The organism is Pseudomonas sp. CHM02 (assembly GCF_000612585.1).
In the GTDB taxonomy this organism is placed as follows: Bacteria; Pseudomonadota; Gammaproteobacteria; order Pseudomonadales; family Pseudomonadaceae; genus Aquipseudomonas.
Genome location: NZ_JFCA01000029.1, coordinates 1 through 57671, shown reverse-complemented (window position 1 = coordinate 57671; position 57671 = coordinate 1). Strand labels below are relative to the sequence as shown.

Genomic DNA, 57671 nt, shown 5'->3' with positions numbered 1-57671 from the left:
ATTCATTGACGATCACCGCGATGCGGCGGCCCTGGGCGTTGTCGAGCATGTGGCGCAGCAACGTGGTCTTGCCCGAGCCGAGGAAGCCGGTAACGATGGTGACGGGAAGTTTGGCCAGTGTTTTCATCGGATGCCCTTGGGGGCGGGCATACGGGACGATAGGCCCTGCGACGGCGCGCAGCAGCGGATTTCGTCACCGGATCACCCCGCCCGGTTGAATTGAAAAATCGGTTGCGAGGCAGGTCTCCTGGCTTGGGGCTTGCAGGTCTTGCGACCGGCGCTGGCTGCGCCTTCCCGCCTTAATGGCAGTGGCGTGGCAGACAGATGAACCCTTCACAGTTGCGGGGGCAGCCGCGGCTTGGACCGCGTTCCCTTCTTAGCTTCGGCCTGGGCCGAAGAACCTCGAGGGTGCAAGGCTACGCAGTGCTTGGGGGATGGTCAATGATGGGGTGGCCTGGCTTGTGTACGTATCCGTTTTTTGGGTAACGGCTGAAATGGGTTCCGCCATCACCCAAATAACGGATAAGCCCCACATCCCAATTGACTCCCCCAATCCCACCATGCTCTCCTACACACCTTGTTTCGGGTGCCCTTCACAGGGTGAAACGGGAAACCGGTGCGTCATAGCGTTATGACCAGTCCGGTGCTGCCCCCGCAACGGTAAGCGAGCGAAGCGTCAGATCCACTGTGCCTGTATGGCATGGGAAGGCGACGCTTTCAGGACTCCCCAGGAGCCCCCTCGCAAGCCCGGAGACCGGCCCGAAAAATTCAGATAACAAACCCGCGGTGGGCGGGCGCTGTTCAGAACCCCGCGTGCCCGGCTCGCGGGGTTTTCATGCGCTCGTTTCACCCTGACACCCAGAAGGGACGCGCCATGTCGATCATCAGCAGCACCTCGCACACCGCCAGCAACTCCGCCACCCTGAGCCAACGCCTGACCGCCGCCATCGGCGCGTCGATCCTCGGCGCGTGCCTGGTGTATTTCGCCGGTTTCTCGCACATCGAGGCCGTGCACAACGCCGCCCACGATACCCGCCACAGCGCCGCGTTCCCGTGCCACTGAGACCTGCCGACATGATCAAGCGTATTGCGCAAACCGCAGGTTTCACCGGTCTTCTGGCCGCCCTGCTGCTGACCCTGTTGCAAAGCTTCTGGGTCGCCCCGCTGATTCTGCAGGCGGAAACCTACGAAAACGCCCCGGCCGCCACCGAAGTGGCCCATGAACATGCCGAGGGAGCTGCGGCCCATACCCACGATGCCGAAGCCTGGGAACCCGAAGATGGCTGGCAGCGCGTGCTGTCCACCACCGGCGGCAACCTGGTGGTCGCGGTCGGTTTTGCGTTGATGCTGGCCGGCCTTTACACCCTGCGTGCGCCGACCCGCGTGGCCCAAGGCCTGCTCTGGGGCCTGGCCGGTTATGCGACGTTCGTGCTGGCGCCCACCCTGGGCCTGCCGCCCGAGTTGCCGGGCACCGCCGCCGCCGACCTGGCACTGCGCCAGACCTGGTGGATCGGTACCGCAGCCTCTACCGCGGCGGGTATCGCGTTGATCGTGTTTGGGCGCAACTGGCTGCTCAAAGTGCTGGGTGTTGCAATCCTCGCAGTCCCGCACCTGATCGGCGCGCCGCAGCCAGAGGTGCATTCGATGCTGGCACCGGAAGCCCTGGAAGCGCAGTTCAAGATCGCTTCGCAGTTGACCAACGTCGCATTCTGGCTGGCCCTGGGGCTGATCAGCGCGTGGCTGTTCCGCCGCAACCGTGACGATCAATACTCCGCATGACGCGAGTGGTCGGCCTGGGTTGCCAGCAAGGTTGTGACGTTCACACCTTGCTGGCGCTGTTTGACACCGTCCTCGCCGAGGGCGGTATCGAGCGCGACAGCATCACCGCGCTGGCCAGCATCGATCGCAAACAGAACGAACCTGGCCTGCGGGCACTGGCCGAGAGGCTGGACCTGCCGCTGCATTGCTTCAGCGCTGAACAACTGGCGCCTTTTGAACAGCGCCTGAGCCACAAATCGGACATTGTTTTTGCCCATACCGGCTGTTACGGCATCGCCGAAAGCGCCGCCCTGGCCCTGGCGGAGCAACTCGGAAACGCCCCTGCCCGCCTGCTGATCACCCGCAAAAAGACCGCACAGGCCACCTTTGCATTGGCGTGCGCCGGCTAAAATCCCGATAATCGTTCGCCCCGATCATGAATAACATTCATGCTCGCCCGTTTTTCGACAGGAATGACCATGACCGTCTACTTCATCGGCGCAGGCCCCGGCGACCCGGAATTGATCACCGTCAAAGGTCAGCGGCTGATCCGCAACTGCCCGGTGATCATCTACGCCGGTTCGCTGGTGCCGGCGGCGGTGCTGGAAGGCCATCAGGCCGAAACCCTGGTCAACAGTGCCGAATTGCATCTGGAACAGATCATCGACCTGATCAAGGCCGCCCATGCCAAAGGGCAGGATGTGGCCCGCGTACACTCCGGTGACCCGAGCCTGTATGGGGCAATTGGTGAACAAATCCGCCACTTGCGCGAACTGGGCATCCCGTTCCAGATCATCCCCGGTGTCACCGCCGTGGCAGCCTGCGCGGCGCTGCTGGAAACCGAACTGACCCTGCCCGACATCGCCCAGAGCGTGATCCTGACCCGCTACGCAGATAAAACCAGCATGCCTGCCGGTGAAGAGTTCGACAGCCTGGCCCGGCATGGCACGACCATGGCGATCCACCTGGGGGTCAACCACTTGGAAAGGATCGTCGCCGAACTGCTGCCGCACTATGGCGCCGATTGCCCGATTGCCGTGGTGCACCGGGCGACCTGGCCGGATCAGGATTGGGCGATTGGCACCCTCGATGACATTGTCGAGAAAGTGGCGGCGAAAGGGTTTCGACGTACGGCATTGATTGTGGTGGGTCGGGTGTTGGCGAGTAACAGCTTCAGTGAGTCTTCGTTGTATCGAGCCGGGCATGCACACCTTTATCGACCATGACAAACAACCTCATAAAATAGCCACAACCAACTGATATATTTGAATAATTTTATACTGTAGGAGCTGGCTTGCCGGCGATGGCGGCGTATCTGCTGCCGAATCTGTTGACTGACACGTCGCTATCGCCGGCAAGCCGGCTCCTACAGTTAATCTTCAACGTTAGGTTATCAGCATAAGATACTGAATTTTAAGCATAAAAAACGGCGCTCACGGGGCGCCGTTTTTCTATTCGCAGTGAACACCTTACTCAGTAGTAGGCGTTTTCTTTCTGCGTGTGGTCGGTCACGTCGCGTACACCCTTGAGCTCCGGAATGCGCTCGAGCAAGGTGCGCTCGATGCCTTCACGCAAGGTCACGTCCGCCTGGCCGCAGCCCTGGCAGCCGCCGCCGAACTTGAGCACGGCAATGCCGTCCTCGACCACGTCGATCAGGCTGACCTGACCACCGTGGCTGGCCAGCCCAGGGTTGATCTCGGTTTGCAGGTAATAGTTGATGCGCTCGTTGACCGGGCTGTCGGCGTTGACGTTCGGCACCTTGGCGTTCGGCGCCTTGATGGTCAACTGGCCGCCCATACGGTCGGTGGCGTAGTCGACTACGGCGTCGTCAAGGAAGGCTTCGCTGAAGGCGTCGATGTACGTGGTGAAGCTTTTGAGCCCCAGGGCGGTGTCTTCAGGCTTCTCCTCCCCTGGCTTGCAGTAGGCAATGCACGTCTCGGCGTATTGGGTGCCGGGCTGGGTGATAAAGACGCGGATGCCGATACCTGGGGTGTTCTGCTTGGACAGCAGGTCAGCCAGGTAATCGTGGGCGGCGTCGGTAATGGTTATGGCAGTCATGGAAACTCCTCACAGGCTTGCCAGCAGTTTACGCCAAAATATTACGCAGGTACAAAGTCCTAGTGTTTTTGTCGGGATAGTGGTTGGTTTGGGTCGGAGTCCTATCCGTTATCGGTGCAACAGATAGGCCCCCCTTCGCAAAAACCCTCACAAATTCTCATACCGATTCATATCCAACACCCCCTCTTCCACCGGCGTAGTCTCACGAATGTACTGCGACAAATCATGGAAATACTGCCAGAACAACGGATGACTGCGCCGCACGCCCCACCGATCCACAATCTTTTCAAAACGCTTGGCATCCTTGGCCCGTTCCATTTCGGCGACGAACTCCGGCACTTCCTGGGCGGGGATGTTGAACATGAAGTTCGGGTAGCTGCTGAGCACGCCCGGATAGAGGGTCACCGTGTCCAGGCCCGGCTGATAGCGATAAGCCTCACCCAGCAGAAACGCCACATTACTGTGGGCACGGTTGCGCAGCATGCTGTAGACCACGCGCTTGCCACTGGCGGTCTCGACACGCAGCATCGTGGCCTCGGGCAATTGCTCGATGACCTTGAGCCCGGCGGCCGGGCGTGAGGTCAGGCGGCTGAGCGCCTGCTCCGCATCCTGCAAGGCCGGGTCGATACCGTCGCGAGAGCAATAGGCGCCGCTGCAGCGGTTGATCGGATCCGGGCTGGCGTTCAAGTTGCCATAGCGGCTGAGCAACTGGTTGGCAAAATCACGCTTTGGATCGCGCTCACTCAGGTGCAGGCCGGTGGGCTTGTCGTCGTCAATGGCCTCATAGTCCAGCCACAGCTTGAGCTTGCCGCTGTTCTGGTACCAGTCATCCATAAAGCCATCGCGCGAATCGGCCGGCATCAGGCGCAGGAAGTTCTGCTCGGCGCCGTTGCGGATCAGGTCAAAATACAGCCGAGTCTGGGCCTGGTGCGACACATTGCCGAACACATCAAAATTCACCGCCAATTGATAATACGTCCGCTCCAGCAGCGGGTAGTCGAACAGCCACATCGTCTGCGGCACTTCGCCGATCAGGCCTTTGGTCACCGAGGCGCTGTCGAAGTGGCGGAAGATGCTCAGCAAGGCATTGTCATTGCCCGCCCACAGGCTCGACCAGCTCGGCGGCGGCAGGTCGGCGTAGCTGTCACGGCGCAGGGCCTCGTATTCATTGCGTTTGTCGCGGTACGCCAGCCACAGGCTGAGCACGCTGCCGACGTCATCGTTCTGCCCAGGCATAGCCAGCAAAGGCGTGGCCTGGCCACGATAACGCGCGTCGGTGATGTACAGGTCGTGGTCCGGGTCCTGGAACAGCGTCCAGAAGTTGTCGCGGATCACATCCGTGGCAATCTGCCCACGGCACACCGGCCCGCGAATAAAGGTGCGCACAAAGTATTCGGCGTTATCCAGCATGAACTGGTAGCGCGCCTTGGCCGGGATGGCCTCGAAGGTTTCGAACGGGTTGGCGCGCCGGCCAGGGCCGTAGCCCGGCAAGGCATTGACCTGCCAGTTACCGGCGTAGAACAACGCTTTGATGCGCGCCATCTTGTCGGCACTGAACGGGTAGGTGATGTGGGTTTTATGCACGATCACGCCCTGCACCGGCCACAGGCGGTAATACACCTGGGTGCCGGGATCATCATTGGGGCGGCGCGTGGCGATCAGGTCGATCGGTTGGCCACTCGGCGTGCGCGAACGCACCCACTGGAAGAAATGCCCCGGCTCGCCATTCTCGAAGTAAATGTGGGCGAGGAACAAATGTTCGAACAACCAGCGTGCCACCAGGCTTTCGCGGGCGCCGGGCTGGTTGAACAGGTTCTCCCACTGCTGCACTTGCAGGGCTTCCCTGGCGCTGGGCGCCAGGCCTTGCTCATCAATAGGGGCACCGGAGGCGAGCCAGCGCTGCAGGGTCTGGTATTGCTGGTCGGTCAGGCCCGTGACCGCCAGCGGCATGCCTTCCTTGGGATGGGCACCCGCGTAGGCATTGAACTCGCCGGGCATGGCGCACATGTTTTCGCGGTTCAGGCCCAGCACAATGTCGTCGGGCAACTTGGCGTTGGCTTGCAGCGGTGCGTTATGGCCCAGCTCCAGCATGCGCGCCATCAAGGCGGCCTGGCTGCCCTGGGCGTCCAGCACCGAGTAGAAGCCCTTCTGCTGCCAGGCCTGCTTGCCAAAGGCGTCATAGAACAAGCGGGTGGTCGGCGTGGCCTGGCTGCGTTCACCGTCGTAGACCGGCACTTTGCTCGCGCCGCGCGCCGCGCCCTCGGCACTGCCCAGGTTGAGTTGGCAGGCGGAGTCGTAGCAGGCGTGACAGGCCACGCACTTCTCGGTAAAGATCGGTTGAATGTCGCGGGTGTACGAAATCGCCGGGGCGGGTCCGTCAGCCTGTGCGAGGCAGGCGACCAGTGCCAGGACGGCGCTGGTGATGAGGCGAAGTGACATGTATCCGGTCCCGATTCAATGCGTGCGCTGAAAAATTGCCGGTGATTCTACCGGGCCACACCCCACAACAACATGAACGATATTCATGCAAAACCTGCGCATGCTCTAAATCGGCACAGGTTTGCTATGATTCACGCCCTCCGAAATGCCTGACCAGAGTAGTCCCATGTCCGATCGTAGCGCTCGTCTGCAAGCCCTTCATCAAGCCCTCAAGGAACGTATCCTGATCCTCGACGGCGGTATGGGCACGATGATCCAGAGCTACAAACTGGAAGAACACGACTACCGTGGCAAACGCTTCGCCGACTGGCCAAGCGACGTCAAGGGCAACAACGACCTGCTGGTGATCACCCGTCCGGACGTGATCGGCGGTATCGAAAAAGCCTACCTGGATGCCGGCGCCGACATCCTCGAAACCAACACCTTCAACGCCACGCGCATTTCCATGGCCGATTACGGCATGGAAGAACTGGCCTACGAGCTAAACGTAGAAGGCGCACGCCTGGCGCGCAAGATCGCCGACGCCAAGACCCACGAGAACCCGGCCAAGCCGCGCTTCGTCGCGGGCGTGCTTGGCCCAACCAGCCGCACCTGCTCGCTGTCGCCCGATGTGAACAACCCTGGCTACCGCAACGTGACTTTCGATGAGCTGGTGGAAAACTACACCGAGGCCACCAAAGGCCTGATCGAGGGCGGCGCCGACCTGATCCTGATCGAGACGATCTTCGACACCCTCAACGCCAAGGCCGCGATCTTCGCCGTGCAAGGCGTGTTCGAAGCACTGAATATCGAGTTGCCGATCATGATCTCCGGCACCATCACCGATGCCTCCGGCCGAACCCTGTCAGGCCAGACCACCGAAGCGTTCTGGAACTCCGTGGCCCACGCCAAGCCGATTTCGGTGGGCCTGAACTGCGCCCTGGGCGCCAGCGAACTGCGTCCGTACCTGGAAGAGTTGTCGAACAAAGCCAACACCCACGTTTCCGCGCACCCGAACGCCGGCTTGCCGAACGAATTCGGCGAGTACGACGAACTGCCGTCGGAAACCGCCAAGGTCATCGAGGAATTCGCTCAGAGCGGCTTCCTCAACATTGTCGGCGGCTGCTGCGGCACCACGCCGAGCCATATTGAAGCCATCGCCAAGGCCGTGGCCGGTTATGCGCCGCGTGTGATCCCGGACATTCCCAAGGCTTGCCGCCTGTCGGGCCTGGAGCCGTTCACCATTGATCGCAGCTCGCTGTTCGTCAACGTCGGCGAGCGCACCAACATCACCGGCTCGGCGCGTTTCGCCCGTCTGATCCGTGAAGACAACTACACCGAAGCCCTCGAGGTCGCCCTGCAACAGGTGGAAGCCGGCGCCCAGGTGATCGACATCAACATGGACGAGGGCATGCTCGATTCGAAGAAGGCCATGGTGACCTTCCTCAATCTGATTGCCGGCGAGCCGGACATCTCCCGCGTACCGATCATGATCGACTCCTCCAAGTGGGAGGTGATCGAGGCTGGCCTCAAGTGCATCCAGGGCAAGGGCATCGTCAACTCCATCAGCATGAAGGAAGGCGTCGAGCAGTTCATTCACCACGCCAGGCTGTGCAAGCGCTACGGCGCTGCGGTGGTGGTGATGGCGTTCGACGAAGCCGGCCAGGCCGACACCGAAGCGCGCAAGAAAGAAATCTGCAAACGCTCCTACGACATCCTGGTGAATGAAGTGGGCTTCCCGCCGGAAGACATCATCTTCGACCCGAACATCTTCGCGGTCGCCACCGGTATCGAAGAACACAACAACTATGCCGTCGACTTTATCAACGCCTGTGCCTACATCCGTGACGAACTGCCCTATGCGCTGACCTCCGGCGGCGTGTCCAACGTGTCGTTCTCGTTCCGGGGCAACAACCCGGTGCGCGAGGCGATCCACTCGGTGTTCCTGCTGTATGCAATCCGCAGCGGCCTGAGCATGGGTATCGTCAACGCCGGCCAACTGGAGATCTATGACCAGATCCCGGCCGAGCTGCGCGATGCGGTGGAAGACGTGGTGCTCAACCGCACCCCGGAGGGCACCGACGCCCTCCTCGCCATTGCCGACAAGTACAAAGGCGACGGCAGCGTCAAGGAAGCCGAGACCGAAGAATGGCGCGGCTGGGATGTGAACAAGCGCCTGGAGCACGCCTTGGTCAAGGGCATCACCACCCACATCGTCGAAGACACCGAGGAATCGCGGCTGTCGTTCGCACGCCCGATCGAAGTGATCGAAGGCCCGCTGATGTCCGGCATGAACATCGTCGGTGACCTGTTCGGCGCCGGCAAAATGTTCCTGCCCCAGGTGGTCAAGTCCGCCCGCGTGATGAAGCAGGCCGTGGCCCACTTGATCCCGTTCATCGAGCTGGAAAAAGGCGACAAGCCGGAAGCCAAGGGCAAGATCCTCATGGCCACGGTGAAGGGCGACGTGCACGACATCGGCAAGAACATCGTCGGCGTGGTGCTGGGTTGCAACGGCTATGACATCGTCGACCTGGGCGTGATGGTCCCGGCCGAGAAGATCCTGCAGGTGGCCAAGGAGCAGAAGTGCGACATCATCGGCCTGTCCGGCCTGATCACCCCGTCCCTGGACGAGATGGTGCACGTCGCCCGCGAAATGCAGCGCCAGGACTTCCACCTGCCGCTGATGATCGGCGGCGCCACCACCTCCAAGGCGCACACGGCGGTGAAAATCGAACCCAAGTACAGCAATGATGCCGTGGTGTATGTCACCGACGCCTCGCGCGCGGTGGGTGTGGCCACGCAACTGCTGTCCAAGGAGCTCAAGGCCGGTTTTGTCGAGCGTACCCGCGAAGAGTACGTGGAAGTGCGTGAGCGCACCTCCAACCGCAGCGCCCGCACCGAGCGCCTGAGCTACCCGGCGGCCATCGCCAAGAAGCCGCAGTTCGACTGGAGCACCTACACCCCGGTGGTGCCGACCTTTACCGGCGCCAAGGTGCTGGACAATATCGACCTCAAGGTGCTGGCCGAGTACATCGACTGGACGCCGTTCTTTATCTCCTGGGACCTGGCCGGCAAGTTCCCGCGCATCCTCGAAGACGAAGTGGTCGGTGAAGCCGCCACCGCGCTGTACGCCGATGCCCAGGAAATGCTCAAGAAACTGATTGACGAAAAGCTCATCAGCGCCCGCGCCGTGTTCGGTTTCTGGCCGACCAACCAGGTGCAGGACGATGACCTGGAAGTCTACGGCGACGACGGCCAGCCGATCGCCCGGTTGCACCACCTGCGCCAACAGATCATCAAGACCGACGGCAAGCCGAACTTTTCCCTGGCCGACTTCGTCGCGCCCAAGGACAGCGGCGTGACCGATTACATCGGTGGCTTTATCACCACCGCTGGCATCGGCGCCGAAGAAGTCGCCAAGGCCTACCAGGACGCGGGCGACGACTACAACTCGATCATGGTCAAGGCCCTGGCCGACCGCCTGGCCGAGGCCTGCGCCGAGTGGCTGCACCAGCAGGTGCGCAAGCAATACTGGGGCTACGCCAAGGACGAGCAACTGGATAACGAGGCGCTGATCAAGGAGCAGTACAGCGGCATTCGCCCTGCCCCAGGCTACCCGGCCTGCCCGGATCACACCGAGAAAGCCCAGTTGTTTCAACTGCTCGACCCCGAAGCCCGCGAAATGCACGCCGGCCGCAGCGGCGTGTTCCTCACCGAACACTACGCAATGTTCCCGGCAGCGGCCGTCAGCGGCTGGTACTTCGCCCACCCGCAGGCGCAGTACTTTGCCGTCGGCAAGGTCGACAAGGACCAGGTGACCCGCTACGCGGCACGCAAAGGCCAGGACCTGGCCGTGACTGAACGCTGGTTGGCCCCTAACCTGGGGTATGACAACTAGGTTCGTCGGCAATGGCATCCCCGCATACCCGCAGCGCGAAGGCGCAGTACGGGTATGCGGGTGGCAGACTAGTTGCCCAGCGCGGCTATTTCGCGGGTTGACAGCTCAACCATCAAGGCCTGCCGCTCCGCCTCATTGGCCTTCTTCAACGCCTCCATTTTCTGCAGATATTCCTGGCTGAGATCCGGGTATTGATCCTCCAGGCTCGAGCTTTTTTCGTCGCGTGCCTGTTGCACCCTGGCGAATTCGGCGGGGTATTTCTCCTGCAGGTAGTCTTCCCAATACCCGCGTGCGGTCAGTTGCTCCATGAATACCGGTGTACTTTCCCTGGCGAGAATCCTCGTATAGGCCGCATCCAGATCCGCTTGCGTCACCCCCGAAACGCCGGCATAGAGCATGCTCCTGGGTTGCCTGGGCAGTTCCAGACGCTGGGCAAGGCCGATGCGCAAGGCCAGGCGAATTTCTGCAGCGTCCATTCCAGGGTGTAGCCGGATGCGCTCGGACGCCACCTCTTCCACCTGGGACAGACGGAACAGCCCTCTGGACAGTTTCAGCAGTGCCCGGCCTTTGTTAGTGGGGTCAACGGAGCGCAACGCGTTGAACTCATAGACCTCGACCTCCAGTTGATTGAACAGCAGAATCCGGCCATCCCCGCAGGTCGTACGATGCCTGGAAGCCTTGGCTATCAGCATTAATCGTTGGCGCAACACCGGATCTGCATACGCCGCTTCCAGAACGGCCCAGACCCGCTCTACAAGATCGACGCGATCCTGCCTGAAGTCCGCGGTCTCACGCAGTTGCGCCAGTATTTCAGCAAAGTCACCGGTCGTGTCTTGAGCCATCACCTCCTCCCACATCCGATGCTTTTCCGAGTCGGCGGCCACACCTTGAAACCAGCGGTTTTTCTGCACCTGCGCCGTTTCCTGCCCTGGGTGAACGTCAATGTCCTCGTCATCGGAGGCTGAGTCAGGACCAAACCCTGCCAGATACCTGTCAATCTCCTCGGCGGTAAAGCCCAATCCCCGTTCGGTTTGGCGCTGGTATTCACGCAGCCTGATGAACTCCTCCTCCCTCAGCAGGTTACCCGACAAATCGGTACCCGCCATCAAGGTTGCATGTTGCGGTAGAAACGCGTTGGGAGGGATGACCTCGATCGGGTAGTTATTACGCAGATTCAGGGTGGTGAGTGCAGGCGCCTCCAGCACGCCCGTTGGAAATTCGGACAACCGATTGTCACTCACGTCCAGGCTTTGCAGGCGATCAAGACCGGTCACGTCAAACGTATCCAGGCTATTGCCCCTCAGGTCCAATACTTGCAGCTGGGGCAAGGTAAGCAATTGGTGTTGCAACGGCACGTTGGCCGACAGTGCATTATCGGCGAGCGCCAGGCGGGTAAGTTCTGCACACTGCGTAACGGCATCGGGCAATGCGCCCATCCTGTTGGCATTGAGACTCAGGCGATTGAGGCGCGGGAAGGCGAGCAGGAACGGATCCGAAGCGAGGCTGAGCCTGACACCGCTCAGGTCCAGGGCACCAACATGCGGGAAGGTAACCGGCAGCGCCGGCAGATCGCCGAGGACCAGCCCGCTCAAATCAACGGAATAGTCACGGGCGGCGCCCACATTCACGTGCACATGGCGCAGGGTTTCTCGCCAACACGCCAGCAATCGCTCGGCGGCGCGACGGCGGTCGGTCGCGCTCACCCACACATCACCCTCGCGGAAGGCGGGTACATCGATCCAACGATTCAAACCCTCGATCAGTTGGGTGTGCTGCGCCTGCCACTGGGTCAGGGCGTTCTCGATTTCAATTGCACCCACGCCGTCGGCAAGCCATGTGTCTATGTATTCGACGGCACGGGCCAAGCCCAGTTGTGGATCCAGACGTTGCAAGCGTTCGACGAAGGTCGGGGGTTTACGCGTGTCGTCCAGGTACGTGGGCTGGTCAAATAACAGGTCCGGCTGTTCCGAAACCTCCGCGGGGAAGAACATGGGATCACCTCCGGTTCTTCCGGCGGCCAGCACCTCTCTTTCGATCCCGAACGGCCGCATGAACATAGTCGCCAATGGCGTTCCGGGGCGCGTACGGTGAGCGAATGCCTGGGCCGTGGCGATCGCCTGCGGGGTTAACTGGCACCCTTTCAACGAGGTACCCGCCAGCAGAACGTTGCGCGCTGTCAGCACGGCATCGGGAATGCTTGTGATACCGCTGTGGCTCAGGTCCAGGAAACCCAGCTGGGTTAACGTCAGCACCCCGTCGGGCCATTCCCGGGTCTGGGTGCTGCCCAGATTCAGCGACCTCAAGTCCGCCAGTGATGTCACGTTCAGGCTGCCGACACGGTTATTCGACAGGTCCAGCCTCTGCAGGGCGGTCAAGCGACTCAGGCGCGCCTGGGTCGCAGCAGTGATCGTGATTTGGTTGTAAGACAGGTTCAGCTCAGTGAGTTGCCCCAGCGTCTCCAGGGCTTGAGGCAATTCAGTCAACCGGTTGTTATGCAGGTTGAGTTCACGCAGTTGAGGAAACCGGCTCAGAAACTCGTCCACTCCCGTTGCGGCAAGCTTTGCACCTGACAGGTTCAGCCGACGTATTTGAGGGAAGACCGTATTGCCCAATGCAGGTAGATCTCCTGGAGAGTCGTAGCCCGTCAGGTCCAACGTATTGCGCGGTACCTCTCTGGCACCTCGGGACGGGCCGGCCACCGGCTCATTGGGGGCGTAGCGCGCAGCCAGCGCGTCGCGCCAACACTCACGGATCCTGTCTGCGAGCACCTGGCGGTGAGACGTGGGCATTTGCTCACCCTCGACTCGCGCCCCTACGCGTCCTTGCCACGCCACCAACGGTGCGTCCCAGGCGCGATATTCTTCGTGCAATGCCCCGACCTTATCCAGTAACGCCCGGCTCGTCAGCCCGTCTTGCCCGAACACGGCCAGGGCATTCGCTGCGAATGCCGGATCCTGCGGCACCAATACAGCCAGGCGACCGCGGCAGTACCCTTCCACCATCCGCGGCTCATCCACCAGATGGGCCGGGTTTTCATGCACATACTCAAACGCCCTCATGAACGAACGGGGGGCCAGCGCCTCCAGGTTCAAGCGCAAGCCGCGCCATAAGCGCTCATGTCCGCTGAAGAGTGCGTCGGGGAGTGAGCGAATGTTCACGCCGGTGAGATCCAACGACTCAAGCTCATCGAGCGCCATGAGCCCTGTCGGCCATTCGCTCAGATTTCCGGCCAGCGACAAGGTACGCAAACGTGTCAGTGCACTGTAGTCCAGCGCAGGAATACTACCGGTCAAGCGCAACCGCTCCAGTTGGGTCATCCCCTGGACCGCTTGGGTCAGCGCCGGCGAATAGCGCCCTAGTACTGGTTGCAGTTCGAGGCTGAGTTCGCGAATCCCGTTCCACGTCGGCAGCTCATCGGCCAGCGCAGGCATATCTCCGACGGAATCGATATAAATATCAAGGCTTCTCAGCGCAGAAAACCGCTGTCGCAACGCGGGATTCAATTGCTGGGCACTTATGCGAACCTTACTCACATGGGAGAAATCGGCAACCCACGGCGGCAAGGCATCGCACCCCAACAGATCCAGTACCCGTTCAGGTGCCGTACCGCGGTAGAAACCCATTCTCCAGTGAAAAATGATGCGCTCGGCAAAACGACGCCGGCTTGGCCAGGCTTCGCGCAGAGGAAACGGTAATGCTGGTGCCCCCCCATCAACCCAAGCGTCCAGTGCCGCCGTCAGGCCCTCCAGTTCCCGCTTGCGGTTTTGCAACATGTGAAACACCTGTTGGTCGGTATCGCCCGCAAGCCGCCTGTCCCTGATGAACGCCAGGGCCTGCTGGTCAGTGAAGAGAGGGCAAATATCCCGCACCCTGGCGATCAACGGTTCATCGGCAAAACCCGCCACATCCCCACTGGCCGCGTAGCCGAACCCGCCGGAGGGGCGACGCAACAAGCGCCCGGCGCCCGATGGGAGCGCATCGCGAGCGAGGATTCGCGACATTTCATCGCGGTGACTGTACGCGTAGTCCGTCACCTGCTTTTGCAAGGCTTGACTCGGGTTGTCCTGCAATGAACGCCGCCAGGGCTCGGGCAGCACTTCCAGCAGCGACTCGAACAGGTTGTGGCCGAACTTGGGCACGCTGTTCAATGCCTTGCCTTCGGCATCCATGGCGCGCATGTAATCGTCACGCTTGATCAGGTAATAGCGCGTCGACGCTTGGTCGCTGCCGATACTGTCTACCAGCGGGCCGCGGATCCCCAGTGAACGCACTTCAACGCGAGTGTCCGCCGACCATCCGGGTAACCGCTCCAGGGTGTGCAGCGCCAGTCGGTCACTGGCCGGGGACGCCAGGTTCTCCACGGACAAGCCAGCCAGCGCCCGACTCAGGCTGCTCTGATGAAGGTGCACGCGAATGGCCTTGGCCAGGGACAAAGGAATGCGCCCGGTCGTGCGCAACCGGCTCAGATCGGCGGCGCTGGCATCGCCCAGCACGTGCTGTGCGGCTTCCGGCGACAGCGATGGAAAACCGCGTTGAAGTGCCTGGACGTCGGCATCGGGCTGCGTCTGTCGGCTCAGCAGGTTGTCGAACAGGGCTTTTTTCCGCAACTGCGCCTGGTCGGCCAGACGGTCCCGCAGCAATTGCACACGATCGGCACCTGCCCAAGTGCTTTCGCTGCCCAGCAGTTGCGTGAGGTCTTCTTCGTCGAGGGCGGCCACGATGTGCTCCGGCAGCTTCCCTGCATCCACTTGCGCCTGGGTGATCTTGATCGTGGGCCTCGCACTGCCGGTAGCGGCGTCCGGGCCAAATCGCACGGACCGCCCCCAGGGTTCCGGACCGCTGAACACCTCGATGACCTCCCCAGCCGGCCAGTTCGGCAGCTCCACTGCAAACGGCACCATCAGTTGGCAATAACCGTTCACGCACGCGCCCTTGCGAACTTGCCCGATCACCGCCTCCGTTTGCCGGTCGACCTCAAGCAAACGCGCCATCTCCAACAACTGCGGCGGCGGGGATTGATCGTCAATGTGCAGTTTACGCAAGGCATCGTCGCTGACCCCACTGGCCTCGACGAGCTGCTCCAGTTGCGCATCCGAGAACGTTTCAAAGGGTGGCCCCAAACGCCGCAGCAGGGTTGCGCGGTCCCACGCCAACGGCCGCTCCAGGGTGTGACGCCAGGTACCGTTGCGGTAGTGTTTCAATATCGGCTGGTAAGCGTCCGGGTCGGAGCGGTGTACCAACCGCCACTGTTTGAGCTGGGGATCGAACCGCTTTTCGTACATTTTGGCGCCCAGGCGAATATAGCTTTTGCCATCGACGTCATACTCACCAAACGCGTTGGGCTTGAGCGCAGCATTTATCTGCACATTGCTTTCATAGGCTGTGAGGTCGGGCTTCCACAGGCGCACCTTGCCATTGGGCAACGTGACGCGCTCCAGGCCCTCGATGACCGGCTCGGGCTTGACCGCCGCCAACGCGCCAAAGGCTTTGCCGATGCCGACCATCACCGCCAGCATGGCCAGGTTTTCCGCTATATCGATCAGGTGCGCCTTGGCTGCTCTGCGATCGCCTTCACTCCACTCTATCGCCCCTTCAAATGCCTCATGCAGCAGTTGGCCAGCCATCACCACCATCATGGCCTCGCCCAGACCGGGGATGAACATCGATATACCGTTCAACACCAGCATGCCGATATTCAACAGCGAAGCCAGTTTCCTCGAACGCACCCGCGCGTCGACATCGGCCGTAGGCACTGCATGGCTGGCGGCATCGGCGATGATCTGATCGCGATGGCGATCGTACAGGTAGCCCCACAGGTCGACGTTTGGGGTCCAGATGTCTGTCCCTTGCCGGAGCATCGTCGAGACGTCCGTAAACGGATCGACGGTGGCGACCTGTTCGGGCTGCTTCGCCGGTGGCAGCTCCTTGAACCCTCCCAGCGGGTTCAGCGCCCGCCACAGCCCATTGAAAATCGGCGCATACGCGCCCACCTTCTGGCTGAACGGTGTGTCCGGTGCGTCTTCAGTGAACTCGCTGAAATAACCAGGGCGATCGGCATAGGCCACAAACTGGCTGAAGAACCGCTGGTAAGTATTCACGCCGCCATTCGCGGATGACGACACGTCGCACGCGGTGAACTGACGCTTGAGCTCGGCTTTCATTTGCGCATAGGTGTAGCGTTTGAGTGGATGCTCCGGATCATTGGGCACGTACACGATAAGGTCTTCGGTGTAGCGATACTTCTCGCAAATGACGAAGGCCACACAACCTGTCAGCCTGTACTTTTTCATCACGCCCATGTCTTGAAACCACACGGGCCTGCCGTCCAGCTGCGGATGAACTTCACCGTTGATCACACTCAGGATCATGGTGTAGTCGTTGAGGCTGATGTCTTTTTTCAGCAAGGCCCGCTCAGCGGCTACGCGCAGGGCATCTTTCTGGGCCGTGATGAAGGTGCTTCGAAGCGCCTGTTCAGCCACGCCGTCCGCAGGACGAAAATACCCCTTGAGATAAACCTGGTACTGCGCGCCGATATCCAGCGAGCGACACAATTGAGTGAACTGCCTCACGGTCAGCGTGGTGTCCACCGCTTCGAACACGCCCTTTACCGCGGTTTCGACCACAAAACCCGACGACGAATCAAACGCGCCGGGCTCACATTCGGAGGCCTCGAAGTTATGCAACACCGCTTGCAACAACGGCAGTTTCAACACTTCAAACGTTGAGACCCGGATATTGAAAATGGTCGCTTCCAGTGGTTTGTTCAGGCGTAGAAAGGTTTTGTCGACATCCAGCGTGAGGTTGAATCGATCCTTGAGCGCCTTGACCAGCAATGGCCTGGCAAAGGCGTTGACGTCCTTGAAATCCAACATGGCTGTATTCAGCGCCGCCTGGGACAGCACGCTGGCGATGGTCACCGCGCTCAATGCCTTGCGCTCGGCTGGCGTGGCGTTCCGGTGCCAGTCAGGTTGGACCGTCGAAGCAGCTTTCAGCGCCTGGAGGCTCGCGGGCGCCGCGCCGGTCAGCCATGGCGGAACAGCCTTTTCGAGGAGCTTATTGTGGATGCTTGCGCTGGCAGGGGGCGGTTTCGCCACAGCGGAAGACGCAGGGAGGGTATCGGACATGGTATTGCTCCTCAAGAATGGAGCGACCATCACACCAAAGCCAGCGGGCGCATCGGCGGTAAGCAAATATTCGAGGCGCGGCAAAGTTGACTACCCTGTGATCAGAGTAAGTTCATCTGACCGCGTGAGGGCACCATGGACGATTCAGACAATAAGCCACCGAGCTTCTGGCAAATGCTGCACAGCGTCATGGCTGCGGCATTCGGCGTGCAAAGCGGCAAGAACCGCGCCCGGGACTTTGCCCACGGCAAGCCCAGCCACTTTGTAGTGCTGGGCATTCTGTTCACGGCGGTGTTTGCCCTGACGCTGTTCGGCATCGTCCAGTTGGTGCTGCACCTGGCCGGTGTTTAACGCAACAGCAGTTGCAGGCTGAACGGGTAACGGTAGGAAGCCGGCTTGCCCACGGCCGACAGCGCACGGAAATCCACCGGTGACATGGGCCCCAGCAAGCGTTGCGCCTGGGCAGCATCGATCAACTGGAACAGCGCCAACTGACGGTCACGCCCGCCGTGTGCGCCAATGTCCACGCCCTTGGCATCATCATTGATCAGCACCATGGCCCATCCGCCCACCGTGAAATGCCCGGCAACCAGGGTCGACAGCCGGCCATCCAGGCGCGCCCGCAAGATCTCGGGCGAACTGTTGATCGCGCTGAACAGGGCGTCTTTGCCGGCTACACGCCCGCTGGCTTGCAGCGCCTGCATCGCACCCAGCGCCATCTGATCGCTGGCCGACCACACCAGCGCCGTCTGCGGGTAGCGCTTGAACAGTTGCGTGGCTTGCTCGAATGCGCGCTGGCGGCTCCATTCGCCGTAGACCAACTGGCGCAGGCGCACCTCGGGATGCTCGGCCAGCGCCCGGCGCATGCCGCGCTCACGCAACTGCGCCACCGGGGTGGTCTTGGTGCCGGAAAATGCCAACAGGTCGAGGGATTGGCCGGGCGCAACCGGGCCGTGCTGGCGCAACAGGTCGCTGAGCATCAGGTAGCCAGCTTCTTCGTCGTCGGCTACCAGGCTGCCGATCAACTGAATGCCACTGCGGGTTCCCAGCAATTGCACCTGGTCAGGGGTCAGCGCGTTGTTCACGATCAGCAGCTTGACCCCGCTGCCCTCGGCCATGCGCAGAATCTGCGGGGCAACGTACTGCTCGTTGACCAGCACCAGGTAATCGGGCCGCTCGCTGCCTTGCAGTGCCTCACGTGCCTGTACCAATGTGTTGTTGGCATCGCGCTCGGAATAACGCACGCGCAAATCCAGGCCGAGGTCCTTGGCAGCGGCCTGCATGAGTTGCGCGTAGCTGACCCAGAAGGTTTCTGTGGACGTGCCCGGGTTGAGAAACACCACCGACGTGGCATGGGCCATCGCCCCGACCGTCGATCCCAGCAACCACACACACGCAATCAGAACCTTGAACATGGTTATTCGAGCCTTGAACAGTGGACGCCATGATAGTGGCAATCCGACAGTCAATCGAGGCTCAATCGACCGCCTTTATTGGTGGCTGACCCAGAACACCGCTGTCCCTACCACCAGGATAATCAGGAACAGTATGGCCCAGGCGTCCACGGTACTGTCGGGTTTACGGGCTTTTGTCGGATTACTCATCGCATCGCCTCTTGTCGGTTTTATAGGTGATTGCACGAAGACACGAGCACAGTAAAGTTGATGATTGCCCGCATGACAAATGTGGGTATCGCGATAACGGTTCTCATTAGTCAATTTGGTTATTTGCATATACTCAAACATCACTTTTGCGCATAAACGCAAACTGGTATCGTGCGCCGGCTCCGTTGGGAGTGCGCGGCCGTGCGCGCAGATTTGCCGAGAACAGGACCTATATGTACGTATACGACGAATACGATCAGCGCATCATCGAGGACCGCGTCAAGCAGTTCCGTGATCAGACCCGACGCTACCTAGCAGGTGAACTGAGCGAAGAAGAGTTCCGCCCTCTGCGCCTGCAAAATGGCCTTTATGTTCAGCGCTTTGCACCGATGCTGCGGGTGGCCGTGCCTTATGGCCAGCTGACGTCGCGCCAGACGCGCATGATGGCCAAGATTGCCCGTGACTTCGACAAGGGCTATGCCCACATCAGCACCCGCCAGAACGTACAGTTCAACTGGCCGGCCCTGGAAGATGTGCCGGACATCCTGGCTGAACTGGCCACCGTGCAGATGCACGCCATTCAGACCAGCGGTAACTGCCTGCGCAACGTGACCACCGACCAATTCGCCGGTGTTGCCGCCGATGAACTGATCGACCCACGCCCCTGGTGCGAAATCGTCCGCCAATGGACCACGTTCCACCCCGAATTCGCCTACCTGCCGCGCAAGTTCAAGATCGCCATCAATGGCTCGACCTCGGACCGTGCGGCCATCGAAGTGCACGATATCGGCCTGGAGCCGGTGCACAACGCGGCCGGCGAGCTGGGCTTCCGTGTACTGGTGGGTGGCGGCCTTGGCCGTACGCCGGTAGTCGGTGCCTTTATCAACGAATTCCTGCCATGGCAGGACCTGTTGAGCTACCTCGACGCGATCCTGCGGGTCTACAACCGCTACGGCCGTCGTGACAACAAGTACAAGGCCCGGATCAAGATCCTGGTCAAGGCGCTGACCCCTGAGGTCTTCGCCCAGAAAGTCGACGCCGAGATGGAACACCTGCGCGGCGGCCAGACCACCCTGACCGAAGCCGAAGTGCACCGTGTAGCCAAGCATTTCGTCGACCCTGAGTACAAGACCCTGACCCATCAGGACGCCGAGCTGGCAGCACTCGACCAGCAGCACCCAGGCTTTGCGCGCTGGCGCACCCGCAACACCCTGGCGCACAAGAAGCCGGGCTACGTGGCAGTGACCCTGTCGCTGAAACCGACCGGCGTCGCGCCGGGCGATATTACCGACAAGCAGTTGGACGCCGTCGCCGACCTGGCCGAGCGCTACAGCTTCGGCCAACTGCGCACCTCCCACGAGCAGAACATCATTCTCGCGGACGTCGAGCAGAGCCAACTGTTCACCCTGTGGGGCGAGCTGCGCGAAGGCGGTTTCGCCACGCCGAACATCGGCCTGCTGACCGACATCATCTGCTGCCCGGGCGGCGATTTCTGCTCCCTGGCCAACGCCAAGTCGATCCCGATCGCCGAATCGATCCAGCGCCGCTTCGACGACCTGGACTACCTGTTCGATATTGGCGAGCTGGACTTGAACATTTCCGGTTGCATGAACGCCTGTGGTCACCACCACGTCGGCCATATCGGCATCCTGGGCGTGGACAAGAAAGGCGAAGAATTCTACCAAGTGTCCCTGGGTGGCAGCGCCAGCCGCGATGCGAGCCTGGGCAAGATCCTCGGCCCGTCCTTCGCCCAGGAAGCCATGCCTGAGGTGATCGGCAAGCTGATCGACGTCTACATCGAACAGCGCACCGAAGATGAGCGTTTCATCGACACCTACCAGCGTATCGGCATTGACCTGTTCAAGGAGCGCGTCTATGCAGCGAATCATTAAGAACAACGAAGTCGTCGACGAAACCTGGCACCTGCTGCCCAAGGACGCGAGCTTCGACGGCATCTCCAACTGCGACGACCTGATCGTGCCGTTGGCCCTGTGGCGCGAACACGGCCACGCCCTGAAGGCCCGCGACGGAGGCCTGGGCGTGTGGCTGGACGCCGATGAAGAAGCCGAGGAAATCGGTGAAGACGTGGCACATTTCCAGGTCATCGCCCTGAACTTCCCGGCCTTCACCGACGGCCGCAACTACTCCAACGCGCGCCTGCTGCGTGACCGCTACGGCTACAAAGGCGAGCTGCGCGCGATTGGCGATGTGCTGCGCGACCAACTGTTCTACCTGCACCGCTGCGGGTTCGATGCCTTCGCCTTGCGCGCCGACAAAGACCCGTACGAAGCGCTGGAAAGCCTCAAGGACTTCTCGGTGACCTACCAGGCTGCAACGGACGAGCCACTGCCGCTGTTCCGCCGCCGCCAGTAATCTGCAGGAGCGGGCTTGCCCGCTCCTACAGCGTTTTTTTGATCGATGCCAACACCTGCTTCTGCCCCATGGAGCACGGCACCCCTTCCGGCTGCGCCCGCACCGCCTCGATGACCCCCAGCAATTGCGCCTTGCTATGCGCCAACTGGGCCTGCATCCCTTCGATCTGCGCTACCTTGCGTTCCAACGCTTCGATCAATTCGTCACGCTTGTGCTCACCGGGCGCCGGCATCAACGCCTTGAGTTCCTGCAAGCTGAACCCGGCCTGCTGCGCGCTCTGGATCAGTTGCAGCGTCTGCAAAGCTTCCGCGGAATAACGCCGGTACCCATTGGCCTGGCGTCCCACCTGGCTGATCAGGCCTTCGGACTCGTAGAACCGAATGCGCGATGCCGCCAGCCCACTCTGTTTTGCCAACTCACCAATATTCATCGATACCGCCTGCTTGACATTAAAGTTAACTTTAAGCTTAGCCTGAGGCCTCCCCCGCTCAGGAGTCAATCCATGTCACCCTTCGAACCCTTGCAACTGCCCAATGGCCAGGTCCTCGCCAACCGTATCGCCAAGGCCGCGATGGAGGAGAACATGGCGGATGCCCGACAAGCACCGTCCCGTGAATTGAAGCAGTTGTACAAGACCTGGGCGGACGGTGAACCTGGCCTGTTGCTGACCGGCAACGTCATGATCGACCGCCACGCCATGACCGGCCCGGGCGGCGTTGCCCTGGAAGACGAGCAGCACCTGGACAGCTTTCGCGAATGGGCCGACGTGGCCCGCGCCAAGGGTGTGCACTTCTGGATGCAGCTCAGTCACCCTGGCCGCCAGACCATGGCCAACCTGGGCCAGCAAGCGTTGGCGCCTTCCGCCGTGGCCCTCGACCTGGGCAGCTTTTCCAAGATGTTCGCCAAGCCCAAGGCAATGACCGAGGCCGATATTCAAGACGTAATCAAACGCTTCGCCACCAGCGCGCGACTGGCCGAAAAGGCCGGGTTTACCGGGGTGCAGATCCACGGCGCGCATGGTTACTTGCTCAGCCAGTTTCTCTCGCCGCTGAGCAACCAGCGCACCGACCGCTGGGGCGGCCCACTGGAGAACCGTGCGCGCTTGCTGCTGGAAGTGATCAACGCGGTGCGCGCCAACGTCAGCCCGTCGTTTTGCGTGGCGGTCAAGCTCAACTCGGCGGACTTCCAGCGCGGCGGCTTTGAAGAGGCCGATGCACGCGCCGTGGTGGAGATGCTCAACCCCTTGCCCATCGACTTGCTGGAGTTGTCCGGCGGCAGCTACGAAGCACCGGCCATGCAAGGCGAAGCTCGGGACGGGCGAACCCTGGCCCGCGAAGCGTACTTCCTCGAATTTGCCAGCGAAGTCGCCGCCACGGCCAACATGCCGGTGATGGTCACCGGCGGCATCCGCCGCTTGCCAATCGTGCAGCAGGTGCTGGACAGCGGCATCGCCATGGCCGGTATCGCTACCGCCCTCACCCTCGAACCGCAACTGATCAGACACTGGCGCGACGGCCGCGATCTCAACCCGCAACTCAAACCCATCAGTTGGAAGCGCAAACCTCTGGCCGCCCTCGCCACGCTGGCCGTGGTGCGCTACCAGATGCGTCGGCTGAGCCGCGGCCACCAGCCCAACCCCAAGGTCGCGCCGTGCATGGCGCTGGTCCGTGACCAATGGTTTATCGCTCGGCGCACGCGGCAATACCGCGCAGCCATGACGCAATCTTCACATTAAAGACGGAGCATTCGCCGTGATCGAACTGTCCCCTATTGATCAGCAGTTTTTAACCTCACTGACGATTGGAGTTCTTCATGGCGAAAATCAACCTGGCCCAGCAGTTGGCGACCACTCTTGAACAGGCGGGCATCAAGCGCATCTGGGGCCTGACCGGCGACAGCCTCAATGGCCTCACCGACGCCCTGCGCACCATGGACAGCATCGAGTGGATGCATGTGCGTCACGAGGAAGTCGCTGCGTTCGCCGCCGGTGCCGAAGCGGCGGCCACAGGTGAACTGACGGTGTGCGCCGGCAGCTGCGGGCCGGGCAACCTGCATCTGATCAATGGCCTGTTCGATTGCCATCGCAACCATGTGCCGGTGCTGGCGATTGCTGCGCAGATTCCGTCCTCTGAGATCGGCCTGAACTACTTCCAGGAAACCCATCCTCAGGAACTGTTCAAGGAGTGCAGCCACTTTATCGAACTGGTCACCAACCCCGAGCAAATGCCCCACGTGCTGCACCGCGCCATGCGTTCGGCGATCCTCAATCGCGGCGTAGCGGTGGTGGTGATTCCAGGGGATGTGTCGCTGCTGGAAGTGGACGACAAGCTCAAGCCCTGGCCGGCCCTGCACGCGCCACGCACGCTGCCGGCGGAACAGGACCTGCAACACCTCACCGCTATCCTCGAAAACAGCCAGAAAGTCACCCTGCTGTGCGGCAGCGGCTGCGCCGGCGCCCACGACCAAGTGGTCGCCCTGGCCGACGCCTTGGGCGCGCCAGTGGTGCACGCCCTGCGCGGCAAGGAACATGTGGAGTGGGATAACCCGTTCGATGTGGGCATGACCGGCCTGATCGGCTTCAGCTCCGGTTACCACGCCATGCTCGACTGCGACACGTTGATCATGCTCGGCACCGACTTCCCCTATCGCCAGTTCTACCCCACCGACGCCAGGATCATCCAGGTGGACCGCAACCCGCAGGCCCTCGGTCGTCGCGCCACGCTGGACCTGGGCATTGCCGCCGATGTCAGTGAAACCATCGGCGCCCTGCTGCCGCGCTTGACCCGCAGGACTGATCGCAGCTTTCTCGAGACCTCCTTGAAGCACTATGAAAAAGCCCGCCAAGGGCTGGACGATCTGGCTCAACCGTCGAAGGCCAATCGGCCGATCCACCCGCAGTACGTGGCGCGCCTGCTCAGCGAATTGGCGGATGACGATGCGATCTTCACCGCCGACGTCGGTTCGCCGACCGTGTGGGCCGCGCGCTATTTGAAGATGAACGGCAAGCGCCGCCTGATCGGTTCGTTCAACCACGGTTCCATGGCCAACGCCATGCCCCAAGCGATTGGCGCACAAGCGGCCTTCCCGGATCGCCAGGTGATTTCGATGTCCGGCGACGGCGGCTTTGCCATGTTGATGGGGGATTTCATCTCGTTGACGCAATTGAAACTGCCGGTGAAAGTCATCGTGTTCGATAACGCGTCACTGGGGTTCGTCGCCATGGAAATGAAAGCGGCAGGCTACCTGGACGCCGGCACCGAGCTGAAAAACCCTGACTTCGCCGCCATGTCCAATGCCATGGGCATCCTCGGCATTCGCGTAGAGCAATCCGAAGACCTGGAGCCCGCCCTGCGCCGTGCCCTGGCCCACGACGGCCCGGTGCTGGTGGACGTGGTCACCGCCACCCAGGAACTGGTGATGCCGCCGACCATCAAGCTGGAACAAGCCAAGGGGTTCAGCCTGTATATGCTCAAAGCCGTGATGAGCGGGCGTGGCGATGAAGTGATCGAACTGGCACGCACCAACTGGCTGCGTTAACCCCCTCTTGCAGGAGCCGGCAAGCCGGCTGCTGCGAGGGAGATTGCATCAGGCCGATTGCTTTTCGACCCACTTGCCGTAGGCATCGATGAACGCCTGCAGGAACGGCTTGGTCTTTTCCGACACCTTGCCGGCCTCATCAAACACATTGCCCGCGCCACCCAGGTAGGCTTCTGGCTGCTGCATGCACGGCACATCGAGGAACACCAGGGACTGGCGCAGGTGATGGTTGGCGCCAAACCCGCCGATGGCGCCCGGCGATACGCTGATGATCGCCCCCGGCTTGCCGCTCCAGGCGCTCTGCCCGTAAGGCCGGGAACCGACGTCGATGGCATTCTTCAATGGCGCCGGGACGGAGCGGTTGTATTCCGGGGTCACGAACAGCACCGCGTCGGATGAACTCACGTGTTTGCGGAAAGTACTGTAGGCTGCCGGCGGGGTCGCAGCGTCTATGTCTTCGTTGTAGAGCGGCAAATCGCCAATTTCCACAATGTTCAACTTCAGGTTGGCAGGGGCCAGTTCGGCCAATGCCAGGGCGACCTTGCGGTTGATCGAGTCTTTTCTCAAGCTGCCAACCAGGACGGCTACGGTGTAGACCTTGCTCATTGGGGTTTCCCGACGTCTGACTAAAGGAGCTTGTAGTTATAGAGTCTTCGCGGCGTGTTCACCAGAGGGTTTTGATAATCCCCAGACTGTTTGCTTCGCAGCGCGATGCGTAGGAATTACCTGAAAAGATCAGCGAATAGTATTTTTATTCCGTAAGTAAACTACCCCGCTCCATGACGGTCTACAGAACCGCAAATCGAGTGTTTATCTCCAGAGGTTCTAAACAGATGGCAGCAGTACTAGTCGGACAGTTTCATGCCAGAGACGCAGAAGGACGCGTGTATTCGGTGCATGAGTTCCAGGAATCCAACCCGGCGCAAGGCGACCTGGCTGGCTCGGCACCTACCACCACCTACAAGCTGGCCATTGGCGATCGTGTAGAAAAACTGGAAGGCGACGAATTCAAGCTGATTCAATCGGGCACCATCCTTGTGCGCGAGTCGCAAACCACCCTCGCTTCATAAGATCTCGCCCCATCCACCTGCTCAGTCCTGGCCATTGACGGCATTGACTGGGCTGGGGTGATCAAGGACGACGGATCTCCGTGACCTCGATGCCCTGCTCCCCCTCGACCTTCTTCAACGTCACCATCAATCGCCCCCGCTCGCCTTCCACCGCGAACATCGAACGCTGATAGCCCGCCGAGTTGTAGCCCGGATGCGCGACCACCTGCCTGACCAATTCCATGCCCAGCACCGCCCCCACCTGATCGACCACCTGTTCCTGGGAACGGATAAACGCTTCAAGTGCCAGGTTTTCCGGCGCGGTTTCGTTTTGAGTGTTGAAGAGATAAGCAGCCGCGCACCCGACGGTCACCAGGACCAGCAGTTGCTTGGCCGTTACCCCGAGAATCGAGGGTAGAGGCATTTGAGACCAGACCTGTTTTTGTTGTTAACGCCGGTAGCCGGCTTTGGTCGTTGATGATCAGCGCAGCCATTCTATTGAATCCCCGGGCCGCTGCACATAGACTCCGGCGATGCGTTTACGTCATATCGAAGTGATTCAGGCCATCTTGCAGACCGGACACCCAGGCTTGGCCGCCGAGTGGTTGCAACTCCCCGTGGGCGATGTGGACGCGGCGCTCAAGGAAGCCGAGGCGCAATTGGGGTTCATGCTGTTCGCCAGCGTGCGCGGGCGTTTGCAGGCCACCCGGGAAACCCTGGAGCTGCAGGCAGAGATCGCCCACGTGTACGAAGCGCTGGAGCCGGTGCAACGCCTGGCCAGCCGCTTGAAAAACCATCACGCCCCGACCCTGCGCGCCCTCTGCACCCAGCCCCTGGCCAATCAACTGTTGCCGCAGAGCATTGCCGCGCTGCGCCGACGCTTCCAGGACACCCCGTGCAACCTGTCGAGCCAGCCGACCCGCGAGATCGTCAGGAGCCTGCTGCTGCACGAAGCCGAGGTCGGCTTGAGCCTGCACGACCCGGAACACCCGCAGATCCACAGCAGCGTGCTGGCCCAGGGCAAATTGCAACTGCTGGCGCCCCATGGCTGGCTCAAACCCAAGCAGAAGTACATCGCGCTGCAGGACCTCGCCGGGCAATCGATGATCGGCCTCGAGGGCCAGGACCCGCTCAGCCGCCTGCTGGACGCCAAGCTGCATGCCTTGCGCCCGCTGCCGGTGGTGCAGACGCGCGTGCAGACCTATCAGATGATGCGCAGCATGGTGGAGGCGGGAGAAGGCCTGGCGGTGGTCGACCCGTTCACCGCGTTCGGCGCACGCGAAGCAGGGCTGGATGCATGCCCCGTTTCGCCGCCGATCATGGTCAGCCTGTACGCACTGACCCTCAAGGACGGCGCGACCTCCCCGGCGCTGAATGCGCTGCTGGAGATCGTGACGCAGAAGGCTGAAGGGCTGTTGCTGGGTTAATCCTTGCCAACTTCGCTCTTGAACATCCGATACCAGAAGATCGCCACTTCGCGGGTCTGCGGGTCGATACCGCGATAGCGCAGGTGATCGATACCGCCCATTACATAACCGCAACGCTCGTACAAGCGACAGGCGCCGAGGTTGTTGTTCTGGGTTTCGAGCATCATACCGGGCAGGTTTTTCTTGCGGCTCCAGAACTGCGCCACATCCAGCAGCGCCTTGGCCACCCCATGGCGACGCGCGGGCAAGGCGACGGCCAATTCGTCGACATGGGCAAATCCGTTCCAGTTGGTGCTGACGACGATATGCCCTACCGGACGGTCGTCCAGGTAAGCCATGAAGATCGCACTGTCGGGAGCATCGCGAAAACTGGCGAACTCCTCCGGGTCAATGCCATAGCACTTGCGGTACGGCAAGATGCGCTCCACGGGCCACTGATCGACCCGCTTGCCCATCTGCGGGTCACCGTAGGCGCTGACCTCAAAGCTGAAGTCATTGCCCCATACGTAGGCATCAAAGCCTTCGTCGGCGACCCGTACACTGAGCCCCGGATACTTCGGGTTCATTACAGCTTGCATAAACATCCTTAACCCTTGATGCAATCGACCGTGTAACAACGACCACTGCCGTCATCTTCGTGTTGCAACCCATGAACATCGGCGACAAAACCGGGGAAACTGCTATCGAACGTCCGGGCGAAAGCCAGGTAGTCGATGATCGAGCGCGTCGACTCGGTAAAGCGCTCACCTGGCATGATCAACGGAATGCCGGGCGGGTATGGCACCAGCATCACGGCTGCGATGCGCCCTGGCAAGGCGTCGATGGACACCGCCTCCACGTCGCCCCTGACCAACTGGTCGTAGGCGTCGGCGGGCTTCATCGCGATTTCCGGTAAAACGGTGTACATCCGCTTGAGGTGTTTGGCGGTGGCATTGCTACGGTAACAGCTATGCAATTGGTCGCACAGGTCACGCAGGCCCAGGCCTTGATAGCGTGTCAGCCCTTGGGCAAACACGGATGGCAGACAACTGGCCAGGCTGATATTGGCGTCGTAGCTGCGCTTGAACTCCAGCAACTCGGTGAGCAAAGTACTCCATTTACCTTTGGTAATACCCATGGAAAACAGCACAAGGAAGGAATACAGCCCGGTCTTTTCCACCACCAGGCCACGCTCCCAGAGGAACTTGCTGACCACCGCCGCCGGAATCCCGCAATCGCTCAGGGCGCCGCCCGCGTTGAGGCCGGGCATCACCAGCGTCACTTTGATCGGGTCCAGCAGCACGTAGTCTTCGGCTACGTCACCAAAGCCATGCCAATCATCCTGGGGATGCAACAGCCAGTCTGCGGTGATGACCCGGTCGATACCCGCCACCGACGGCGGTTGCCAGATGGAAAACCACCAATCCTCGGCGGCAATGTGCTGGCGCAGGTTGGCCAGGGCACGGCGGAAGCTCAGGGCCTCGTCGAACATTTCCTGCAACAGCGAACGCCCGGCCGGGCCTTCCATCATCGCCGAGGCCACGTCCAGCGAGGCAATGATGCTGTACTGCGGTGAGGTGGAGATATGCATCATGAAGGCTTCGTTGAACCGGTCACGGTCGAGCTGGCGCGCGCCGCCGTCCTGCACATGGATCATCGAAGCCTGGCTGAACGCGGCCAGCAGCTTGTGGGTGGAATGGGTGGTGAACACCAGCGGGCTGTCCGGCGTGCGCGAAGTGCCCATGCCGTAGCGGCCGGCGAAAAACTCGTGAAAGGCCGCGTAGGCGTACCAGGCTTCGTCAAAATGCAGCACCTCGACACTGCTGCCCAATTGCTGCTTGATCAGCTCGGCGTTGTAGCACAGCCCGTCATAGGTGGAGTTGGTGACCACCGCCATCTTCACCTTCGGCAGCCTGCCACGGGTCAACGGGCTGACGTCGATCTTGGCGCGGATCGATTCGGGGCTGAATTCACTCAGGGGAATCGGGCCGATGATCCCCAGCTCGTTGCGCTCCGGGCACAGGTACAACGGGATAGCGCCGGTCATGATGATCGAGTGCAGTACCGACTTGTGGCAGTTGCGATCCACCAGCACCAGGTCATCGCGCCCGACCATGGAATGCCACACGATTTTGTTGGCGGTGGAGGTGCCATTGATCACGAAGAAGGTGTGGTCGGCGCCAAAGTTGCGTGCGGCGCGGGCTTCGGCTTCGGACAGCGGCCCGGTGTGGTCGAGCAGCGAACCCAGCTCGGGCACCGACACCGACAAGTCCGAACGCAAGGTGTTTTCCCCGAAGAACTGATGAAACGCCTGCCCCACCGGGCTCTTGCGATAGGCCACGCCACCACCATGGCCAGGGGTGTGCCAGGAATAGTTGGAATCGGCGGTGTGCTGCACCAACGCCTTGAAGAACGGCGGCAACAGCCCATCCAGGTAAGTGCGGGCCGCGCGGGCCACCTGTCGGGCGAGAAACGGCACGGTGTCTTCGAACAGGTACAGAATGCCGCGCAGTTGGTTGAGTTCACTCATGGCGTCAGCCGGCGCGTTTTCCAGGGTGACTTGCTCGCCTAACGCAAAGATCGGCAGATTGGGCGCCCGCAGCCGCGCGAGCCGGATCAGCTCGACCATGTTTTGCAACAGATGGGTGTTTTCGCCAGCGCCTTCGGCGGCGATCAGCATGCACGCCAGGCCATGGTGGGTAGAAGCCACCAGCCGACCTTCGGCGTAGTCCACCGCAGAGAAGATACTGAAGCCCTCTTGTTCCAGCTCTCGGGCGATGCCTCGGACCCGGTCACCGGCAACGGTGTCGGCCTTGATGTCGCGGTGCACGATAAGAACAGGGAACTTCAGGTCTTTATACATGAGTGCTTGTAGTCCTGAGGGCTATGCACTCAAGGGTAGAAGCTGGGGGGCGATGACGCGAATGAAGATTTCGAAAGCACAGTGAACCACTGTAGTAGCCGGCTTGCCGGCGATGAGGCCGTTGAATCTTGCGATGGGTTCAATGCCGCCATCGCCGGCAAGCCGGCTACTACAAGGTTTGCGTCATTGCTGGGTCAGGGTCGACCACAACGCCGGCGCGCCGGCCGACTTGGCAATCGCTTCCAGCCGCGCCGCGTGCTCGGCCAGGTCCTGCTCGCTGGCGCGGATAATCGGGGTGGGCTTGCGATCAGCCGGCAGGCGACGGATTTCCGAAGGACGGTTACCCGAGCCTTCCGCCGAGCCACTGCCATCGGTGGCATTGCCGGCCAGGGACAGGCTGGTCTGCCCGCCGGTCATGGTCAGGTAGACGTCGGCGAGAATCTCGGAGTCGAGCAAGGCGCCGTGGAGTTCACGGCCGGAGTTGTCGACGCCATAACGCTTGCACAAGGCATCGAGGCTGTTGCGTTGGCCGGGGTGACGCTCACGGGCCATCATCAAGGTGTCGAGGATCGTGCAGTGCTGGGAAATGTCCGCGCGATCGGTCTGCCCCATCAGGGCGAATTCGTTGTTGATGAAGCCGACGTCGAACGCCGCGTTATGGATGATCAGCTGGGCGCCGTTGATGAATTCGAAGAACTCATCGGCAACCTCGGCGAAGCGCGGCTTGCCCTTGAGGAACTCGTCAGTGATACCGTGGACGCCGATCGCGCCTTCGTCACTGTCCCGGTCCGGTTGCAGGTAGACGTGGAAGTGACGACCGGTGAGGCGGCGACCCATGAGTTCGACACAGCCGATTTCAATGATCCGGTGGCCGTCGGTCACCGGCATGCCGGTGGTTTCGGTATCGAGTACAACAGATCGGATGGCCATCAGGGTTCAGCTCTCAACGGTGGTATGCAATGTGGTGTGAGTCAAAAGGCGCGATGTTAACACGTGAGCCGGCATCAGCTCTGCTTGTAGCCCCGCACTTCGTCCACGCCTCGGTTGGCCAACTGGTCCGCGCGCTCGTTGCCAGGATGGCCGATGTGCCCGCGCACCCATTTCCAGGTAATGTCGTGGCGGTTGCATTGTTCATCGAGCAGTTGCCACAGGTCGGCATTCTTTACCGGCTCCTTGGCAGCGGTCTTCCAACCGCGCTTCTTCCAGTTGACCATCCACTCGTTGATGCCCTTCATCACGTATTGCGAGTCGGTCACCAGCAGCACGTTGCAGCGGCGCTTGAGTTCTTCCAGGCCACGAATGGCGCCCATCAGTTCCATGCGGTTGTTGGTGGTATTGGCTTCGCCGCCCCACAACTCTTTCTCCACGCCCTTGCACACCAGCAACGCGCCCCAGCCGCCGGGGCCGGGGTTGCCCTTGCAGGCGCCATCGGTGAAGAGTTCTACGCTATCGGTCATCGGTTGCTCGGTATTCATTCAAGAAGAGGGTTACGCATCGCTTTGCTTGCGGTTGACCTTGACCATCGGCATCGGCACCAGCTTGCCCATCGGCTCGCGGCGCACCTGCTGCACCGGCCGCAGCCCAACCACGATCTTGCGTGCCACCAGCAGATAGAAGCCGCCACCGCCCAGTTGCCAGGCACCTGCGCGGCGCTCCCAGCCGGCCAGGCGGCCTTGCCACTTGGTCGACGCAAGCGGCGGACGATAGCACCCGAAGCGGCGTTTCTCCAGCGCGAAGCCCAGCAGGTTCAGCCAGTCGCCCACCCGTTGCGGCGAGATACAGCGCGCCTGGCGCAGGCCGTCATGGGCAAACACATGACGCAAGCCCCAACTGCTCCAGGGGTTGATCCCCACAATCAGCAAATGGCCACCCGGCCGCACGCTGCTCGCCGCTTCGCGCAGCAAGCCATGGGGCGACAAGCAGAAATCCAGGCCATGCTGCAACACCACCACGTCGGCGGCGTGCTCACTCAACGGCCAGGCCTGCTCCTCGCAGACGATCTCCACCCCCGGCAACGGCGCCCCCAGGCGCACATTGCGCTGCACCTGGGGCGCGCACGGCGGCGTCTCGGCCGAGGGACCGTAATGCACCAGGTAGCCACCAAAGAACCGACCCAGCTCGTCTTCGAGCATGCGCCGCTCTTCGTCCAGCAGAAATTGCCCGATGGGACCCGACAGCCATTCACGGGCTGCGCTGATCAGGGCCAGCCACTCAGGATCGGCCTGGGCGAACGCTTTATCAGTCATTGCATTCTCCAACTCGCCTAGACGTTCTAAGATGCACCAATGTGTTCAGCTTGGCGAATCGAAGAATGATACAGATCAGTGCCCTGCCCGCCTTCACCGATAACTACATCTGGTTGTTACAGGACCCGCGCACCCAACGCTGCGCCGTGGTCGACCCCGGCGACGCCGCCCCGGTGCTGGCCTGGCTCGAGCAGAACCCTGGCTGGCGCCTCAGCGACATCCTGATCACCCACCACCACCATGATCATGTCGGCGGCGTCGAACAACTCAAAGGTGTAACCGACGCCAAGGTCTACGGCCCGGCCAACGAGAAGATCCCGGCACGGGACGTGGCGCTCGACGACAACGACCGCATCACGGTGCTCGGCTGGGACTTCGACATTTATACCGTGCCCGGCCACACCCTGGGCCACATCGCCTTTTATCACCAGGGCGTGCTGTTTTGTGGCGACACCCTGTTCGCCGCCGGTTGCGGGCGATTGTTCGAAGGCACGCCGGAACAGATGCACGCCTCCCTCGAGCGGTTGGCCGCCCTGCCCACCGACACCCTGGTGTACTGCACCCACGAATACACACAAAGTAACCTCAAATTCGCCCAGGCGGTGGAACCGGATAACGCCGATATCGCCAAACGGGTGGAAAGCGTCCGCCAACTCCGGGCCCGTGGCGAGATCACGCTGCCTTCCAACCTGGCCCTGGAACGGCTGACCAACCCTTTTCTGCGCACCTCTGAAACATCCGTTAAACAAAAAGCGGACGAACGGAACGGGCGCGACAACCGCTCTGCGGCCGAGGTGTTTGCTAGCTTGAGGGCTTGGAAAGATAAGTTCTAACCGGAAGCGATCTGATACGTAATTTCTGAATGGTTGACCGGAACCAAACGGGTTTCTAGAATCGCCCGACATTTTTGCCCGGAACTTACTTCCAGCCAATGTCGTCATCTATTCGTAAATCCAACCATTCAGACGCATTGACCCGCCTGGCTCAAGCTGTGGCGGTGGCTGTGTCCGCCACGCTGGCGGGCTGCCAATCAAGCAATTTCACCGCACAATCCACCGTGCAACCCAAGCCTAACCTCAGCGCCAAGATCAAACAGAAACCCGTCATCTGGCTGTCGGAGAAGCCAACTCCCGAGGCCCCCCAAGACGTCTGGGAACGCATGCGACGGGGCTTTCAATTGCAGGAAGGCGTAGGCGTCAACCCGCGCATCGAGCAACAGCGCCTGTGGTTCGCCAGCAACCCGTCCTTCCTGGAGAACGCCGGAGAACGCGGCAGTCTCTACATTCATTACATCGTCGAACGCCTTGAAGAACGCAATATGCCCCTGGAGCTGGCACTGCTGCCAGTGATTGAAAGTGCCTACAACCCGATGGCCTATTCGCGCAGCGATGCAGTCGGTTTGTGGCAGTTCATCCCCTCCACCGGGCGCTACTTCAACCTGCGCCAGACCCGGGCCTACGATGGCCGCCGCGACATCACCGCCTCCACCACCGCCGCCCTCGACTACCTGACCCGCCTGCACGACATGTTCAACGGTGACTGGCTGCTGGCCCTGGCCGCCTACAACGCTGGCGAAGGTACGGTGAGCCGGGCGATCGAGCGCAACGAGAAGCTCGGCCTGCCGACCGACTACTGGAACCTGCCCCTGCCCCAGGAAACCAAGGACTACGTGCCCAAGTTCCTGGCGCTGTCCCAAGTGGTACTGGCGCCCGAAGCCTATGGCGTCAACCTGAACCCGATTGCCAACACGCCGTACTTCGAAGTGGTTGAAGTCAAGCAAAGCATGGACCTTTCCCGGGTCGCCGCGCTGGCCGAGATCGACGAAGACGAACTGTTCCAGCTCAACCCGGCCCTGAAACAACGCACCACCCTGGACGGTCCCCAGCATTTGCTGGTGCCAAGCTCCAAGGCGCAGCTGCTCACCAGCACCCTTTCGACGATGAAGCCGGAAGAATTACTGGCGATGCGGCCGAAAAAGCAGGTGTTCGACGAAGTCGAGACTGCGCGGGTTGCCGGGCGTACCCGCAGCTACAAAGTGCGCAATGGCGACAACCTCACGCTGATCGCCAAGGCCAACAAGGTCGACGTGCACGACCTGCAGCGCTGGAACAAGCTCAACGGCCAGGCCCTCAAGGTCGGCCAGACCCTGGTAATGCAGGACACGCGCAAGCTGGTGGCCAAGGCTGACAGCAAGAAGCCCGTGCAATACAAGGTCAAGAAAGGCGACTCGCTGTACATCGTCGCCAAGCGCTTCAACGTCGAGATGCAACATCTCAAGCGCTGGAACCCCCGCACTGGCCAGGCGCTCAAGCCAGGGCAGATGCTGGTGGTTTCCGGGCCACGCTGACTGAAAAACCCAGCCTGTTTGTGTGAGCCGGCTCGCTGTGGTGAGCCTGCTTGCTGTGGTGAGCGGGCTTGCTGTGGTGAGCGGGCTTGCCCCGCGCTGGGCTGCACAGCAGCCCTAAAACCAGGCAATGAGTCTTGTCTGGAAGAATGCGTATAGCAACTAGGGCTGCTTAGCGGCCCAGCGCGGGGCAAGCCCACTCACCACACAAGCCTGCTCCCACCTAGGTTTATCGCCATTTCCAAGATGCTTTTTCCAACCGGAACAAGCTGTTACTGTACCGATCATAAAGCCCAAGCCGCCTGGATCGGATCCCTGACTTGAAGCGTCCCCTCCTTCTACTAATAAGTCTGGCCTTGAGCTTTGCTGCGAACGCGACGATTACCGAGAGCCACGGTTATGCGCAGTTCGGCAGCCTCAAGTACCCGGCCAAATTCACCCACTTCGATTGGGTAAACCCTGCAGCGCCGAAAGGCGGGACATTGCGGGTCATGGCCTTTGGCACGTTCGACACCCTCAACCCCTACACCTTCAAGGGCTCAAGCCCCGTTTCCACGCCCAACTTCCTGCAATACGGCGTCAATGAGCTGAACGAGCCGTTGATGGTCGGCACCGGCCTGTACGCGCCTTCCGGCGATGAACCCACCTCCAGCTATGGACTGATCGCCCAGTCGGTGGAGTACAGCGAAGACCGCAGCTGGGTGGTGTTCAACCTGCGCCCGGAAGCGCGCTTCCACGATGGCAAGCCGATCACCGCCTATGACGTGGCGTTTTCCTATCGCACCCTGCTGACCGAAGGTCATCCGCAATACCGCACCAACCTGCAGGAAGTGGCGCGGGTGGATATCCTCAACCGTCACCGCATCCGCTTTGTGTTCAAGCGCGCCGGCAACCCGTTGCTGATCCTGCGCCTGGGCGAGTTGCCGGTATTGCCCCAGCACTACTGGAAAAACCGCGACTTCAAGGCCACCACCTTCGAACCGCCACTGGGCAGCGGGCCCTACCGCATCACCAAAGTGAGCCCTGGCCGGCAACTGGTGTTCGAACGGGTCAAGGACTACTGGGGCAAGGACCTGCCGGTCAACCAGGGTTTCTACAACTATGACAAGGTCGAGGTAGAGTTCTACCGCGACAGCGATGTGGCCTTCGAAGCGTTCAAGGCCGGCGAGTTCGATATCTACATCGAGCACCAGGCCAAGAACTGGGCCAATGGCTATAACTTCCCGGCGGTGAACCGCGGTGACGTGATCAAGGCGCAGATCGCGCACCAGATCCCCACCCAGAGCCAGGGGCTGTTCATGAACAGCCGGCGGCCGACCTTCAGCCAGACCAAGGTGCGTGAAGCCCTGGGGCTGATGTTCGACTTCGAATGGACCAACCGCACCCTGTTCAGCAGCGCCTATAAACGCACTTTGAGCTACTACCCCAACAGCGAGTTCTCCGCGACCGGCGTGCCCACCGGCCATGAATGGCTGATGCTCTCGCCCTACCGCGAGCAGTTGCCGGCCAACCTGTTTACCCAACCGTTCAGCCTGCCCCAGACCGACGGGCGCGGCATCTCCCGTGAGACCCTGCGCAACGCCCTGGCCCTGCTCGGCGAAGCCGGTTGGAAGCTGTCAGGCCAACGGCTCCTCAACAAGGACGGGCAACCGCTGCGCTTCGAGATCCTGCTGGTCAACCCGAACCTGGAGCGCATCCTGCAGCCCTACGTCGAGAACCTGATCAGCATCGGCATCGACGCGCGCCTGCGGACCGTCGACCGCGCCCAGTACAAGCAACGCCTGGATCAATTCGACTTCGACATGATCCTGATCACCCTCAACCAGACCTTGAGCCCGGGCCTTGAGCAGTGGCAGTACTTCCACTCCAGCCAGGCCGCGATCAAGGGCAGCAAGAACTATGCAGGCATCGCCAACCCGATTGTCGATCACCTGCTGGAACAACTCCTGGCAGCCAGGACTCGCGAGGAGCAACTGGCCGCCGGCCGTGCCCTGGACCGGGTGCTGCTGTGGCAGCACTACAGCATTCCCAACTGGTACCTCAACTATCATCGCCTGGCGTACCGCAACCGGTTCGCCTTTGTCACCACGCCGCCCTACAGCCTGGGCCTGAGCGCATGGTGGCTGAAAGCTTCGGAGAAAGCCCAATGATGTATTTGCGTACTGCCCTGCTCGGCAGCCTGCTGCTGTGCACCGTGGCCCAAGCCGCTCCGCAACATGCACTGACGTTGTACAACGAACCGCCGAAATACCCCGCCGACTTCAAGCATTTCGACTACGTCAACCCGGACGCGCCCAAGGGCGGCACGTTCCGCGAGTCGGCCATGGGTGGCTTCGACAGCCTCAACCCCTATATCAGCAAGGGCGTCCCGGCCGACAACCTCGGCCTGATCTACGACACCCTGGCGATGCAAAGCCTGGATGAGCCCATCACCGAATACGGCCTGGTCGCCGGCAAGATCGAAAAAGCCCCGGACAACAGCTGGGTGCGCTTCTACCTGCGCCCCGAAGCACGCTTCCATGACGGCCACCCGATCCGCGCCGAGGACGTGGTGTTCACCTTCCAGGAACTGATCAAGGAAGGCTCACCGATCTACCGTACCTATTACGCCGACGTCGACGAAGTGGTGGCCGAAGACCCGTTGAAGGTGCTGTTCAAGTTCAAGCGCACCAATAACCGCGAATTGCCACTGATCCTCGGGCAACTGCCGGTATTGCCCAAGCATTGGTGGGCCACCCGCGACTTCGCCAAGGGCAACCTCGAAGTGCCGCTGGGCAGCGGGCCGTACAAGGTCGCCGAGGTCAAGGCCGGACGCATGATCCGCTACGAGCGGGTCAAGGATTACTGGGCCAAGGACCTGCCGGTCGCCAAGGGCTTCTACAACTTCGACAACCGCATCACCGACTATTACCGCGACAGCACCGTCTCCCTGGAAGCCTTGAAGGCCGGGCAGTTCGACTACTGGCTGGAATTCAGCGCCAAGAACTGGGCCAATGCCTACAACATTCCGGCCGTGACCGAAGGCCGCTTGATCAAGGAAGAAATCCCCAACGGCAATCCGACCGGGATGCAGGGCTTTGTGTTCAACATGCGCAAGCCGATGTTCCAGGACGTGCGGGTGCGCAAGGCCATCAGCCTGTTGCTGGATTTCGAGTGGAGCAACAAGCAGCTGTTCAACGGCGCCTACACCCGCACCCGCAGTTATTTCGAAAACTCCGAGATGGCCGCCACCGGCCTGCCCGGCCCGGACGAGCTGAAAATCCTCGAGCCGCTGCGCGACAAGATCCCGTCCGAAGTCTTCACCCAAGCCTTCGAACCGGCCAGGACCGATGGCAGCGGCATGATCCGTACCCAGCAACGCGAAGCCTACCAACTGATGCAGGAGGCCGGCTGGCGCATCGTCGATGACAAGATGGTCGACACCACCGGCAAGCCGGTGAAAATCGAGTTCCTGCTGGCCCAGACCGAATTCGAACGTATCCTGCTGCCCTTCAAGCGCAACCTCGCTGACCTGGGGATCGACCTGGTGATCCGTCGGGTTGACGTCTCGCAGTTCATCAACCGTATTCGCTCGCGGGACTTTGACATGCTGGTGGGCAGCTTCCCGCAGTCCACCTCACCGGGTAACGAGCAACGGGAATTCTGGAAGTCCTCCAGCGCCGACAAACCCGGCAGCCGCAACTACATGGGCCTCAAGGACCCGGCCATCGACCAACTGGTGGAAGAGTTGATCGACGCCGATTCGCGCAAAAGCCTGGTGGCGCATGCCAAGGCCCTGGACCGCGTGTTGCAGTTCGGCTACTACGTGATCCCGAACTGGCACATCAAGACCTTCCGCGTCGCGTACTGGGACCACCTGGGCCACCCCAAGGTCCCGCCGCGCTACGACGTCGGCACCGCTACCTGGTGGGCCAAACCCAACGCCAAACCGGCAGTCTCCCTCGACACGACCCAGACCGCCGACCCGGCGAGCGGAGGCGATTAAATGCTGGCCTATATCTTTCGCCGCCTGTTGCTGATCATTCCCACGCTGTTCGGGATCCTGCTGATCAACTTCGTCATCATCCAGGCCGCCCCCGGTGGCCCGGTGGAACAGATGATCGCCAAGCTCGAAGGCTTCGAGGGCGCCACCAGCCGGATTGCCGGCGGCGGTGCCGAAGTTTCGGTAGCGGGCTCCAGCAGCTACCGTGGCGCCCAGGGCCTGGACCCGGCGCTGATCAAGGAAATCGAGAAGATGTACGGCTTCGATAAATCGGCGCCGGAACGCCTGTGGATCATGGTCAAGAACTACGCCCAGCTGGATTTCGGCGACAGCTTCTTCCGTGACGCCAAGGTCATCGACCTGATCAAGGAAAAGATGCCGGTGTCCATCTCCCTCGGGTTATGGAGCACGCTGATCATGTACCTGGTGTCCATCCCCCTGGGGATCGCCAAGGCCACGCGGCACGGCAGCCATTTCGATGTGTGGACCAGTTCGGCGATCATCGTCGGCTACGCGATCCCGGCGTTCCTGTTTGCGATCCTGTTGATCGTGGTGTTTGCCGGTGGCAGCTACCTGGATTGGTTCCCCCTGCGCGGGCTCACGTCGAACAACTTCGACGAGCTGAGCTGGGGCGGCAAGATCCTCGATTACTTCTGGCACCTGGCGCTGCCGATTACCGCGCTGGTGATCGGTAACTTCGCCACCATGACCCTGCTGACCAAGAACAGCTTTCTCGACGAGATCAACAAGCAATATGTGATCACCGCCAAAGCCAAAGGCCTGACCAACCACCGCGTGCTGTATGGCCATGTGTTTCGCAACGCGATGCTGCTGGTGATCGCCGGCTTCCCCTCGGCGTTCATCGGGATCTTCTTTACCGGCTCGTTGCTGGTGGAAGTGATCTTCTCTCTCGACGGCCTGGGCCTGATGAGCTTTGAAGCGGCGATCAACCGCGACTACCCGGTGGTGTTCGGCACGCTGTTCATCTTCACCCTGCTGGGGCTGATCGTGAAACTGATCGGCGACCTCACCTACACCCTGGTCGATCCGCGTATCGACTTTGCCAGCCGGGAGCATTGAGATGAACCTGTCCCCCCTCAATCGCCGCCGGTTCGAGCGGTTCAAGGCCAACAAGCGTGGCTGGTGGTCGCTGTGGCTGTTCCTGATCCTGTTCGTGCTGAGCCTGGGCGCCGAGCTGATCGCCAACGACAAGCCGCTGGCCGTGCACTACGACGGTGGCTGGTACTTCCCGGCGCTCAAGCGCTACCCGGAGACCACCTTCGGCGGTGAATTCCCGCTGGAGGCCAACTACAAGAGCCCGTATATCCAGGAGCTGCTCAAGGCCAAGGATGCCTGGACCTTGTGGGCGCCGATCCCGTTCAGCTACCAGAGCATCAACTACGACCTCAAGGTCCCCGCGCCGGCGCCGCCCTCTTCCGTGAACTTGCTGGGCACCGACGACCAGGGCCGCGACGTACTGGCGCGGGTGATCTACGGGTTCCGCGTGTCGGTGCTGTTTGCCCTCACCCTCACCGTGCTCAGCTCGATCATCGGCGTGATCGCCGGGGCCTTGCAGGGCTTCTACGGCGGCTGGGTCGACCTGGCCGGGCAGCGCTTCCTGGAGATCTGGTCCGGGTTGCCGGTGTTGTACCTGTTGATCATCCTCGCCAGCTTCGTGCAGCCCAACTTCTGGTGGCTGCTGGGGATCATGCTGCTGTTTTCGTGGATGAGCCTGGTGGACGTGGTGCGCGCCGAGTTCCTGCGCGGGCGCAACCTGGAATACGTGCGCGCGGCCAGGGCCCTGGGCATGCAGAACGGCGCGATCATGTTCCGCCACATTTTGCCGAATGCGATGGTGTCGACCATGACCTTCATGCCGTTCATTCTCACCGGCGCCATCGGCACCCTCACCGCCCTGGACTTCCTCGGCTTTGGCCTACCGGCAGGTTCGCCGTCGCTGGGGGAACTGGTGGCCCAGGGCAAATCCAACCTGCAAGCGCCGTGGCTGGGCATGAGTGCCTTTGCCGTGCTGGCGATCATGTTGAGTTTGCTGGTGTTTATCGGCGAGTCCGCTCGCGATGCCTTCGACCCGAGGAAATGAGATGAATCAGGACAATCTGATCGAAGTCCGCGACCTCTCCGTCGAGTTCGTCACGGGCGACCACCACCACCGCGTGGTGAACAACGTCAGCTTCGACATCAAGCGCGGCGAAACCATCGCACTGGTCGGCGAAAGCGGTTCGGGCAAATCGGTGACGGCCCACTCGATCCTGCGCCTGCTGCCCTACCCGCTGGCGCGGCACCCCTCTGGCACCATCAACTATGCCGGGCAGGACCTGCTGACACTGAAAGAAAAAACCATCCGGCACATTCGCGGCAACCGCATTGCGATGATCTTCCAGGAGCCGATGACCTCGTTGAACCCGCTGCACAATATCGAGAAGCAGATCAACGAAGTGCTGGGCCTGCACAAGGGGCTCACCGGCAAGGTGGCCACCCAGCGCACCCTGGAGTTGCTGGAACTGGTGGGCATTCCCGAGCCGCACAAGCGCCTCAAGGCCCTGCCTCATGAACTGTCCGGCGGCCAGCGCCAACGGGTGATGATTGCCATGGCGTTGGCCAATGAGCCGGAACTGCTGATCGCCGACGAGCCCACCACGGCGCTCGACGTGACGGTACAGTTGAAAATCCTCGAACTGCTCAAGGAACTGCAGGCACGGCTGGGCATGGCACTGCTGTTGATCAGCCATGACTTGAACCTGGTGCGGCGTATCGCCCATCGCGTGTGTGTGATGCAAAAGGGTTGCATCGTCGAGCAGGCCGATTGCGAAACGCTGTTCCAGGCACCGCAGCACCCATACACCCAGGAATTGTTGGCGGCGGAACCCAGCGGCGGCCCGGCGACCAACGTGATCGGCCCACCGTTGCTGGAGGTCGATGACCTGAAAGTGTGGTTCCCGATCAAGAAGGGCTTTTTGCGCAACACCGTCGATTACGTCAAGGCGGTGGACGGCATCAACTTCAGCCTGCCCCAGGGGCAGACCCTGGGCATCGTCGGCGAAAGCGGCTCGGGCAAATCCACCCTGGGCCTGGCGATTCTGCGGTTGATCGGCAGCAAGGGCGGGATTCGCTTTGAAGGCCAGCAACTGGATCGTCTCACCCAGCAACAAGTGCGTCCGTTGCGTCGGGAAATGCAGGTGGTGTTCCAGGATCCGTTCGGCAGCTTGAGCCCGCGGATGTGTGTCAGCGAGATCGTCGGCGAAGGGTTGCGTATCCATAAGATGGGTACGCCCGCCGAGCAAGAGGCGGCGATTATTGCGGCGCTCAAGGAAGTGGGGTTGGACCCGGAATCGCGGCATCGCTACCCGCACGAGTTCTCGGGTGGCCAGCGCCAGCGCATTGCCATTGCCCGGGCGCTGGTGCTTAAGCCGCGTCTGATTTTGCTGGACGAGCCGACCTCGGCGCTGGATCGCACGGTGCAGCGGCAAGTGGTGGAGTTGTTGCGCAGCTTGCAGGCCAAGTACAACTTGACCTATCTGTTTATCAGCCATGATTTGGCGGTGGTCAAGGCGTTGAGCCATCAGTTGATGGTGGTGAAGCATGGCCAGGTGGTGGAACAGGGGGATGCGGCGGGAATTTTTGCCGCGCCGCAGCATGGGTATACGCGGCAGTTGTTGGAGGCGGCGTTTTTGGTGCCTGGGGTTTAGGTTTTGCTGGGTGAATATCCGTTGGTTGGGTGATGGCTGCTAAACGCGGTCCTGAGCCGGCTTGCCGGCGATGGTCTTCAACGATGATGCGGGGGAACCAGGCAAAACGCGGCGGTCTCACGTTTTTCGCCGGCAAGCCAGCGCCTACAGAAGACGAAAAGCGTATCCACGATGCGAAGCGAGTCGCTCTTGATCTTGATCTGAGGCGCCCCGTCAAGCCTTCGTTCGGGCACACCGAGCCTGGGCGAGGTGCCGAGTGTTGGGGCAAGAGCGCTTTGGTTACTTTCGCGCTTTTCGAAAGTGACCCGCCGTAAGGGCGGAACCCATATCAGCCATCACCGCAGCCACGGATATGTACACCACCACCACCACCACCACCACCACCACCACCACCACCACCACCACCACCACCACCACCCCAACGGAACTTTGCCAGGAAATAACCGCCTGAATCCGGTAGGCTCACCTTTTTTATTCAAGGAGTTACTTCCCATGGCCAAAGCCACCGCCCGTCACATCCTCGTTTCCACTGAAGACAAGTGCAACGAACTCAAGGCCCAAATCGAAGGCGGCGCCGATTTCGCAGAAGTCGCCAAAGCCAACTCCAGCTGCCCATCCAGCCGCCAAGGTGGCGACCTGGGTTCGTTCGGCCCAGGCCAGATGGTCAAGGAATTCGACACCGTCGTCTTCAGCGCCCCGGTCAACACCGTGCAAGGTCCGGTGAAAACCCAGTTCGGCTACCACCTGCTGGAAGTCACCAGCCGCCAGGACTGATCCAGTCTGTGCTGATGCTATAAACAACGGCCCGCCTTTTGGTGGGCCGTTGTGCATGTGATGACTGGCGACGCTGATGCCGTTAGCGTACAAATCCATTTTCTTATTCATACGGCGTTCAAGGCTGACAATGCGATTGGCTTTTTCCTACATTCTTAGCTCAAGCCTGGCCCTGCTGCTGGCCAGCACTGCCGTGATCGCGGCGCCCCAACCGTACCTGACGGTGTACGGCGAACCGGCCAAGTACCCCGCCGGCTTTACCCATTTCGACTACGCCAACCCCAACGCCCCCAAGGGCGGCAGCCTGCGCCGCTCGGCCATCGAGATCGGGCGCTTCGACCATGTGCTGCCGTATATCGACAAAGGCATCGGCGTGTCCCAGGTCGACGGCTGGCTCTACGCCCCTCTGGCCCAGCGTTCCCTGGACGAGCCCTACACGGTCTACGGCCTGGTCGCCGAGAAAATGGAGCGCGCCGACGATGGCCTGTCGCTGCGTTTTTTCCTCAACCCCAAGGCACGCTTCGCCGACGGCAAGCCGATTACCGCCGAAGACGTGCGCTACAGCTTCGACCTGTTGATGACCCAGGGCAGCCTGCGCTTTCGCACCCTGTTCGCCGACGTGAAACACGTCGAAGTCGAAGGCGAACGCCAGGTGCGCTTCGATTTCTCCAGCAATGAAAACCGCACCCTGCCCCTGGATATCGCCACCCTGCCGGTCTTCCCCGAGCACTGGTGGAAAACCCGCGACTTCGCCAACGGCGGCGGCTATGAAGCGCCACTGGGCAGCGGCCCGTACACAGTCAGCAAGATCGACTCCGGCAGCACCATCACCTTTACCCGCGACCCGAACTGGTGGGGCAAGGACCTGCCCGTGAGCCGTGGCCTGTACAATTTCGATCACCTGAGCCTGGAGTATTTCGGCGACACCGAAGTGGCCCGCCAGGTATTGCGCGGCGGCGCCTACGATTTCAACCGCGAATTCTCCGCCACCGGCTATTCCATCGGCTACAACGGCCCGGCCCTGGATGACGGTCGTCTGCAACGTGCGCACTTGGCCAAGGAGATGCCGCAACCGGCCCAGGGCTATGTGTTCAACGTGCAAAAACCGATGTTCAAGGACCGCCGCGTGCGCCAAGCCCTGGCGATGCTGTGGGATTTCGAATGGGCCAACCGGCAAATGATGCGCAATATGTACATCCGCCAGCAGAGTTACTTCTCCAACAGCCCGCTGGCCGCCAGCCAGCCGCCGACAAAAGAAGAGCTGGCGATTCTTGAACCCTTGCGCGGCCAAGTGCCGGACGAAGTGTTCACCCAGGTGTTCAAGGCACCAGTCACCGACGGCAGCGGCATGATCCGCGACAAGCAGCTGCAAGCCCTGGCCTTGCTGGAGGACGCCGGCTGGAAACCGCAGGGCGACAAACTGGTGAATGCCGAGGGTGAGCCGCTGGAGTTCACGTTCCTTAACGCCCAAAGCGGCATGGAGCGCCTGTTGCTACCGTACAAGCGCAACCTGGCGCAGATCGGCATCACCCTGAATATCCGCCGTATCGACTCCTCCCAGTATGTAAACCGGGTGATGGCACGGGACTACGACATGATCGTCACCGGCTTCCCGGTCACCACCTCGCCCGGCATGGAGCTGTACAACTACTTCGGCTCGGCCGCTGCGTTTGACCCCGGCGCCAACAACTACATGGTGCTCAAGGACCCCGCCGTCGACAGCCTGATCAAGGGCCTGGTCAAGGCCGACACCCAGGCGCAGATGCTCACCTACGCCCACGCGCTGGACCGGGTGCTGCAATGGAACTACCTGTGGATCCCCAATTACTACCCACCCGGCACCTCGGCAGCGTGGTGGAACCGCTTCGGCCGCCCGGCCATCGAGGCGAAAAACGACGAAGCCCTGGAAACCTGGTGGGAAATCAGCCCCACGCCACTGACCAATGAGCAAATGAACGCTGAGCTGAAAAAACGCGGAGGTGCCCGCTGATGTTTGCCTATATCGTGCGGCGCCTGCTGCTGATCATCCCGACGCTGGTGATCATTCTGCTGGTGAATTTCGTGATCGTGCAGGCCGCTCCCGGCGGCCCGGTGGAACAGGCCATCGCCCACCTGCAAGGGATCGGCGGCGGCGGTGTCGGCGGCTCGTCCGGCGAAGGCATCAGCGGCGGTTCCCGCGCCAGCCGGGGCCTGGACCCGAAACTCATTGCGGACATCGAAAAACAGTACGGCTTCGACAAGCCCGCGCCGGAACGGCTGTGGTTGATGCTCAAGAGCTACGCCCAGCTGGACTTCGGCAACAGCTTCTTTCGCGGCAAGACGGTGATCGACCTGATCCTCGAAAAAATGCCGGTGACCATTTCCCTTGGCCTGTGGGCCACGCTGATCACCTACCTGGTGTCGATCCCCCTGGGGATTCGCAAGGCGGTGCGCCACGGCAGCAGCTTCGATGTGTGGAGCAGCACCGCGATCGTCATCGGCTATGCGATGCCGGCGTTCCTGTTCGCGATGTTCCTGATCGTGGTGTTTGCCGGCGGCACTTCGCTGAACTGGTTCCCGGTGCGCGGGCTGGTGTCGGAGAACTTCGAAGCGCTGAGCACCGTGGGCAAGATCGCCGACTATTTCTGGCACCTGGTCTTGCCCGTCACTTCGTTGGTGATCGGCGGGTTCGCCACGCTGACCATCCTCACCAAAAACTCGTTCCTCAATGAAATCACGCGCCAGTACGTGGTGACCGCCCGCGCCAAGGGCTTGAGCGAACGGCGCGTGTTGTACGGGCATGTGTTCCGCAACGCGATGTTGCTGGTGATCTCCGGCATACCCCAGGCCTTTATCGCGGTGTTCTTCGCCGGCTCCCTGCTGATCGAGGTGATCTTCTCCCTCGATGGCCTGGGTCGCATGAGCTACGAAGCCGCGGTGTCCCGCGATTACCCGGTGGTGTTCGGTTCGTTGTTTATCTTCACGTTGTTCGGCCTCTTGATAAAACTCATCGGTGACCTCTGCTACACCCTGGTGGACCCGCGTATCGACTTCGCCGCGAGGAACGCCTGATGCCTAACCTGTCTCCCGTGGCGCGTCGGCGTTTCGAGCGTTTCAAGAAGAACCGTCGCGGCTGGTGGTCGCTGTGGCTATTCATCGGCCTGTTTATCCTGACCCTCGGCGGCGAATTGATCGCCAATGACAAGCCTTTGGTGCTCAGCTTCAAGAACGAGCTGTATTTCCCGGTGTTCAAGCGTTACACCGAACAGCAGTTCGGCGGCCAGCTGCCGTTCCAGGCCGACTACCGCAGTGACTACGTGCAAAAGCTGATCAAGCAGGACGGCGGTTGGATGCTGTTCCCGCCGATCCCGTTCAGCGACGACACGCCCAACTACGAACTGACCCGCCCTGCCCCCAGCCCGCCCTCGGCGGTGAACTGGCTAGGCACCGATGACCAATCACGGGATGTGCTGGCGCGGGTGATCTTTGGCGCACGGGTGTCGATCCTGTTTGCCCTGGCGCTCACTGCGATCAGCGCGGCCATCGGCATTGCAGCCGGTGCGTTGCAGGGCTATTACGGCGGCTGGGTGGACTTGATCGGCCAGCGCGTGCTTGAGGTGTGGTCCGGGCTGCCAGTGTTGTACCTGCTGATCATCCTGTCGGGCTTTGTGGAGCCGAATTTCTGGTGGTTGCTGGGGATCATGGCGCTGTTTTCCTGGCTGGCCCTGGTGGACGTGGTGCGCGCCGAGTTCCTGCGCGGGCGCAACCTGGAATACGTCAAGGCCGCACGGGCCCTGGGCCTGGGTGACGGCAAGATCATTCGCCGGCATATCCTGCCCAACGCCATGACGGCCACCTTGAGCTACCTGCCGTTTATCCTGACCGGGGCGATTTCTACCCTGAGCGCCCTGGATTTCCTCGGCTTTGGCATGCCCGCCGGCAGTGCGTCGCTGGGCGAACTGATCGCCCAGGGCAAGCAGAACCTGCAAGCGCCGTGGCTGGGCCTGACGGCGTTCTTCACACTGGCGCTGATCCTGTCGCTGCTGGTCTTTATCGGCGAGGCGTTGCGTGATGCCTTCGACCCCCGTTCATGAGTGAGCGCATATGAACCTGATCGAAATCCGCGACCTCAGCGTCGCCTTCAGCGGCCAGACCGTCGTGCGCAACCTGTGCCTGGACGTGCGCCCCGGCGAGTGCCTGGCGCTGGTGGGCGAGTCGGGCTCGGGCAAGTCGGTGACGGCCCATTCGATCCTGCAATTGCTGCCCGAGGCCGGTACTGAAACCACCGGTTTCATCAAGTACCGCGGCCAGGAATTGGTGGGGGCTTCGGCCACCACCTTGCAGAAGCTGCGCGGCAACCGCATCGCCATGATCTTCCAGGAGCCGATGACCTCCCTCAACCCGCTGCACAGCATCGAAAAGCAGATCGGTGAAACCCTGCTGCTGCACAAGGGCCTGGGCGGCAAGGCGGCGCAGGCGCGTATCCTCGAATTGCTCCAACTGGTGGGCATCCAGAAACCCCAGGAACGCCTCAAGGCCTATCCGCACCAGCTCTCCGGCGGCCAGCGCCAACGGGTGATGATCGCCATGGCCCTGGCGTGCGAGCCGGAACTGCTGATCGCCGACGAACCCACCACCGCGCTGGATGTGACGGTGCAACGCAAGATCCTGCTGCTGCTCAAGTCCCTGCAGGAACGCCTGGGCATGTCGCTGTTGCTGATCAGCCACGACCTCAACCTGGTGCGCAGCATTGCCCAGCGCGTGTGCGTGATGCGCGCCGGCGAGATCGTCGAACAGGCCGAGTGCCAGACCCTGTTCAATGCGCCGCAACACCCCTATAGCCGCCTGCTGCTGGATGCGGAACCGGACGCTGAGGCGCTGTGCAGCGACGAGCGCGAGACGGTGTTGCAAGTGGACGACCTGACCGTGCAATTCCCCCTCGGCGGCGGGTTGTTCCGGCGCAAGACCTACCTGCGGGCGGTGGATGGCATCAGCCTCAGCGTGCAACGCGGCAAGACCCTGGGGATTGTCGGCGAGTCCGGCTCGGGCAAGTCCACCCTGGGCCAGGCAATCCTGCGGCTGCTGGACTCCACCGGCAGCATTCGCTTCCAGGGGGAAGCGCTCGACCCGCTGAACCCTCAGCAGATGCGCCCGTGGCGCAAGCAGATGCAGGTAGTCTTCCAGGACCCTTACGGCAGCCTCAGCCCGCGCATGACCGTGGAGCAGATCATCAGCGAAGGCCTGGAGGTGCACGCGCCGTGCAGCCTGGCCGACCGCGATGCGCAGGTGGTCCAGGTGCTCAAGGATGTCGGCCTCGACCCCGCCAGCCGCTACCGCTACCCCCATGAGTTTTCCGGTGGGCAGCGCCAACGCATCGCCATCGCCCGCGCCCTGGTGCTCAAGCCGGCGCTGATGCTGCTCGACGAACCGACCTCGGCCCTCGACCGCACCGTGCAGAAACAAGTGGTGACGTTACTGCGTGAGCTGCAAGACAAATATGGCCTGACCTACCTGTTTATCAGCCATGACCTGGCCGTGGTGCGCGCCATGGCCCATGACATGATCGTGATCAAGGACGGCCAGGTGGTGGAGCGCGGCGCCAGCCATCAGGTGTTCGATGCACCGCAGCATCCGTACACCAAAGAGCTGCTGGCAGCGGCGCATATTCCCTTGTAAACACGCCCGCTCCCACAAGGATCGCGATTCCATATTCAATTTGTGTTGGTAGCCTAAACATGAACATCACCGATAACCTCAAGGACTACCAACAGGTGCGCGGCCTGGCCATCCAGTCGCTGTTCGAGATCATCGAGCAGTCCAGCGAAGGCACGGTGATTGTCGACCGCGACGCCAATATCGTGTGGATGAACGAGCGCTACGCCAAGCGTTTCGGCCTCAAGAGCGCCGACGAAGCCATCGGCCAGCCGTGTGAACAGGTGATTTCCAACAGCCTGTTGCGCCAGGTGGTGCGCAACGACCAGCCGATCCTGCTGGATATCCAGGACACGCCCAAGGGCCCGCTGGTGGTGATGCGCCTGCCGATCCACAACGAGGCCGGCGCGGTGATCGGCGCGATCGGGTTTGCCTTGTTCGATGAGCTGCGCAACCTGTCGCCGCTGATCGAGCGTTACCTGAGCATGCAGCAGGAGTTGGCCTCGACGCGCTCGCTGCTGCGCTCACGCCAGAGCAAGTACAACTTTGCGCATTTCATCGGCACCAGCGCCGCCAGCCTCGAAGTGAAACGTCGGGCGCGGCGCAGCGCGAGTGCCGAATCGCCGGTATTGCTGCTGGGCGAGACCGGCACGGGCAAGGAGTTGCTGGCCCAGGCGATCCACGGTGCCTCCACGCGTGCGCACAAGGCCTTTGTCAGTATCAACAGCGCCGCCATTCCCGCTGACCTGCTCGAAGCCGAGTTCTTCGGCACGGCGCCAGGCGCATTTACCGGCGCCGACCGCAAAGGCCGCCCGGGCAAGTTCCAGATTGCCCAGGGCGGCACCTTGTTCCTCGATGAAATCGGCGACATGCCCTTGCCGCTGCAAAACAAACTGCTGCGGGTGCTGCAGGAAAAGGAATTCGAGCCGGTCGGCTCCAACGAGATGCTGCACAGCGATGTGCGGGTGATCGCGGCCACGTCCATGGACCTGGAAGCGGCGATCAAGCGCGGCGAGTTCCGTGCCGACCTGTATTACCGGCTGAATGTGCTGCCGATCCAGGTGCCTCCGTTGCGTGAGCGGCTGGAGGATATTCCGGCGCTCAGCGAGGCGATTCTGGAGGAACTGCGCAGCCAGCATGAACTGGACCGCGAGGCGTTGGCTTTGCTGGCGCAGCATGCGTGGCCCGGGAACATCCGCGAGCTGCGCAACGTGCTGGAACGGGCGGCATTGCTGAGTGATGACCTGGTGTTGAATGCCCCGGCGATCCGCGCAGCAATCGGCACCTTTACGCCGGTGGAACGTGGCAGCGCGGTGGCGGCGGTTGAGGGAGAAAGCTTCAGCGCAGCGCGGGAGCGGTTTGATCGGCAGGTGATCGGCGCGGCGTTGCGGGCCTGTGAGGGGAATGTGGTAGAAGCGGCCAAGCGATTAGGGCTCGGGCGGTCGACGTTGTACAAGAAAATGGTGGCGCTGGGCATCGATCAATCTCACTAAAGAGACATAAATCTCAATATACAGATGATCTACTGTGGGAGCTGGCTTGCCTGCGATAGCGTTGGTCCAGCTGAACAGTTGTGACTGATACACCGCTATCGCAGGCAAGCCAGCTCCCACATTTGATCTCTGACCGTCTCAAAATGGAGACAACATTCAAGAAAGTCGCTACTGATTTATATAAATTTTATAAATATCAATAAGTTATGAATTTGGCACATATCTCGCTATAGCCCTCCTCCAAAGCCTCACCCCACAAAAATAACAATCCGATGGAGACACACCATGAGTGTGATCATTGCCCTGGCAGCCCTCGCGCTGCTGATGCTGGCTGCCTACCGTGGCTATAGCGTTATCCTGTTTGCCCCCATCGCCGCCCTCGGCGCTGTCCTGCTCACCGACCCATCCGCCGTTGCGCCCGCGTTTACCGGGGTGTTCATGGAGAAGATGGTCGGCTTTATCAAACTGTATTTCCCGGTGTTCCTGCTCGGTGCGGTGTTCGGCAAGCTGATCGAGCTGTCGGGCTTTTCGCGCTCGATCGTGGCAGCCGCCATTCGCTTGCTCGGCACGCGCCAGGCCATGCTGGTGATCGTGCTGGTCTGCGCCCTGCTCACTTATGGCGGCGTGTCGTTGTTCGTGGTGGTGTTTGCGGTGTACCCGTTCGCGGCAGAGATGTTCCGCCAGAGCAATATCCCCAAGCGCCTGATCCCGGCGACCATCGCCCTCGGTGCATTCTCATTCACCATGGACGCCCTGCCCGGCACGCCGCAGATCCAGAACATCATCCCCAGTACGTTCTTCAACACCACGGCCTGGGCCGCGCCATGGCTGGGCCTGATCGGCACGATCTTCGTGTTCTGCGCCGGCATGCTCTACCTGGCGCGCCAGCGCAACAAGGCCCAGCGCGCCGGTGAAGGGTATGGCACGGAGCTTCGCAACGAGCCGGAAACCGCCGAGAACCTCACCCTGCCCAACCCTTGGATCGCGCTGTCGCCACTGATCCTGGTGGGTGTGATGAACCTGCTGTTCACCCACTGGATCCCGCAGTGGTACGGCAAGACCCACAGCCTCAGCCTGCCGGGCATGAGCGTCCCGGTCACCACCGAAATCGCCAAGCTCACCGCGATCTGGGCGGTGCAGGCCGCATTGCTGGTAGGGATTATCGTGGTGCTGGTGTTCGGCTTCTCGGCGATCAAGAGCAAGCTCGCCGAAGGCAGCAAAAGCGCGGTCAGCGGTGCGTTGCTGGCGGCGATGAATACGGCGTCGGAATACGGCTTCGGTGCGGTGATCGCCTCGCTGCCGGGTTTTCTGGTGCTGGCCGACTGGCTCAAGGGCATCCCCAACCCGCTGGTCAACGAAGCGATTACCGTGACCCTGCTGGCCGGCATCACCGGCTCTGCGTCGGGCGGCATGAGCATTGCCCTGGCGGCCATGTCCGAAAGCTTTATTTCGGCGGCCCATGCGGCCAATATCCCCCTTGAAGTGCTGCACCGCGTCGCGGCCATGGCCAGCGGCGGCATGGACACCCTGCCCCACAACGGCGCGGTGATCACGCTGCTGGCGGTCACCGGCCTGACCCACCGCGAAGCCTACAAGGACATTTTCGGCATCACGATCATCAAGACCCTCGCGGTGTTCGTGGTGATCGGTACTTTCTACGCCACCGGCATTGTGTGAGGTTTTCATGACGACATTGAACGGCAAGACCGCCCTGGTTACCGGCTCCACCAGCGGCATTGGCCTGGGCATCGCCCTGAGCCTGGCCAAGGCCGGCGCGAACCTGATTCTCAACGGCTTCGGCGACGCCAGCGCGGTGATCGCCCAGGTGCAGGCCTTCGGCGGCAAGGTCGGCCACCACCCCGCCGACGTCAGCGACCCGGCGCAGATCGCCGACATGATCGCCTACGCCGAACGTGAATTCGGCGGTGTCGATATCCTCGTCAACAACGCCGGCATCCAGCACGTGGCGCCGGTGGAAGACTTCCCCGCCGAGCGCTGGGATTCGATCATCGCGATCAACCTCTCCTCGGTGTTCCACAGCACGCGCTTGAGCCTGCCAGGGATGAAGGCCAGGGGTTGGGGGCGTATCGTCAACATCGCCTCGGTGCATGGCCAGGTCGGTTCGGTGGGCAAGGCGGCGTACGTGGCGGCCAAGCATGGCGTGATCGGCCTGACCAAAGTGGTCGGCCTGGAGACCGCTACCAGCAACGTCACCTGCAACGCTATCTGCCCAGGCTGGGTGCTGACGCCGCTGGTGCAGAAGCAGATCGATGATCGCGCGGCCAACGGCGTGGACCCGCAGCAGGCGCAACATGACCTGCTGGCGGAGAAGCAACCGTCGCTGGAATTTGTGACACCGCCACAATTGGGCGAACTGGTGCTGTTCCTGTGCAGCGAAGCCGGCAGCCAGGTGCGCGGTGCGGCGTGGAATATCGACGGTGGCTGGCTGGCACAATAAAAAGAGGCCCACTATGTCCGACATCCTCTGGCAACCTTCCCCGGAACGCATCGCCACCACGCGGATGGACCAGTTCCGGCGCTACATCAACCAGCGCTACAGCGTGCAGCTCAGCGACTACCCGGCCCTGCACCAGTGGAGCATCGACGAGCGTCCTGATTTCTGGCGGGCCATCGTGGCGTTCTTCGACGTGCAATTTCGCAGCCCGCCCACGGCGGTGCTGATCGAAGACGCCCAGATGCCCAGCGCCCAGTGGTTTCCCGGCGCGACCCTGAACTTTGCCGAGCACCTGCTGCGCCGCCGCGATGATCACCCAGCCGTGGTGGCGATCAGCGAAGACGGCCAGCGCGAACACTTGACCTACGCCGAACTCGCCGCCCACGTCGCCGGCCTGCAACACAGCCTGCGCGCGGCCGGTGTCACCCAGGGCGACCGCGTCGCCGCGTGCATGCCCAACACCTGGCAAACCCTGGTGGGCATGCTCGCCACCACCAGCCTGGGCGCAATCTGGTCGTGCTCATCGCCGGACTTCGGTACCCAGGGTGTGATCGACCGTTTCGGCCAGATCGAACCCAAGGTGCTGATCACCTGTGCCGGCTACCGCTACGCCGGCAAGGACATCGACCAGACCGCCAAGCTCAATGAAATCCTCGCGCGCCTGCCGTCCCTGGAACAGTTGATCATCGTGCCGTATGCCAGGCCTCAGGCGCGGGTCGAGGATTATCACAGCCACGCCGGCGTCACGCTGTGGCAGGACTTCTACACGCCTGGCGGCGACCCTGAATTCGTCGCGGTGCCGTTCGATCATCCGCTGTACATCCTGTACTCCAGCGGCACCACCGGCGTGCCCAAGTGCATCATCCACGGCACCGGCGGCGTGCTGCTCACCCACCTCAAGGAGCACGGCCTGCATGCCGACCTGTCCCGCGAGGACTGCCTGTTCTACTACACCACCTGCGGTTGGATGATGTGGAACTGGCTGGTGTCGGTACTGGCCGTCGGCGCCACGGCAGTGCTGTATGACGGCTCGCCGTTTCACCCCGGCCCCGAACGCTTGATCGACCTGATCGACGCGGAAAAGATCAGCGTGTTCGGCACCAGCCCCAAGTTTCTCGCCACCCTGGAAAAAGCCGGGCTGCAACCGCGCCTCAGCCACGACCTGGGCAGCCTCAAGGGGCTGATTTCGACCGGCTCGCCGCTGTCGCCGCAGAGCTACGACTACGTGTACCGCGAGATCAAGGGCGAGCTGTGCCTGTCGTCCATGTCGGGCGGCACCGATATCGTCTCCTGCTTTGTGATCGGCAACCCGGTGTTGCCGGTGCGCCGTGGCGAAATGCAGTGCAAGAGCCTGGCGATGGCCATCGAAGTGTGGGATGACCAGGGCCGTCCGCTGGTCGGCGAAAAAGGCGAACTGGTGTGCACCCGGCATTTCCCGGCCATGCCCATCGGCCTGTGGAACGACCCCGATCGGCAGAAACTGCGCGCCTCGTATTTCAGCCAGTTCCCCGGCGTATGGGCCCAGGGTGACTACGCCGAACAGCGCCCGAATGGCAGCCTGCTGATTCACGGGCGCTCCGACGCGGTGCTCAACCCCGGTGGCGTGCGCATCGGTACCGCAGAAATCTACCGTCAGGTGGAAAAGGTCCCGCAAGTGCTGGAAAGCCTGGCCATCGGCCAACGCTGGCAGGACGATGTGCGTGTGGTGCTGTTTGTGCGCCTCAATGACGGTGTTGAACTGGACGAAGCGCTGGCGCAACAGATTCGCCAAGTGATCCGCGCCAACACCACACCCCGGCATGTGCCGGCGAAGATTCTCGCGGTCAGCGATATCCCCCGCACCATCAGCGGCAAGATCGTTGAATTGGCGGTGCGCAATGTGGTGCACGGCGAGCCGGTGAAGAACACCGACGCCCTGGCCAACCCACAGGCGCTGGAGCAGTTTCGCGACCGTCCTGAACTGATACAAGGATGAAAGGTTTCAGCCCTGATGCACTCATTTGAAGACAAACCCCCAATGCATGCTATTTTTCGGGGGTAGTCACTCATTCCCCGACTCACGGGACAATGGGTGTTTTCATCGTTCAAAGCGTTACGATCAGGGTTTTTTTCATGAATGGAACATCCACCGGCAGCGAAGCCGCAGCATTGATCGCGCGGCTGGACTGGGCGCAAAGCCCGCTCGGTGAGGCCAATGATTGGCCGCAAAGCCTGCGTACCGCCGTGGACATCGTCGTCCACTCGCCAATGCCGATGCTGCTGCTGTGGGGCAACCAGCTCACGCAACTCTACAACGACGGCTTCGCCCTGCTGGCCGGCAACAAGCACCCCGAGGCGATGGGCCAGCCGGCACACCAGACCTGGCCGGAGCTCGAGAGCTTTACCGCGCCGGTCTACGACGCCGTGCTCAAAGGCCAGGTGCGCACGTTCAGCGAGCAGCGCCTCGTGCTGCAACGCCACAATCGCGACACTGAAATCTGGCTCGACCTGACCTACAGCCCGGTCCGCGATGAAAGCGGCCGCGTGGCCGGGATCCTGGTCACCGCCATCGAAACCAACGAGCGGCGCAGGGCCCGACACAACACCGAACAACGCCTGCAACTGGCGCTCGCGGCGACCGACGCGGTCGGCACCTGGGATTGGGACATCGGCGAAGACCGCTTTATCGCCGACGCGCACTTCGCCTACCTGCACGGTGTCGAACCGAGCGAAGCAGGCCGGCTGCCCATCAGCGATTACCTGCACGGCGTGCACCCCGAAGATCGCGGCATGGTGGCGCGCAGCATCAAGCACTGCATCACCTTCGGCACCGAGTACGCCGAGGAATACCGCCTGTTGCAAGCCGACGGCCAGGTGCGCTGGGTGTTTGCCCGCGGGCGCTGCTACAAGGATCATCAGGGCCGCCCGGCGCGCTTCCTCGGCGCCGCGCTGGACCTGACCGAGCGCAAGCACACCGAGCAGGCCTTGCGCCAAAGCCAGACCGAGCTGCAACTGATCATCAACGCCATGCCGGTGCTGATCGGGTATGTCGACCACGAAGAGCGCTTCCGCCTGAACAACAGCGCGTACCTGGAATGGTACGGCATGACGCCCCAGGAGCTGTACGGCAAGACCATCCGCGACGTAGTCGGCGACCAGGTGTATGCCGGGCGCGCGGACAAGATCGCCGCCGCGCTCAAGGGCAAGGCCTGCAGCTTCATGACCGTTACGCCGCACCGCGACGGCCGGCCGCGCCATGCCCTGATGAAATACCTGCCGCGCTTCAGCAATGACGGCTCGGTGAATGGTTTCTATATCTTTGTGATCGATGAGACCGAACGCAAGCTCACCGAAGAAGCACTGCGCAACCTCAACGAGAACCTCGAAGAACGCGTGGCCCAGCGCACCCAGGCGCTGGCCGAGGCGAACCAGCGCCTGCAAAACGAAATGTTCGAGCGCGAACGTGCCGAGGATGCGCTGCGCCATGCACAGAAGATGGAAGCCGTGGGCCAACTCACCGGCGGTATCGCCCATGACTTCAACAATATGCTCACCGGCATCATCGGCAGCCTGGACCTGATGCAGCGCTACATCGCCGCCGGGCGCAGTGACGAAATCAGTCGTTTTACCGATGCCGCCGTGTCCTCCGCCCATCGTGCCGCGGCCCTGACCCACCGGTTGCTGGCGTTCTCTCGGCGCCAGTCGCTGGACCGCCGTCCACTCGATCCCAACCAGTTGGTGGCGTCTCTCGAAGACCTGTTCCGCCGCACCAAGGGCGCGCATATCGGACTCAAGGTGCAACTCGGTCATGACATCTGGCCGGTGAACACCGACGCCAGCCAACTGGAAAACGCCCTGCTCAACCTGGTGATCAACGCGCGCGACGCCATGCCCGATGGCGGCGAGATACTGATCGAAACCGCCAACAGCTACCTGGACGGCACCGATATCACCACCCTGGAACCGGTCAAGGCCGGTGACTACGTGATGCTCGGCGTGTGCGACAACGGCACCGGCATGGCGCCGAAAATTCTTGCCAAGGCGTTCGACCCGTTCTTCACCACCAAGCCGATCGGCCAGGGCACCGGCCTGGGCCTGTCGATGATCTACGGGTTTGCCCAACAGTCCGGCGGCCACGTGACCATCCAGAGCGAACCGGACCAGGGAACGTGTGTGCGCCTGTACCTGCCGCGCCTGCATGGCACCGCCCTGGAAAGCCCGCTGCCCGCGCACTCGAGCGAAGCACCGCTGGCCCTGGCCGGTGAAGCGGTGGTGGTGGTCGAGGACGACCCGGCGGTGCGCATGCTGGTGGTCAATGTACTCGACGAACTGGGCTACACCGCGCACCAGGCGGCGGACGCCCGCGCAGCGCTGCCATTGCTGGAATCGGACCTGCGCGTGGACTTGCTGGTGACCGATGTTGGCCTGCCCGGCATGAATGGCCGGCAGCTTGCCGAAATCGCCCGCCAGCACCGGCCCGGTCTACGTGTGCTGTTCATGACCGGTTATGCCGAGAAAGCCGCCGAGCGCCAAGGGTTCCTGGAGGACGGCATGGACATGGTGGCCAAGCCGTTTTCCATCGACCAACTGGCGACGAAAATCCGCAGCATGATCAACGTTGACCCATGAGTTCAGGCATAATCGCGCGCCGTCGCACACCTGGTAGAGATCAATGAAAGCCCAAGCCCGTCATATCCTGGTGAAAACCAGCGAAGAAGCCGAACAGCTCAAGCAACGCATCGCCAAGGGCGAGGCGTTCGATGTGCTGGCCAAGAAGTACTCCACTTGCCCGTCCGGCAAGCGCGGCGGCGACCTGGGTGAAGTGCGGCCCGGGCAGATGGTGGGGGCGATTGATGCGGTGATCTTCAAGAAGCCGGTAAAGGTGGTTCACGGGCCGATCAAGAGCAAGTTCGGCTATCACCTGGTGCAGGTGTTTTACCGCGATTGATCAGGTAGTCAGCCAACTTTTGTA

General features: G+C 61.7%; 43 protein-coding genes and 2 riboswitches (1 of these 45 running past the window's edge). Of the genes, 30 read left to right on the top strand and 13 right to left on the bottom strand.

The features are described from left to right. Positions 1 to 127 carry the beginning of a cobalamin biosynthesis protein CobW gene (cobW, locus tag BM70_RS0117955; RefSeq protein WP_025857258.1) on the bottom strand. Its footprint begins 941 nt before the window's first position, so the window shows 127 of its 1068 coding nt (coding positions 1-127); it begins with the start codon at positions 125 to 127; its stop codon lies beyond the left edge, outside the window. Positions 128 to 219: 92 nt separating this feature from the next. Next, positions 220 to 420: riboswitch (cobalamin riboswitch) on the bottom strand. Between the two features lie 147 nt (positions 421 to 567). Continuing rightward, positions 568 to 778, top strand: a riboswitch (cobalamin riboswitch). Positions 779 to 874: 96 nt separating this feature from the next. Here cobW and BM70_RS0117950 point away from each other — a divergent pair. From BM70_RS0117950 to cobM, 4 genes are all read left to right on the top strand, one after another. After that, positions 875 to 1063, top strand: coding sequence for a CbtB domain-containing protein (locus BM70_RS0117950; protein WP_025857256.1), 189 nt, complete (start codon positions 875 to 877; stop codon positions 1061 to 1063). Positions 1064 to 1074: 11 nt separating this feature from the next. Beyond that, entirely contained in the window at positions 1075 to 1779 is a 705-nt protein-coding gene (locus tag BM70_RS0117945; RefSeq protein ID WP_025857254.1) for a CbtA family protein, read from the top strand. Beyond that, positions 1776 to 2168, top strand: coding sequence for a cobalamin biosynthesis protein (locus tag BM70_RS0117940; protein WP_025857252.1), 393 nt, complete (start codon positions 1776 to 1778; stop codon positions 2166 to 2168). Before BM70_RS0117945 ends, BM70_RS0117940 begins: the two co-directional genes overlap by 4 nt. Before the next feature lie 69 nt (positions 2169 to 2237). Then, complete coding sequence (cobM, locus tag BM70_RS0117935; RefSeq protein ID WP_025857250.1) at positions 2238 to 2984, top strand: precorrin-4 C(11)-methyltransferase; 747 nt, start codon at positions 2238 to 2240, stop codon at positions 2982 to 2984. 247 nt (positions 2985 to 3231) lie between these two features. Here cobM and nfuA read toward each other — a convergent pair whose 3' ends face one another. Together nfuA and BM70_RS0117925 are read right to left on the bottom strand one after the other, a co-directional pair. Then, positions 3232 to 3816 carry a Fe-S biogenesis protein NfuA gene (gene nfuA / locus BM70_RS0117930; protein ID WP_025857249.1) on the bottom strand — a complete coding sequence of 195 codons (585 nt, stop codon included), beginning with the start codon at positions 3814 to 3816 and terminating at the stop codon, positions 3232 to 3234. A 147-nt stretch (positions 3817 to 3963) separates the two neighbouring features. After that, a complete protein-coding gene (locus tag BM70_RS0117925; protein ID WP_025857248.1) occupies positions 3964 to 6255 on the bottom strand; it encodes a fatty acid cis/trans isomerase in 2292 nt (763 codons plus the stop codon). A 166-nt stretch (positions 6256 to 6421) separates the two neighbouring features. Between BM70_RS0117925 and metH the strand changes: the two genes are divergently transcribed. Further along, on the top strand, positions 6422 to 10132 hold the full coding sequence (gene metH / locus BM70_RS0117920; protein ID WP_025857247.1) for a methionine synthase: 3711 nt from the start codon (positions 6422 to 6424) through the stop codon (positions 10130 to 10132). A 68-nt stretch (positions 10133 to 10200) separates the two neighbouring features. Here metH and BM70_RS31925 read toward each other — a convergent pair whose 3' ends face one another. Further along, entirely contained in the window at positions 10201 to 17256 is a 7056-nt protein-coding gene (locus BM70_RS31925) for an NEL-type E3 ubiquitin ligase domain-containing protein (RefSeq protein WP_025857245.1), read from the bottom strand. A 135-nt stretch (positions 17257 to 17391) separates the two neighbouring features. Here BM70_RS31925 and BM70_RS0117910 point away from each other — a divergent pair, with 135 nt between their 5' ends. Next, positions 17392 to 17607 (top strand): DUF2970 domain-containing protein, encoded by a 216-nt coding sequence (locus BM70_RS0117910; protein ID WP_025857244.1) that lies wholly within the window; start codon positions 17392 to 17394, stop codon positions 17605 to 17607. Here BM70_RS0117910 and BM70_RS0117905 read toward each other — a convergent pair. Next, on the bottom strand, positions 17604 to 18671 hold the full coding sequence (locus BM70_RS0117905; RefSeq protein WP_025857243.1) for an ABC transporter substrate-binding protein: 1068 nt from the start codon (positions 18669 to 18671) through the stop codon (positions 17604 to 17606). The two genes, BM70_RS0117910 and BM70_RS0117905, sit on opposite strands and share 4 nt — an antisense overlap. A 422-nt stretch (positions 18672 to 19093) precedes the next feature. On the opposite strand from BM70_RS0117905, the gene BM70_RS0117895 reads away from it, so the two are divergent. Together BM70_RS0117895 and BM70_RS0117890 are read left to right on the top strand one after the other, a co-directional pair. Further along, complete coding sequence (locus BM70_RS0117895; RefSeq protein ID WP_025857242.1) at positions 19094 to 20752, top strand: nitrite/sulfite reductase; 1659 nt, start codon at positions 19094 to 19096, stop codon at positions 20750 to 20752. Further along, the gene (locus BM70_RS0117890) at positions 20736 to 21233 is read left to right on the top strand and encodes a DUF934 domain-containing protein (protein ID WP_025857241.1); all 498 of its coding nucleotides are present in this window, start codon (positions 20736 to 20738) and stop codon (positions 21231 to 21233) included. Before BM70_RS0117895 ends, BM70_RS0117890 begins: the two co-directional genes overlap by 17 nt. Positions 21234 to 21258: 25 nt before the next feature. On the opposite strand, the gene BM70_RS0117885 is transcribed toward BM70_RS0117890, so the two are convergent. Further along, positions 21259 to 21663: a MerR family transcriptional regulator gene (locus BM70_RS0117885; protein WP_025857240.1), complete on the bottom strand. Its 405-nt coding sequence runs from the start codon at positions 21661 to 21663 to the stop codon at positions 21259 to 21261. A gap of 72 nt (positions 21664 to 21735) precedes the next feature. Between BM70_RS0117885 and BM70_RS0117880 the strand changes: the two genes are divergently transcribed. Then, entirely contained in the window at positions 21736 to 22968 is a 1233-nt protein-coding gene (locus BM70_RS0117880; protein WP_025857239.1) for an NADH:flavin oxidoreductase/NADH oxidase family protein, read from the top strand. Between the two features lie 77 nt (positions 22969 to 23045). Next, on the top strand, positions 23046 to 24770 hold the full coding sequence (gene poxB, locus BM70_RS0117875; protein ID WP_043274288.1) for a ubiquinone-dependent pyruvate dehydrogenase: 1725 nt from the start codon (positions 23046 to 23048) through the stop codon (positions 24768 to 24770). A gap of 48 nt (positions 24771 to 24818) precedes the next feature. Here the strand turns inward: poxB and BM70_RS0117870 are convergent, their stop codons facing one another. Further along, the gene (locus tag BM70_RS0117870; protein WP_025857237.1) at positions 24819 to 25376 is read right to left on the bottom strand and encodes an NADPH-dependent FMN reductase; all 558 of its coding nucleotides are present in this window, start codon (positions 25374 to 25376) and stop codon (positions 24819 to 24821) included. 227 nt (positions 25377 to 25603) lie between these two features. Between BM70_RS0117870 and BM70_RS0117865 the strand changes: the two genes are divergently transcribed. Next, positions 25604 to 25840, top strand: coding sequence for a hypothetical protein (locus BM70_RS0117865; RefSeq protein ID WP_016979714.1), 237 nt, complete (start codon positions 25604 to 25606; stop codon positions 25838 to 25840). 61 nt (positions 25841 to 25901) lie between these two features. Here the strand turns inward: BM70_RS0117865 and BM70_RS0117860 are convergent, their stop codons facing one another. Further along, the gene (locus BM70_RS0117860; protein WP_025857236.1) at positions 25902 to 26243 is read right to left on the bottom strand and encodes a hypothetical protein; all 342 of its coding nucleotides are present in this window, start codon (positions 26241 to 26243) and stop codon (positions 25902 to 25904) included. Positions 26244 to 26352: 109 nt separating this feature from the next. Here BM70_RS0117860 and BM70_RS0117855 point away from each other — a divergent pair, with 109 nt between their 5' ends. Next, complete coding sequence (locus BM70_RS0117855) at positions 26353 to 27246, top strand: LysR substrate-binding domain-containing protein (protein WP_025857235.1); 894 nt, start codon at positions 26353 to 26355, stop codon at positions 27244 to 27246. Here BM70_RS0117855 and BM70_RS0117850 read toward each other — a convergent pair. The 5 genes from BM70_RS0117850 to BM70_RS0117830 all read right to left on the bottom strand — a co-directional run bounded on the left by BM70_RS0117850 (position 27243) and on the right by BM70_RS0117830 (position 32334). After that, complete coding sequence (locus BM70_RS0117850) at positions 27243 to 27824, bottom strand: GNAT family N-acetyltransferase (RefSeq protein ID WP_081782092.1); 582 nt, start codon at positions 27822 to 27824, stop codon at positions 27243 to 27245. The two genes, BM70_RS0117855 and BM70_RS0117850, sit on opposite strands and share 4 nt — an antisense overlap. An 8-nt stretch (positions 27825 to 27832) precedes the next feature. Next, positions 27833 to 30088 (bottom strand): arginine/lysine/ornithine decarboxylase, encoded by a 2256-nt coding sequence (locus BM70_RS0117845; RefSeq protein WP_025857233.1) that lies wholly within the window; start codon positions 30086 to 30088, stop codon positions 27833 to 27835. A gap of 183 nt (positions 30089 to 30271) precedes the next feature. After that, a complete protein-coding gene (gene dnaQ, locus BM70_RS0117840; protein ID WP_177326562.1) occupies positions 30272 to 31012 on the bottom strand; it encodes a DNA polymerase III subunit epsilon in 741 nt (246 codons plus the stop codon). Between the two features lie 80 nt (positions 31013 to 31092). After that, complete coding sequence (gene rnhA / locus BM70_RS0117835; protein WP_003173571.1) at positions 31093 to 31545, bottom strand: ribonuclease HI; 453 nt, start codon at positions 31543 to 31545, stop codon at positions 31093 to 31095. 30 nt (positions 31546 to 31575) lie between these two features. Next, positions 31576 to 32334 (bottom strand): class I SAM-dependent methyltransferase, encoded by a 759-nt coding sequence (locus BM70_RS0117830; RefSeq protein ID WP_025857231.1) that lies wholly within the window; start codon positions 32332 to 32334, stop codon positions 31576 to 31578. Positions 32335 to 32399: 65 nt separating this feature from the next. On the opposite strand from BM70_RS0117830, the gene gloB reads away from it, so the two are divergent. From gloB to BM70_RS0117735, 18 genes are all read left to right on the top strand, one after another. Further along, positions 32400 to 33167, top strand: coding sequence for a hydroxyacylglutathione hydrolase (gene gloB / locus BM70_RS0117825; RefSeq protein ID WP_025857230.1), 768 nt, complete (start codon positions 32400 to 32402; stop codon positions 33165 to 33167). Between the two features lie 98 nt (positions 33168 to 33265). Further along, the gene (locus BM70_RS0117820) at positions 33266 to 34681 is read left to right on the top strand and encodes a lytic transglycosylase domain-containing protein (RefSeq protein WP_025857229.1); all 1416 of its coding nucleotides are present in this window, start codon (positions 33266 to 33268) and stop codon (positions 34679 to 34681) included. A 317-nt stretch (positions 34682 to 34998) separates the two neighbouring features. Continuing rightward, a complete protein-coding gene (locus tag BM70_RS0117815; protein WP_025857228.1) occupies positions 34999 to 36828 on the top strand; it encodes an extracellular solute-binding protein in 1830 nt (609 codons plus the stop codon). Continuing rightward, positions 36825 to 38663 carry an extracellular solute-binding protein gene (locus BM70_RS0117810; protein ID WP_025857227.1) on the top strand — a complete coding sequence of 613 codons (1839 nt, stop codon included), beginning with the start codon at positions 36825 to 36827 and terminating at the stop codon, positions 38661 to 38663. The genes BM70_RS0117815 and BM70_RS0117810 overlap by 4 nt, the downstream gene beginning before the upstream one ends. Then, the gene (locus tag BM70_RS0117805) at positions 38664 to 39740 is read left to right on the top strand and encodes a microcin C ABC transporter permease YejB (RefSeq protein ID WP_025857226.1); all 1077 of its coding nucleotides are present in this window, start codon (positions 38664 to 38666) and stop codon (positions 39738 to 39740) included. A 1-nt stretch (position 39741) separates the two neighbouring features. Further along, complete coding sequence (locus BM70_RS0117800) at positions 39742 to 40761, top strand: ABC transporter permease (RefSeq protein WP_012723835.1); 1020 nt, start codon at positions 39742 to 39744, stop codon at positions 40759 to 40761. A gap of 1 nt (position 40762) precedes the next feature. Further along, entirely contained in the window at positions 40763 to 42367 is a 1605-nt protein-coding gene (locus BM70_RS0117795; protein ID WP_025857225.1) for an ABC transporter ATP-binding protein, read from the top strand. Positions 42368 to 42859: 492 nt separating this feature from the next. Next, the gene (locus BM70_RS0117785; protein ID WP_003174386.1) at positions 42860 to 43141 is read left to right on the top strand and encodes a peptidylprolyl isomerase; all 282 of its coding nucleotides are present in this window, start codon (positions 42860 to 42862) and stop codon (positions 43139 to 43141) included. A gap of 130 nt (positions 43142 to 43271) precedes the next feature. Then, complete coding sequence (locus tag BM70_RS0117780) at positions 43272 to 45131, top strand: extracellular solute-binding protein (RefSeq protein ID WP_025857224.1); 1860 nt, start codon at positions 43272 to 43274, stop codon at positions 45129 to 45131. Next, a complete protein-coding gene (locus BM70_RS0117775; protein ID WP_025857223.1) occupies positions 45131 to 46192 on the top strand; it encodes a microcin C ABC transporter permease YejB in 1062 nt (353 codons plus the stop codon). The genes BM70_RS0117780 and BM70_RS0117775 overlap by 1 nt, the downstream gene beginning before the upstream one ends. Then, positions 46192 to 47214 carry an ABC transporter permease gene (locus BM70_RS0117770; protein ID WP_025857222.1) on the top strand — a complete coding sequence of 341 codons (1023 nt, stop codon included), beginning with the start codon at positions 46192 to 46194 and terminating at the stop codon, positions 47212 to 47214. Before BM70_RS0117775 ends, BM70_RS0117770 begins: the two co-directional genes overlap by 1 nt. A 10-nt stretch (positions 47215 to 47224) precedes the next feature. Further along, positions 47225 to 48796 (top strand): ABC transporter ATP-binding protein, encoded by a 1572-nt coding sequence (locus BM70_RS0117765; protein ID WP_025857221.1) that lies wholly within the window; start codon positions 47225 to 47227, stop codon positions 48794 to 48796. A gap of 59 nt (positions 48797 to 48855) precedes the next feature. Then, entirely contained in the window at positions 48856 to 50265 is a 1410-nt protein-coding gene (locus BM70_RS0117760; protein WP_025857220.1) for a sigma-54-dependent Fis family transcriptional regulator, read from the top strand. Between the two features lie 285 nt (positions 50266 to 50550). Next, a complete protein-coding gene (locus tag BM70_RS0117755) occupies positions 50551 to 51942 on the top strand; it encodes a GntP family permease (protein ID WP_025857219.1) in 1392 nt (463 codons plus the stop codon). A gap of 7 nt (positions 51943 to 51949) precedes the next feature. Continuing rightward, on the top strand, positions 51950 to 52723 hold the full coding sequence (hbdH, locus tag BM70_RS0117750; protein ID WP_025857218.1) for a 3-hydroxybutyrate dehydrogenase: 774 nt from the start codon (positions 51950 to 51952) through the stop codon (positions 52721 to 52723). 13 nt (positions 52724 to 52736) lie between these two features. Further along, the gene (locus BM70_RS0117745; RefSeq protein WP_025857217.1) at positions 52737 to 54695 is read left to right on the top strand and encodes an acetoacetate--CoA ligase; all 1959 of its coding nucleotides are present in this window, start codon (positions 52737 to 52739) and stop codon (positions 54693 to 54695) included. Between the two features lie 137 nt (positions 54696 to 54832). Then, entirely contained in the window at positions 54833 to 57328 is a 2496-nt protein-coding gene (locus BM70_RS0117740) for a PAS domain-containing protein (protein WP_025857215.1), read from the top strand. Positions 57329 to 57371: 43 nt separating this feature from the next. After that, entirely contained in the window at positions 57372 to 57647 is a 276-nt protein-coding gene (locus tag BM70_RS0117735; RefSeq protein ID WP_003174397.1) for a peptidylprolyl isomerase, read from the top strand. Positions 57648 to 57671: the final 24 nt, after the last annotated feature.

Excerpts from the sequence above, each read along its gene's own strand:
- poxB (WP_043274288.1), top strand. The coding sequence starts at position 23,046 with ATGGCGAAAATCAACCTGGCCCAGCAGTTGGCGACCACTCTTGAACAG.
- BM70_RS0117865 (WP_016979714.1), top strand. The coding sequence starts at position 25,604 with ATGGCAGCAGTACTAGTCGGACAGTTTCATGCCAGAGACGCAGAAGGA.
- BM70_RS0117925 (WP_025857248.1), bottom strand. The coding sequence starts at position 6,255 with ATGTCACTTCGCCTCATCACCAGCGCCGTCCTGGCACTGGTCGCCTGC.
- BM70_RS0117885 (WP_025857240.1), bottom strand. The coding sequence starts at position 21,663 with ATGAATATTGGTGAGTTGGCAAAACAGAGTGGGCTGGCGGCATCGCGC.
- BM70_RS0117755 (WP_025857219.1), top strand. The coding sequence starts at position 50,551 with ATGAGTGTGATCATTGCCCTGGCAGCCCTCGCGCTGCTGATGCTGGCT.
- BM70_RS0117950 (WP_025857256.1), top strand. The coding sequence starts at position 875 with ATGTCGATCATCAGCAGCACCTCGCACACCGCCAGCAACTCCGCCACC.
- BM70_RS0117945 (WP_025857254.1), top strand. The coding sequence starts at position 1,075 with ATGATCAAGCGTATTGCGCAAACCGCAGGTTTCACCGGTCTTCTGGCC.
- gloB (WP_025857230.1), top strand. The coding sequence starts at position 32,400 with ATGATACAGATCAGTGCCCTGCCCGCCTTCACCGATAACTACATCTGG.
- BM70_RS0117765 (WP_025857221.1), top strand. The coding sequence starts at position 47,225 with ATGAACCTGATCGAAATCCGCGACCTCAGCGTCGCCTTCAGCGGCCAG.
- BM70_RS0117800 (WP_012723835.1), top strand. The coding sequence starts at position 39,742 with ATGAACCTGTCCCCCCTCAATCGCCGCCGGTTCGAGCGGTTCAAGGCC.
- BM70_RS0117810 (WP_025857227.1), top strand. The coding sequence starts at position 36,825 with ATGATGTATTTGCGTACTGCCCTGCTCGGCAGCCTGCTGCTGTGCACC.
- BM70_RS0117940 (WP_025857252.1), top strand. The coding sequence starts at position 1,776 with ATGACGCGAGTGGTCGGCCTGGGTTGCCAGCAAGGTTGTGACGTTCAC.
- BM70_RS0117740 (WP_025857215.1), top strand. The coding sequence starts at position 54,833 with ATGAATGGAACATCCACCGGCAGCGAAGCCGCAGCATTGATCGCGCGG.
- BM70_RS0117910 (WP_025857244.1), top strand. The coding sequence starts at position 17,392 with ATGGACGATTCAGACAATAAGCCACCGAGCTTCTGGCAAATGCTGCAC.
- nfuA (WP_025857249.1), bottom strand. The coding sequence starts at position 3,816 with ATGACTGCCATAACCATTACCGACGCCGCCCACGATTACCTGGCTGAC.
- BM70_RS0117745 (WP_025857217.1), top strand. The coding sequence starts at position 52,737 with ATGTCCGACATCCTCTGGCAACCTTCCCCGGAACGCATCGCCACCACG.
- BM70_RS0117855 (WP_025857235.1), top strand. The coding sequence starts at position 26,353 with ATGCGTTTACGTCATATCGAAGTGATTCAGGCCATCTTGCAGACCGGA.
- BM70_RS0117785 (WP_003174386.1), top strand. The coding sequence starts at position 42,860 with ATGGCCAAAGCCACCGCCCGTCACATCCTCGTTTCCACTGAAGACAAG.
- BM70_RS0117850 (WP_081782092.1), bottom strand. The coding sequence starts at position 27,824 with ATGCAAGCTGTAATGAACCCGAAGTATCCGGGGCTCAGTGTACGGGTC.
- rnhA (WP_003173571.1), bottom strand. The coding sequence starts at position 31,545 with ATGACCGATAGCGTAGAACTCTTCACCGATGGCGCCTGCAAGGGCAAC.
- BM70_RS0117795 (WP_025857225.1), top strand. The coding sequence starts at position 40,763 with ATGAATCAGGACAATCTGATCGAAGTCCGCGACCTCTCCGTCGAGTTC.
- BM70_RS0117760 (WP_025857220.1), top strand. The coding sequence starts at position 48,856 with ATGAACATCACCGATAACCTCAAGGACTACCAACAGGTGCGCGGCCTG.
- BM70_RS0117880 (WP_025857239.1), top strand. The coding sequence starts at position 21,736 with ATGTCACCCTTCGAACCCTTGCAACTGCCCAATGGCCAGGTCCTCGCC.
- BM70_RS0117830 (WP_025857231.1), bottom strand. The coding sequence starts at position 32,334 with ATGACTGATAAAGCGTTCGCCCAGGCCGATCCTGAGTGGCTGGCCCTG.
- hbdH (WP_025857218.1), top strand. The coding sequence starts at position 51,950 with ATGACGACATTGAACGGCAAGACCGCCCTGGTTACCGGCTCCACCAGC.
- BM70_RS0117870 (WP_025857237.1), bottom strand. The coding sequence starts at position 25,376 with ATGAGCAAGGTCTACACCGTAGCCGTCCTGGTTGGCAGCTTGAGAAAA.
- cobM (WP_025857250.1), top strand. The coding sequence starts at position 2,238 with ATGACCGTCTACTTCATCGGCGCAGGCCCCGGCGACCCGGAATTGATC.
- BM70_RS0117845 (WP_025857233.1), bottom strand. The coding sequence starts at position 30,088 with ATGTATAAAGACCTGAAGTTCCCTGTTCTTATCGTGCACCGCGACATC.
- BM70_RS0117770 (WP_025857222.1), top strand. The coding sequence starts at position 46,192 with ATGCCTAACCTGTCTCCCGTGGCGCGTCGGCGTTTCGAGCGTTTCAAG.
- BM70_RS0117775 (WP_025857223.1), top strand. The coding sequence starts at position 45,131 with ATGTTTGCCTATATCGTGCGGCGCCTGCTGCTGATCATCCCGACGCTG.
- BM70_RS31925 (WP_025857245.1), bottom strand. The coding sequence starts at position 17,256 with ATGTCCGATACCCTCCCTGCGTCTTCCGCTGTGGCGAAACCGCCCCCT.
- BM70_RS0117890 (WP_025857241.1), top strand. The coding sequence starts at position 20,736 with ATGCAGCGAATCATTAAGAACAACGAAGTCGTCGACGAAACCTGGCAC.
- BM70_RS0117905 (WP_025857243.1), bottom strand. The coding sequence starts at position 18,671 with ATGTTCAAGGTTCTGATTGCGTGTGTGTGGTTGCTGGGATCGACGGTC.
- BM70_RS0117735 (WP_003174397.1), top strand. The coding sequence starts at position 57,372 with ATGAAAGCCCAAGCCCGTCATATCCTGGTGAAAACCAGCGAAGAAGCC.
- BM70_RS0117895 (WP_025857242.1), top strand. The coding sequence starts at position 19,094 with ATGTACGTATACGACGAATACGATCAGCGCATCATCGAGGACCGCGTC.
- BM70_RS0117805 (WP_025857226.1), top strand. The coding sequence starts at position 38,664 with ATGCTGGCCTATATCTTTCGCCGCCTGTTGCTGATCATTCCCACGCTG.
- BM70_RS0117860 (WP_025857236.1), bottom strand. The coding sequence starts at position 26,243 with ATGCCTCTACCCTCGATTCTCGGGGTAACGGCCAAGCAACTGCTGGTC.
- BM70_RS0117820 (WP_025857229.1), top strand. The coding sequence starts at position 33,266 with ATGTCGTCATCTATTCGTAAATCCAACCATTCAGACGCATTGACCCGC.
- metH (WP_025857247.1), top strand. The coding sequence starts at position 6,422 with ATGTCCGATCGTAGCGCTCGTCTGCAAGCCCTTCATCAAGCCCTCAAG.
- BM70_RS0117780 (WP_025857224.1), top strand. The coding sequence starts at position 43,272 with ATGCGATTGGCTTTTTCCTACATTCTTAGCTCAAGCCTGGCCCTGCTG.